At 60.8% G+C, this 57,406-nt stretch carries 46 protein-coding genes and 7 pseudogenes (2 of these 53 only partly in view); 29 read left to right on the top strand and 24 right to left on the bottom strand.

The genetic code is table 11. The features are described 5' to 3' along the window. Positions 1–1,415, bottom strand: the 5' portion of a protein-coding gene (locus tag ABEB22_RS20710) for an ABC transporter substrate-binding protein (RefSeq protein ID WP_349294693.1). The gene continues 88 nt to the left of window position 1, outside the view; 1,415 of the gene's 1,503 nt are visible here — the first part of the coding sequence; it begins with the start codon at positions 1,413–1,415; the stop codon falls past the left edge of the window. Between the two features lie 309 nt (positions 1,416–1,724). Between ABEB22_RS20710 and ABEB22_RS20705 the strand changes: the two genes are divergently transcribed. Both ABEB22_RS20705 and ABEB22_RS20700 read left to right on the top strand, forming a co-directional pair. After that, positions 1,725–2,936 (top strand): exo-alpha-sialidase, encoded by a 1,212-nt coding sequence (locus ABEB22_RS20705; protein WP_349294692.1) that lies wholly within the window; start codon positions 1,725–1,727, stop codon positions 2,934–2,936. Between the two features lie 3 nt (positions 2,937–2,939). Then, positions 2,940–4,046 (top strand): iron-containing alcohol dehydrogenase, encoded by a 1,107-nt coding sequence (locus ABEB22_RS20700; RefSeq protein WP_349294691.1) that lies wholly within the window; start codon positions 2,940–2,942, stop codon positions 4,044–4,046. 34 nt (positions 4,047–4,080) lie between these two features. Here ABEB22_RS20700 and ABEB22_RS20695 read toward each other — a convergent pair whose 3' ends face one another. Continuing rightward, on the bottom strand, positions 4,081–4,770 hold the full coding sequence (locus tag ABEB22_RS20695; protein ID WP_349294832.1) for a FadR/GntR family transcriptional regulator: 690 nt from the start codon (positions 4,768–4,770) through the stop codon (positions 4,081–4,083). Positions 4,771–4,838: 68 nt separating this feature from the next. Then, a complete protein-coding gene (locus ABEB22_RS20690; protein ID WP_349294690.1) occupies positions 4,839–5,942 on the bottom strand; it encodes a four-carbon acid sugar kinase family protein in 1,104 nt (367 codons plus the stop codon). Positions 5,943–6,109: 167 nt separating this feature from the next. On the opposite strand from ABEB22_RS20690, the gene pdxA reads away from it, so the two are divergent. The 5 genes from pdxA (at position 6,110) to tnpC (ending at position 10,629) form a co-directional block, all read left to right on the top strand. After that, positions 6,110–7,093, top strand: coding sequence for a 4-hydroxythreonine-4-phosphate dehydrogenase PdxA (gene pdxA / locus ABEB22_RS20685; protein ID WP_349294689.1), 984 nt, complete (start codon positions 6,110–6,112; stop codon positions 7,091–7,093). Then, positions 7,090–7,971: a dihydrodipicolinate synthase family protein gene (locus ABEB22_RS20680; protein WP_349294688.1), complete on the top strand. Its 882-nt coding sequence runs from the start codon at positions 7,090–7,092 to the stop codon at positions 7,969–7,971. The genes pdxA and ABEB22_RS20680 overlap by 4 nt, the downstream gene beginning before the upstream one ends. Before the next feature lie 305 nt (positions 7,972–8,276). Beyond that, positions 8,277–8,669, top strand: a complete 393-nt coding sequence (gene tnpA, locus ABEB22_RS20675; protein ID WP_349294687.1) for an IS66-like element accessory protein TnpA — start codon at positions 8,277–8,279, stop codon at positions 8,667–8,669. Further along, positions 8,666–9,019, top strand: a complete 354-nt coding sequence (gene tnpB / locus ABEB22_RS20670; protein WP_349294686.1) for an IS66 family insertion sequence element accessory protein TnpB — start codon at positions 8,666–8,668, stop codon at positions 9,017–9,019. Before tnpA ends, tnpB begins: the two co-directional genes overlap by 4 nt. A 53-nt stretch (positions 9,020–9,072) precedes the next feature. Continuing rightward, the gene (tnpC, locus tag ABEB22_RS20665; RefSeq protein WP_349294685.1) at positions 9,073–10,629 is read left to right on the top strand and encodes an IS66 family transposase; all 1,557 of its coding nucleotides are present in this window, start codon (positions 9,073–9,075) and stop codon (positions 10,627–10,629) included. A 293-nt stretch (positions 10,630–10,922) separates the two neighbouring features. Here the strand turns inward: tnpC and ABEB22_RS20660 are convergent, their stop codons facing one another. The 5 genes from ABEB22_RS20660 to ABEB22_RS20640 form a co-directional block, all read right to left on the bottom strand. Then, complete coding sequence (locus tag ABEB22_RS20660; RefSeq protein WP_349294684.1) at positions 10,923–12,227, bottom strand: TRAP transporter large permease; 1,305 nt, start codon at positions 12,225–12,227, stop codon at positions 10,923–10,925. Then, positions 12,224–12,733 carry a TRAP transporter small permease gene (locus tag ABEB22_RS20655; RefSeq protein WP_349294683.1) on the bottom strand — a complete coding sequence of 170 codons (510 nt, stop codon included), beginning with the start codon at positions 12,731–12,733 and terminating at the stop codon, positions 12,224–12,226. The genes ABEB22_RS20660 and ABEB22_RS20655 overlap by 4 nt, the downstream gene beginning before the upstream one ends. Positions 12,734–12,735: 2 nt before the next feature. Further along, positions 12,736–13,731: a TRAP transporter substrate-binding protein gene (locus tag ABEB22_RS20650; protein ID WP_349294682.1), complete on the bottom strand. Its 996-nt coding sequence runs from the start codon at positions 13,729–13,731 to the stop codon at positions 12,736–12,738. A 119-nt stretch (positions 13,732–13,850) separates the two neighbouring features. Further along, positions 13,851–15,023 (bottom strand): LysR family transcriptional regulator, encoded by a 1,173-nt coding sequence (locus ABEB22_RS20645; RefSeq protein WP_349294681.1) that lies wholly within the window; start codon positions 15,021–15,023, stop codon positions 13,851–13,853. Beyond that, complete coding sequence (locus ABEB22_RS20640; RefSeq protein ID WP_349294680.1) at positions 15,023–15,865, bottom strand: DUF1932 domain-containing protein; 843 nt, start codon at positions 15,863–15,865, stop codon at positions 15,023–15,025. The genes ABEB22_RS20645 and ABEB22_RS20640 overlap by 1 nt, the downstream gene beginning before the upstream one ends. 179 nt (positions 15,866–16,044) lie before the next feature. On the opposite strand from ABEB22_RS20640, the gene ABEB22_RS20635 reads away from it, so the two are divergent. From ABEB22_RS20635 to ABEB22_RS20620, 4 genes are all read left to right on the top strand, one after another. Next, positions 16,045–16,776, top strand: a complete 732-nt coding sequence (locus tag ABEB22_RS20635; protein WP_349294679.1) for a PIG-L deacetylase family protein — start codon at positions 16,045–16,047, stop codon at positions 16,774–16,776. Positions 16,777–16,844: 68 nt separating this feature from the next. Beyond that, positions 16,845–17,807 (top strand): VOC family protein, encoded by a 963-nt coding sequence (locus ABEB22_RS20630; RefSeq protein WP_349294678.1) that lies wholly within the window; start codon positions 16,845–16,847, stop codon positions 17,805–17,807. Positions 17,808–17,825: 18 nt separating this feature from the next. Continuing rightward, positions 17,826–18,500 (top strand): 4-carboxy-4-hydroxy-2-oxoadipate aldolase/oxaloacetate decarboxylase, encoded by a 675-nt coding sequence (locus ABEB22_RS20625; protein WP_349294677.1) that lies wholly within the window; start codon positions 17,826–17,828, stop codon positions 18,498–18,500. Positions 18,501–18,519: 19 nt separating this feature from the next. Continuing rightward, positions 18,520–19,572 (top strand): 4-oxalomesaconate tautomerase, encoded by a 1,053-nt coding sequence (locus tag ABEB22_RS20620; protein WP_349294823.1) that lies wholly within the window; start codon positions 18,520–18,522, stop codon positions 19,570–19,572. Positions 19,573–20,690: 1,118 nt separating this feature from the next. Here ABEB22_RS20620 and ABEB22_RS20615 read toward each other — a convergent pair. The 3 genes from ABEB22_RS20615 to ABEB22_RS20605 are packed head-to-tail and all read right to left on the bottom strand — an operon-like array spanning position 20,691 to position 24,193. Then, positions 20,691–22,100 (bottom strand): cytochrome c, encoded by a 1,410-nt coding sequence (locus tag ABEB22_RS20615; RefSeq protein ID WP_349294822.1) that lies wholly within the window; start codon positions 22,098–22,100, stop codon positions 20,691–20,693. Next, positions 22,100–23,719 (bottom strand): GMC family oxidoreductase, encoded by a 1,620-nt coding sequence (locus ABEB22_RS20610; protein ID WP_349294821.1) that lies wholly within the window; start codon positions 23,717–23,719, stop codon positions 22,100–22,102. The genes ABEB22_RS20615 and ABEB22_RS20610 overlap by 1 nt, the downstream gene beginning before the upstream one ends. A gap of 21 nt (positions 23,720–23,740) precedes the next feature. Further along, positions 23,741–24,193: a sugar dehydrogenase complex small subunit gene (locus ABEB22_RS20605; protein ID WP_349294820.1), complete on the bottom strand. Its 453-nt coding sequence runs from the start codon at positions 24,191–24,193 to the stop codon at positions 23,741–23,743. Between the two features lie 196 nt (positions 24,194–24,389). Here ABEB22_RS20605 and ABEB22_RS20600 point away from each other — a divergent pair, with 196 nt between their 5' ends. Continuing rightward, entirely contained in the window at positions 24,390–25,337 is a 948-nt protein-coding gene (locus ABEB22_RS20600; RefSeq protein ID WP_349294819.1) for a LysR family transcriptional regulator, read from the top strand. Between the two features lie 84 nt (positions 25,338–25,421). Next, a protein-coding gene (locus ABEB22_RS20595) for an IS3 family transposase (protein WP_406871236.1) occupies positions 25,422–26,554 on the top strand; the annotation gives its coding sequence in 2 pieces (ribosomal slippage) (positions 25,422–25,677 and positions 25,677–26,554; 1,134 coding nt in all). A gap of 170 nt (positions 26,555–26,724) precedes the next feature. On the opposite strand, the gene ABEB22_RS20590 is transcribed toward ABEB22_RS20595, so the two are convergent. The 5 genes from ABEB22_RS20590 to ABEB22_RS20570 form a co-directional block, all read right to left on the bottom strand. Further along, positions 26,725–27,996, bottom strand: a complete 1,272-nt coding sequence (locus ABEB22_RS20590) for a TRAP transporter large permease (protein WP_349294817.1) — start codon at positions 27,994–27,996, stop codon at positions 26,725–26,727. A 69-nt stretch (positions 27,997–28,065) separates the two neighbouring features. Further along, a complete protein-coding gene (locus ABEB22_RS20585; RefSeq protein WP_349294816.1) occupies positions 28,066–28,545 on the bottom strand; it encodes a TRAP transporter small permease in 480 nt (159 codons plus the stop codon). A gap of 75 nt (positions 28,546–28,620) precedes the next feature. After that, on the bottom strand, positions 28,621–29,589 hold the full coding sequence (locus ABEB22_RS20580) for a C4-dicarboxylate TRAP transporter substrate-binding protein (protein ID WP_406871237.1): 969 nt from the start codon (positions 29,587–29,589) through the stop codon (positions 28,621–28,623). A gap of 41 nt (positions 29,590–29,630) precedes the next feature. After that, positions 29,631–30,368, bottom strand: coding sequence for an FCD domain-containing protein (locus ABEB22_RS20575; protein WP_349294815.1), 738 nt, complete (start codon positions 30,366–30,368; stop codon positions 29,631–29,633). 122 nt (positions 30,369–30,490) lie between these two features. Beyond that, positions 30,491–31,381, bottom strand: coding sequence for an FCD domain-containing protein (locus tag ABEB22_RS20570; RefSeq protein WP_406871235.1), 891 nt, complete (start codon positions 31,379–31,381; stop codon positions 30,491–30,493). A 210-nt stretch (positions 31,382–31,591) separates the two neighbouring features. Here ABEB22_RS20570 and ABEB22_RS20565 point away from each other — a divergent pair, with 210 nt between their 5' ends. The 8 genes and pseudogenes from ABEB22_RS20565 to ABEB22_RS20530 all read left to right on the top strand — a co-directional run. Beyond that, entirely contained in the window at positions 31,592–32,581 is a 990-nt protein-coding gene (locus ABEB22_RS20565) for a zinc-binding alcohol dehydrogenase family protein (RefSeq protein WP_349294830.1), read from the top strand. After that, on the top strand, positions 32,578–33,699 hold the full coding sequence (locus ABEB22_RS20560) for a mannitol dehydrogenase family protein (RefSeq protein ID WP_349294813.1): 1,122 nt from the start codon (positions 32,578–32,580) through the stop codon (positions 33,697–33,699). Before ABEB22_RS20565 ends, ABEB22_RS20560 begins: the two co-directional genes overlap by 4 nt. After that, positions 33,696–35,192 (top strand): altronate dehydratase family protein, encoded by a 1,497-nt coding sequence (locus tag ABEB22_RS20555; protein ID WP_349294812.1) that lies wholly within the window; start codon positions 33,696–33,698, stop codon positions 35,190–35,192. The genes ABEB22_RS20560 and ABEB22_RS20555 overlap by 4 nt, the downstream gene beginning before the upstream one ends. Continuing rightward, positions 35,189–36,103 (top strand): sugar kinase, encoded by a 915-nt coding sequence (locus ABEB22_RS20550; RefSeq protein ID WP_349294811.1) that lies wholly within the window; start codon positions 35,189–35,191, stop codon positions 36,101–36,103. Before ABEB22_RS20555 ends, ABEB22_RS20550 begins: the two co-directional genes overlap by 4 nt. Before the next feature lie 180 nt (positions 36,104–36,283). Continuing rightward, positions 36,284–37,031: pseudogene (locus ABEB22_RS20545) on the top strand (transposase); the annotation flags it as partial. 66 nt (positions 37,032–37,097) lie between these two features. Next, a pseudogene (locus ABEB22_RS20540) lies at positions 37,098–37,370 on the top strand (transposase); the annotation flags it as partial. Positions 37,371–37,469: 99 nt separating this feature from the next. Next, positions 37,470–38,489, top strand: coding sequence for an IS110 family transposase (locus ABEB22_RS20535; RefSeq protein ID WP_349294829.1), 1,020 nt, complete (start codon positions 37,470–37,472; stop codon positions 38,487–38,489). Positions 38,490–38,779: 290 nt separating this feature from the next. Beyond that, a pseudogene (locus ABEB22_RS20530) lies at positions 38,780–39,145 on the top strand (transposase); the annotation flags it as partial. Between the two features lie 197 nt (positions 39,146–39,342). Here the strand turns inward: ABEB22_RS20530 and ABEB22_RS20525 are convergent. Next, positions 39,343–40,026 (bottom strand): IS6 family transposase, encoded by a 684-nt coding sequence (locus ABEB22_RS20525; RefSeq protein ID WP_349294810.1) that lies wholly within the window; start codon positions 40,024–40,026, stop codon positions 39,343–39,345. A 266-nt stretch (positions 40,027–40,292) separates the two neighbouring features. Between ABEB22_RS20525 and ABEB22_RS20520 the strand changes: the two genes are divergently transcribed. After that, on the top strand, positions 40,293–40,649 hold the full coding sequence (locus tag ABEB22_RS20520) for a hypothetical protein (protein WP_406871234.1): 357 nt from the start codon (positions 40,293–40,295) through the stop codon (positions 40,647–40,649). Positions 40,650–40,830: 181 nt separating this feature from the next. Here the strand turns inward: ABEB22_RS20520 and ABEB22_RS20515 are convergent, their stop codons facing one another. Further along, positions 40,831–41,661: a type I restriction endonuclease subunit R, EcoR124 family gene (locus tag ABEB22_RS20515; RefSeq protein WP_406871233.1), complete on the bottom strand. Its 831-nt coding sequence runs from the start codon at positions 41,659–41,661 to the stop codon at positions 40,831–40,833. Positions 41,662–41,702: 41 nt separating this feature from the next. On the opposite strand from ABEB22_RS20515, the pseudogene ABEB22_RS20510 reads away from it, so the two are divergent. Further along, a pseudogene (locus tag ABEB22_RS20510) lies at positions 41,703–42,537 on the top strand (IS3 family transposase); the annotation flags it as partial. Positions 42,538–42,750: 213 nt separating this feature from the next. Here the strand turns inward: ABEB22_RS20510 and ABEB22_RS20505 are convergent. Next, positions 42,751–44,030: pseudogene (locus ABEB22_RS20505) on the bottom strand (IS110 family transposase). Positions 44,031–44,166: 136 nt separating this feature from the next. Here ABEB22_RS20505 and ABEB22_RS20500 point away from each other — a divergent pair. Together ABEB22_RS20500 and ABEB22_RS20495 are read left to right on the top strand one after the other, a co-directional pair. After that, positions 44,167–44,462 (top strand): annotated as a pseudogene (locus ABEB22_RS20500) (transposase); the annotation flags it as partial. Positions 44,463–44,482: 20 nt separating this feature from the next. Next, positions 44,483–44,752 (top strand): annotated as a pseudogene (locus ABEB22_RS20495) (transposase); the annotation flags it as partial. A 121-nt stretch (positions 44,753–44,873) separates the two neighbouring features. Here ABEB22_RS20495 and ABEB22_RS20490 read toward each other — a convergent pair. Further along, positions 44,874–45,764: an AraC family transcriptional regulator gene (locus ABEB22_RS20490; protein ID WP_349294807.1), complete on the bottom strand. Its 891-nt coding sequence runs from the start codon at positions 45,762–45,764 to the stop codon at positions 44,874–44,876. Positions 45,765–46,042: 278 nt separating this feature from the next. Here ABEB22_RS20490 and ABEB22_RS20485 point away from each other — a divergent pair, with 278 nt between their 5' ends. The 4 genes from ABEB22_RS20485 to glp are packed head-to-tail and all read left to right on the top strand — an operon-like array spanning position 46,043 to position 51,096. Then, on the top strand, positions 46,043–48,181 hold the full coding sequence (locus tag ABEB22_RS20485) for a molybdopterin-dependent oxidoreductase (protein ID WP_349294806.1): 2,139 nt from the start codon (positions 46,043–46,045) through the stop codon (positions 48,179–48,181). A 22-nt stretch (positions 48,182–48,203) separates the two neighbouring features. Beyond that, positions 48,204–48,515, top strand: coding sequence for a 4Fe-4S binding protein (locus ABEB22_RS20480; protein ID WP_349294805.1), 312 nt, complete (start codon positions 48,204–48,206; stop codon positions 48,513–48,515). Further along, positions 48,512–49,846 carry an FAD-dependent oxidoreductase gene (locus ABEB22_RS20475; RefSeq protein ID WP_349294804.1) on the top strand — a complete coding sequence of 445 codons (1,335 nt, stop codon included), beginning with the start codon at positions 48,512–48,514 and terminating at the stop codon, positions 49,844–49,846. Before ABEB22_RS20480 ends, ABEB22_RS20475 begins: the two co-directional genes overlap by 4 nt. Before the next feature lie 50 nt (positions 49,847–49,896). After that, on the top strand, positions 49,897–51,096 hold the full coding sequence (gene glp / locus ABEB22_RS20470) for a gephyrin-like molybdotransferase Glp (RefSeq protein ID WP_406871232.1): 1,200 nt from the start codon (positions 49,897–49,899) through the stop codon (positions 51,094–51,096). Positions 51,097–51,331: 235 nt separating this feature from the next. Here glp and ABEB22_RS20465 read toward each other — a convergent pair whose 3' ends face one another. The 4 genes from ABEB22_RS20465 to ABEB22_RS20450 all read right to left on the bottom strand — a co-directional run. Beyond that, positions 51,332–52,015, bottom strand: a complete 684-nt coding sequence (locus ABEB22_RS20465) for an IS6 family transposase (RefSeq protein ID WP_349294802.1) — start codon at positions 52,013–52,015, stop codon at positions 51,332–51,334. Between the two features lie 84 nt (positions 52,016–52,099). Then, complete coding sequence (treY, locus tag ABEB22_RS20460) at positions 52,100–54,445, bottom strand: malto-oligosyltrehalose synthase (protein ID WP_349294801.1); 2,346 nt, start codon at positions 54,443–54,445, stop codon at positions 52,100–52,102. 2 nt (positions 54,446–54,447) lie between these two features. After that, a complete protein-coding gene (treZ, locus tag ABEB22_RS20455) occupies positions 54,448–56,295 on the bottom strand; it encodes a malto-oligosyltrehalose trehalohydrolase (RefSeq protein WP_349294800.1) in 1,848 nt (615 codons plus the stop codon). A 157-nt stretch (positions 56,296–56,452) separates the two neighbouring features. After that, positions 56,453–57,406, bottom strand: the 3' portion of a protein-coding gene (locus tag ABEB22_RS20450; protein ID WP_349294799.1) for an alpha-amylase family glycosyl hydrolase. Its footprint extends 666 nt past the window's final position; only the last 954 of its 1,620 coding nucleotides appear in the window; the start codon falls outside the window, past its right edge; its stop codon occupies positions 56,453–56,455.

The raw sequence follows: 57,406 nt of genomic DNA, 5'->3' as shown, positions 1-57,406 counted from the left end.
CCCACCATATGGAACAGCAGGACATCGGCCACGACATCATCGTAGAGATAGCCGAAAAGCTCGGACCAAAGCGCTTGCCGCGCCTCGCCTGTCGCGGCCGTCGCTTCCTCGATCAACTCGTCTGCATGGGGGTCATTCATCCCCGATTGCCGCCCGTCGCTGTGATACTTAAAGTACATCGAGAAAACGGGGTCGCCGCGTGAATTGTCGTGCTGTGCGCCCACAAGGACGGGTTGGGTGTCGACGAAAGGCTTCGAGTAATACTGCTCGTGTTCGGCCACTTCGACCATCTGTAAGCGGATATTGAACCCCACATCCGACAGCATTGACTGGATCGCTTCAAAGGTTTCGGTCGCGCCGGGGAAATTGCCTGTGCGACCAACGAGCAGGATTTCCTTGTCGACAGGGACGCCGTCAGCCTTGGCCTCGGCCAGCAGCGCCTTCGCGCGCTCGGGATCATACGGCCAGGGTTTGGTGTCCGGATTCCATCCCAAGGTCGTGGGCACATTAATTGCGGTGGCGATCTGGGTGCCTTCGGCGAGAATGGTGCCGATGAACGCCTCACGGTCGATTGCCAGATTGAGCGCCTCGCGCACCCGCTTGTCGCCAAGAGGGGCCTGTGATTGGTCGATGCGTAGATAGGTGGTCTCCGAATTCGGATAGGCGGCATCCAGATCGGTGGTCGCATCTACGGCCGAAATCGACGGTGCGATATCGGCTTCGCCGGTCGCGACCATCGCGGCACGGACCGATGGATCGGCGCGGAACACATAATTCGCCTGACTCACCGCCGGCGCATCTCCCCAATAGTCATCACGGCGCGTGAGAGTGATGGATTGGCCTGGCTGCCAGTCCGAAAGGGTATAAGGGCCGGTTCCGACGGGTTCGCGGGTAAATTCGATCGGAGTTTCGGATGGCACGATGGTCAGCAGAGTCATCAGCAGCGGCAGAATCGGTTGCGCCGGATCTGTCGTAAAATCGATCGTATGCGCATCGACGACGGTCGGGGTGATACTGATCCCCTCGTAATAACGCGAGATCTCGCAGCTGATCTCGGAGCTTTGCGCACGCTCGAAGGAATGTTTTACATCTTCCGCGTCGAAGGCCGAGCCGTTCGAGAAAGTCACGCCCTTGCGCAGATGGAAGCGCCAAGTGGTGTCGGAGGTCTGCTCCCAGGAGGTCGCGAGGCGGGGTGTGAGCCCTTTGTCACCATGCACGTCAAGCTCGGTCAATGTCTCGCTTATGTTTTCCAGCACTATGCGCCCGATATTGGAGCGTGTAGCCATGCAGGGTTCTACAAGATCGGGCTCTTCGGCCAGCACGATAGTGACATTGCCGGCCTCCTGAGCAACAGCGGGACCCAGCAGCGCGGTCGTAGCCAGAAGCGTTCCGGCCAGCAAGTTGGTCGTCTTCATTTTTCCTCCCTTGAGGCGTGACGCCTCCCAAAGGGCCCTCCAGCCCCGTTGATGTGCCTGCGATCTTGCGAGCGCTGGGGCCGCCTCCTCGCAGCCCGTGCACATAGAGGATATTGGTAAAGTTGGTAACGCTTGTCAAACCCGAAGTTGAGTCATTTGCGGTTTGCCACCTAATGCACTGTTTTATAATAGTTATTATCTAATAAATGGCGCCATCCTCTCAAGAAATTCTATTATACCATTTAACAACTTGACATGTTGAGCGGGAATTGGTCATCCTGTTTTCGAGGAACAAGGGAGGAGGCGCGAATGACGCCAGAGGAAATCGCCGCAGGGATGGACGGCGCATTGCAACCATATCCCGATGCCACGGCGCAGGGGCATTGGGCGATTTTGCCCGCAGAGACCGTGCAGAACCATGCCGCATTCCTGGCGCGCCTACCGGATGGAGCATTGGCATGTGCTTGGTTTGGCGGCACGCTCGAAGGGAAGTCGGATATCTCGATCCATGCCAGCCTGCTTGACGAAGGCTCCAGCGTCTGGGGGCCTGCCGCCCAACTGAGTAACGACCAAACCCGCTCGGAGCAGAATCCGGTAATCTTTGTGGCGCCAGAGTCCCGTATCTGGCTTTTCAACACGGCGCAACCCGCCGGAAATCAGGATGAATCCCGCGTTTATATGCGTCCGCTGACCCGCGAGGGGGACCGGCTCACGGCCGGTGCGCCGCGCGATATCGGCCTGCCTGCAGGCACGTTTATCCGCGCCCGTCCGGTGCTGCGCGAGGATGGCGCATGGGTCCTTCCGCTGTTTTGTTGCCATCCGCGCGAAGGCATCCGCTGGACAGGTGCCTTCGATACTGCCGCCCTTGCCATCAGCCGTGACGAGGGGGCAAGCTGGGTCCTGGAGGATGTGCCCGATAGTCCGGGCTGCGTGCATATGAGCCCTGTCGATCTGGGTGAGGGGCGAATGGCCGCGTTCTACCGGCGTCGCCAAGCCGATTTCGTGCATCGTTCCGAGAGCGGTGATGGCGGTCGCAGCTGGAGTACGCCGAAGCCGGTGGATGTGCCCAATAACAACTCCTCGCTCGGCGTGGCGCAGCTTTCGGGGGGAATCACCGCGATGGTCTGCAATCCGGTTTCGGCCGCGCAATCGCAGGCGCGCCGGGCCTCGCTTTATGACGAGCTAGAAGAACAGGATGATCGCCCAGAGGCACAGGAGGGCTGCCAGCCCATCTGGGGGGTCGAGCGCGCCCCGATGGCTCTGTGCCTCTCTTCCGACGGCGGCAGAAGCTTTCCCGTCCAGTATATCCTCGAGAATAGTCCGGGCACTTGCCTGTCCAATAATTCGCTTGATGGCAGAAATAAGGAACTGTCCTATCCGGTGCTTCTGCCGCGTCCTGATGGCGGGCTCGATATTGCCTACACACTCTATCGTCGCGCGATCCGCCATATACGTTTGAGCCCCGAGACCGTCGCGGGGCTGTGCGCGCGCCTCGATGCGCGCATTTTTGAAAGGATCTGATCAATGAGTATGGATCGTTTAATCACCTTGCATCAACCCAAACGGCTCGAAATCGGCGCGGGGTCTTGCGCTAAGCTGGGGGAGATGGAGGCCGCGCGCCCGCTGGTCATTGCCTCTCGCCCGACCGCACAATATGTCGACCGGCTCGGGCTATCGGGACAGCTCCTTGTGATCGATGATGTGCCTCCTGAGCCTGACCTGCCCGCTTTTCAGAGCGTGCTCGAACGCGCGCGCGCTCATCGTCCTGATCTGGTCGTAGGGATGGGCGGTGGATCTGTGCTCGATATTACCAAACTTGTGGCCTGTTTATGGGATAGCGGGCAATCCTTGAGAGAGGTGGTCGGTCCGAACAGGATCCAGGGACGGCGCACTGCCCTGGTGCAGGTTGCCACCACTGCCGGAACCGGGTCGGAGGCCGGTATCCGGGCGCTTGTCACCGATCCGGAAACCAAATCGAAACTTGCGGTGGAAAGCCCGTATATGATTGCCGATCTGGCGGTGCTCGACCCAGAGCTCACCTATTCGGTCCCGCCGGCGGTGACGGCGGCCACGGGGGTTGATGCGATGGCGCATTGTGTCGAAGCGTTCACGAATATCCACGCCCATGATCTGGTCGACGGCTATGCCCGGATGGGGATCTCTCTCGTCGGGCGCTATCTCAAACGTGCCGTGGCCGACGGGACGGACACGGAGGCGCGGGCAGGGATGATGCTGGCCTCCTATTATGGCGGGATCTGTCTCGGCCCGGTCAACACCGCAGCGGGCCATGCGTTGGCCTATCCGTTGGGAACTCGGCTTTCCTTACCGCATGGGCTCGCTAACGCCATCATCTTCCCGCATGTGCTGGCCTATAATGCGCCTGCGGCCCGAGCCAAGACAGCCGAGGTGGCGCAAGCTCTGGGGCTTGCGGCGCAAGGCGATCTGACGGCGGAGGCGGTCGGTTTCTGCCGTGAACTGGGTATCGAGATGCGGCTTTCGGTACATGGAGCGAAGGAGACAGATTTATCCCGCTATGCCGAGGATGCGCATGCGATCCGGCGGCTCATGGATAACAATCCGCGCGAGATGAGCGTGGCGGATGTCCTTGCCATCTACCGTAACGCATTCTGATGCAGGATAACGGCGCCCCGAAACGGGCGCCGTCTCACATCGAAAGGTCCAGCATTCCGCCGCCGAAGAGCCTGTTGCGCGAATGCAGGACGTGGTCGCGCATCACGTCTCGCGCTCTGGCGCAATCACGGTCGCGGATCGCCTCGAAAATAGCGCGATGCTCACCCAGCACATGTTCGAGTGCCGGCGGTCCGTCCGACATCAACGCGACACCATGCATTTTCATCCCCACATAGATATGATCGCGCAGGGCTTTTAGCGTCTCTGCGTAATACTGGTTGTTCGACGCGCGGGCGACGGTTAGGTGGAAGGCAAAATCGGCATCCTCGCGATGCAAACGCGAGCCTGTGGCCTCCGAGAGGAGACCGAGAGCCTGCTCCATCTCGATCAGGAGAGCGTCATTGCGCCGCTGAGCTGCCAGCCCTGCGGCATCGATTTCAATAGTTAGACGGAATTCATAGCAGCGCTGGATGTCCGCGATGGTTTCGACGGGGGTGTATCCGAGTGCGGTCTGGCGTTTGATGCGAACGAAATTGCCCGCGCCTTGCCGCGAAACGATCAATCCTTCGCCGCGAAGCTGCTCGAGCGCCACCCGCAGAACGGGACGCGATACGCCGTGCTGCGCGGCCAGATCCTTCTCGGCGGGCAGCTTTTCGTTCGGGGCGTAATCGCCGCGCAGGATCCGCGCCTTGAGTGAGGCGTGGACCTTTTCGGACAAAGACATGCGTGCTGCTGGGGTGTCTTCGTTTCGGGTGGCGGGTTGATCATCCGTCATTGCACGTCCTTGCGAAATCATGTTTGCGGTGCCTTCTGTGCGCTGCCGGTTGGAGGGCCGCAGCTGTCCATATCATCCTCGTGCCCCGCGACAAGAGAGGCCAGCAACCCCTGCGCGCCGAAGCCGCCCGATTTGGTCACAACGCACATAGGGCCCCAAGGTGTTTCGATGCGGCATAAGGGCAGACCCGGACGCAATTCGCCGATGACGTAGAGATGCTCTACGCCCATCCGGTCAAGGATGGCCTGCGCGGTTTCTCCGCCACAGATCACCAGGCTGCGCGGTGTGCAGGTCTGTGCGAGATCTGCGGTCGAGAGGGCGAATTCCCTTGCTGCTTGCGTCCCCGAGAGGCCTTGTCTTCCATCGGTGATACTGAGCGCCATGCTGGTCTCCGGCGCGATGGCAAAGAGGCTGGGCAAGGCCCCGTTCTCGGCCTCGATGATCAGAAAATCTGGTGGAAGGGCGGCAATCTGGACCTGCGTGACCGGATCACGCGAACCATTGGCGATCAACAGCGGATGGGCAAGAGGTGGCAGGATTGGCCTGCCGCATCCGATGCTGCGGGCAAGTGCGAAGGCCAATCCGCGCGCGCCCACCCAAAGGGTTCCGGGGTGGGTATTCTCGACGATTCGGTCGAGATCGGTGATGGAGCTTACGTCGGGTATGTCGAGTGTCATGCCTTCCGGTTCTCCGAGGCGCTCTGTGACGGAAATCGGCGTCTTTACGCCTGCACCGCACAGCGCGCCTTGCGCAACATGGCGCCCCATATCGGGAATTGCAGGGCACACAAGAAGTCGTCGCCGCGCCGCCCATGTGGCGAGCATCGCGGTCTCTGTGGCGATATGGCCCTTCAGGCGACTGTCTATCTTCTTGAAGATGATCGAAAACCGATCAGGGGAGAGGGCCGCTAGTGCGGTCGAGACCTGTTCGCGGGCGCGGGCTGGAGCCCCTTCTCGGCTCGCGGTGTTGATGGCAAGCACGTCGGGTTGCAGGCGCAACGCATGCGACACCGTCTCAGGGCTACGCGCAACGATTACCCGACGTGTCCCGTCGGCAAAGGCGACCGCAGAGTCGAGCGCCCCGGTCAGGTCATCCGCCATAATCATGATCCGATCTGTCATTCGCGTCTCCTCGAATGTTGTAAACTGATATTTACAAGTTATCCGCTATTATTTCATCAGTAAATTATGTGATTGGCAAAAAATATTCAAAACACCGCCTGAATATTGAAACCTATTTACCTATAGGTTAGTGTCGAGAAGAAACCGTCTTTGCTGGGAGGTGCTAGATGAGCGAACCTGTTGTAATCACCATGGGGGATCCCTCCGGTGTCGGCGCAGAAGTTACGGTGCGGGCATTGGCAGATCGGGGGGCTGACCTGCGGGCGCGGGCGCATGTGATCGGGGATCGCGACACGCTTGCCCGTGCCGCCCGAGCCTGTGGGGTCGACCTTCCCTTGCTCGAGCCCGGCCAGCCGGGTGATGGGATCCGTGTCGAGCATGTGCCGGTTGCCGGGCTGCCGGGTAAATTCGGGGTGATGTCGCCTGCCTGCGGCGAGGCCGGTTTCCGGTATATCGAGCGGGCAGTCGCGCTCACGCGCGAGGGGAGGGCTTCGTGCATCGTTACGGCTCCTATCAACAAGGAGGCTCTCAACGCCGCGGGCCATCATTATGACGGCCATACGGGGATGCTCGCGCATCTGACCGGTGCGCCCACGTCATGGATGCTTCTTGCCTCCGAGCGGCTCAATGTGCTGCATGTCTCGACCCATGTTGCGTTGAGCGACGCCATTTCCCGCGCAACGACCGCCCGCGTTCTCGAAACGATCCGCATGGGACAGCGGCATTTCCAGCGTATGGGCTATGCCGCGCCGCGGATCGCGGTTGCGGGGATCAACCCCCATTGCGGGGAGAACGGGCTTTTCGGGAGCGAGGATGCCGACCAGATCGCGCCTGCCGTCGCGGCCGCCCGCGCCGAAGGGATCGATGTGCAGGGGCCGATCTCGGCCGATACCATCTATTACCGCGCCTATCAGGGCGCATTCGATCTGGTCATCGCGCAATATCATGATCAGGGCCATATTCCGATCAAGCTTGTCGCCTTCGACACCGCCGTGAATGTCTCGCTCGGCCTGCCCATTGATCGTTGCTCGGTCGATCATGGAACTGCGTTCGACATTGCGGGGACCGGGACCGCAAATCACGCCAATATGCTCTGTGCCCTCGATTATGCCGCGCAAATGGCCTCTGCCAAAAAGGGAGTTCTGGCATGACCCGGAAAGAAGCCTTCGTGGCCCTTGTGACCTGTTTCAACGCGGACGAGACGGTCAACTACGCGGCAACCCGCGCGCAGGTCCGCCGGCAGGTCGAGGCTGGTAATCATATCATGTGCGCAGGCACCAACGGCGATTTCTCCGCGTTGACATTTGAGGAGAAGGTCCTGCTCTGTGGTGAGGTGGTCGATGAGGTCCAAGGGCGCGCAAAGGTCATCGTCAATGCCGGCATGCCCGCAACCTTCGAGACTACGGCACTTGCACGCGAATTCGATGCGATCGGCGTTGATGGAATTGCAGTGATTACGCCGTTTTTCATCGCCTGCACTCAGGACGGTCTGATACGGCATTTTACGGCCGTAGCCGATGCGGTGGACACACCCGTATATCTTTACGATATTCCAGCCCGCACCCAGAACCATATTGAGCCCGCCACCGCACGTCAGCTCGCTAGCCATGGTAATATAGCCGGGATCAAAGATTCAGGTGGATCGCAGGAAACGCTTGCCGCTTATCTGGAGGTTGGCCGCGAAATCGAGGGGTTTGGCGTTTATTCCGGCCCCGATCAGCTGGTCCAGTGGTCGCTCGAGAACGGGGCAAAAGGCTGTATTTCCGGTCTGGGCAATGTGCTGCCCGAGGTTCTGGCGCGGATCGTTGGCTGCGTAAATGCAGCCGATGGCGAAGGGGCTGCCAAGGCGCAGAAGATCTACACGGATTTCCGCACCGATCTCTACAAGCTCGGCTACCCCCCGGCACTGGTCAAACGCGCACTTTACCTGCGGGACCCGTCGGTCGGTGCCTCGCGCCAACCCGCACTACTGCCCGATCCGCAGACGGATGAAGCCATCGAGGCCGTCTTGCAGGTCTATGGGCTTTAATTCGGGAATGTGTCGTTAGCGGCCAATGTAGGCCAACCGGGTGTCACTGCGGCGCAAAAACCAGCCTCTAAACGGAGTAAAAGCTAGCCACTTCCAAGCCCGCCGGAAACCACCGGTGGGGGCTTTTTCAAGGTAGTGAAATGAACCGCTATCGGATAAGTGGGTCACGGAAGCTCCGAAGAAACGTAAGCGGCGTCTGGGCCCCACCTTCTGTATGACCCGTTAAGCTGTGACTCCGCGCCTGAATGATATCGGGCAGGAGTTTCGCGATGGCGACTACGGTGGAGTTTCTCAGGGACTAAGGGGTGGAGATACGGGCCAATGGCCAGAAGCGGTGGCCGGATGAGGTCAAGGCGCAGATCGTTACAGAAAGCCTAAAGCCTGGCGTGACGGTGAACGCGGTTGCGGCGCGGTATGGGCTTCGAGCGAACCATTTGTCGGAATGGCGGGGTTATGCGCGGGATGGGAAACTGGTTCTGCCAGCAATTGAGGATGAGGGTTTTTGCTTTGCACCTCTCGTGCTGTCGGATGGACATGCGGCGCCTGTGCCAGCGCGTCCTGAGCGGTCGGTCCAATCTGAAGCGCAGCCTTTGAGACCCATCGAGATCGCCGTGGGCCCAGTGACAATTCGGCTGGACGGTGCCACGACAGCCACAAGACTTGCCGAGATCGTGCGGGCGATCGGACCGTCGTCATGATGTTCCCGTCGAACAGGGTTCGGATCATGGTCGCGACAAAACCTATCGACTTCAGAATGGGTCGTGACGGGTTGGCGGCGCTGGTGTCATCTGTGCTGCGCAAGGATCCATTCACCGGCACGGTCTTTGTGTTTCGCTCGCGTCGGGCGGACAGGCTGAAGCTGCTCTACTGGGACGGCACAGGTCTGGTAATGGCTTACAAGCGGCTGGAGGATGCAACGTTCAATTGGCCCGCGATCAAGGATGGGGTGATTACGCTGAACCATGCACAGTTCGAGGCGCTGTTTGCCGGGCTGGACTGGCGCCGCGTGAAGGCGTTGGAGGCCCGCCCACCGGCTGCGGCAGAGTGAAACAACCGATTGTTTTTCGTGTTTTTACTGGAAACGTGTGGTAGCTCCATCTTATGCAAACCGCACCCGCCATCGACCTTTCTACCAATTCCGCCGCACAGCGTGCGGCGGTTCTGGCGTTGATGGAAACGGTGGCGGCACTGACAGAAATCACTCGGCGGCAAGAGCATCTGATCGCCGAACTGAACCACGCACTGCATGGCAAACTCTCGGAACAGCTGACCGAGGATGAGCGGCAGCTGGCATTCGAGCACCTGTCCATCGCGTTGGCCGAGGTCGAAGCAGAAAAGGAAACCCGGGCAGCCAAGGCGAGCGAAGGCACGGCCAAACCTGCGCCAACGCGCACCATCGGAAATCTGCCTGCCGAACTGCCGCGCATCGAACAGGTCATCGAGCCCGACAGCCTGATCTGCCCTTGTGTCTGCGGTGTCATGCACAAGATCGGCGAAGACCGCAGCGAGCGACTGGATATCGTGCCAGCCCAGCTGCGTGTCATCGTAACCGTGCGCCCGAAATATGCCTGCCGGACCTGCACCGATGGGGTGACTCAAGCACTCGCACCCAGCCACCTGATCATGGGCGGCCTGCCGACCGAGGCAACCATCGCCCATGTGCTGGTCAGCAAGTATGCCGACCAGCTGCCTTTGTATCGTCAAAGCCAGATCCTTGCCCGGGCGGGGCTTGATCTGCACCGCGCTGTACTGGCCGATTGGGTCGGCAAGGCGTCGTTCCATCTCAAGCCTGTCGTCGATCAGTTGGCAGACCACCTGAAGCGTTCATCCAAGCTGTTCATGGATGAAACCACGGCGCCTGTACTCGACCCGGGGCGTGGCGTGACAAAGACCGGATATCTCTGGGCGCTAGCGCGCGATGACAGGCAGTGGGGCGCCGAGGACCGGCCCGGCGTGGTCTACTTCTATGCCCCCGGCCGCGCAGGCGAAAACGTTGAAATCTTCCTCACTGGCTTCGACGGCACCCTGCAAATCGACGGCTATACCGGCTACAATCGGCTGATCAAGCCCTCGCGCAAGGGCGGCGCTCCCATTCGCGTGGCGCATTGCTGGGCGCGCGCCCGACGCAAACTCAAGGAAGTCTTCGACCGCGACGAATCAGAGATCGCCGCCGAAGGGCTGCGCCGCATTGCCGAATTCTATGCCGTCGGGGCCGACATCCGCGACATCGCGTCCGGCCAGCGCCTCTCTGCACGCCAAGCCCGCACCGCGCCGCTGGTGGTCGACTTCGGCGACTGGCTGCAGGCACAACGCCGGAAGATATCCAGTAAATCCCGCTTGGGCGAAAAACTGACCTACATCCATAACCATTGGGACGGGCTGCAAACCTTCCTGACCGACGGCCGCGTCGAGATCGACTCCAACAGGGTCGAGAACCTAATGCGACCCATCGCCCTGAATCGCAAGAACGCGCTCTTCGCCGGTCACGACGAAGGCGGCGTCGCCTGGGGGCGCATCGCCTCGCTGATCGAGACTTGCAAAATCAACGGAATAGAGCCCTTCGCCTACCTCAAGGCGACCCTGACCGCCATCGCCAACGGCCACCCTCAAAGCCGCCTCGACGAACTGCTGCCGTGGAACTTCACACCGTCAAGATAAGCTGACTGTGGTCCCCAGCGACCGCTTACGAAGAAACCTACATGGAAGTGACAGTTCGTTGGGCGGACCTCAGCCGAACTGTGGCTCGCACCGACTAAATCCATAAGCTCTTGGGTTCGGAGTGCTGCAAGCTAATCGCGCCTGTAGGAATTTCAAATAAGCCATCCTGACGAACCGAGCTCTGTAACGCAGGGTAATCGGCCAAGAGTAGATGTCGACGGAACCGACGCATTGCAAATCTTTGCGACACGCCCTCCTCGGGTGTGTCGCAAAGACTGATCCAATTTTTAAGGTTAGCTGAACATGAGATCGGGCAGAAGCGTGGCGATCTGAGGGAAGATAATGATCAGGAGAAGCGACACGATCATCGCAAGGAGGAACGGCATCACCCCTTTGAAGACCGTGGTCATCGGCACGTCCTGTGCCACACCTTTCACCACGAACACGTTGAGACCGACCGGTGGTGTGATCATCCCCATTTCGATGACGACCACTGCAACCACTCCGAACCAGATCGGATCGAAACCCATCTGCAGGATGACCGGATAAATGATCGGAATGGTCACCACGAGCATCGACAGCCCGTCGAGAAACATCCCCAGCACAACATAGGCGAGGATGATGATCGCGAGCGTACCATAAGGGCCCAATCCGAGACCCACCATGGCATTGCCTAGTGTTTCGGGGATATGGGTCACGGCGAGGAACGGGTTGAGGACATTGGCGCCGATGACGACCATATAAAGCATGGCCGAGGTTCTGACCGTTTCTAGGATCGCACTGCAAAACCCGTTCCAGCTCAGTTGACGCATCGCAAAGGCCAGCAAAAGCACAAGACCCGCGCCGATCGCCGAGGCCTCGACCGGCGTGAAGACACCGGCATAGATCCCGCCAATCGAGATCGCGATGATCCCGATGAGCGGTGCCGATTGCACAAGCACCCTGAATTTCTGCCCGAGCGGTACCCGCGCACCGCGCGGACCGGCTGCGGGATTGATCGTGGCAATCAGGGCAATCGTGCCGATAAAGGCCGCCATGAGCAGCAGACCGGGCAGGATACCTGCCATGAAGAGACGTCCGATGGATTGCTCGGTGAGGATGGCATAGAGCACGAAGCCGGTCGAGGGCGGGATCAGGAACCCGAGTGTACCGCCTGCGGCAATCGAGCCGGTAGAAAGCGCATCCTGATAGCCCAAGCGCTTCATTTCGGGCAAGGCCACCTTGCCAATGGTGATGGCGGTGGCTACCGAAGAGCCGGAGACCGCAGAGAAGATCGCGCAACCCAGCACCGAGGAGGAGGCCAACCCGCCACGGAACCGGCCCACCCATGCAAAGGCCGCATCATATAGCCCGCGCGAGAACCCTGCGGCGGAGGCGATATTTCCCAGCAGGATGAACATCGGCACGACGATCAGGTTGTAATTCGATACCGTCGAATAGCTCTCGGTCAGCATGACGGCCCCCGCCGCGCGGCTGCCCTCAAGGACAAGCATTCCGAAATACCCCGTGATAAGCATGGCAAAGGCCACAGGGGTGCGAAGGACCATCAGCACGAACAGCGCTCCGATCCCGGTAAGTCCCGTCTCCATAGGGCTCATGGCCGCACCTTTCCGAAGATGATCGTGACAAATTGTACGGCCAGCACTATGACACAGAGTGCCATGCCCGCCGCGACGAACGCATAGAAAGGCCAGAGCGGAATGCCGAGCATATTGGTCGTATCCCCGAATTCGCGCGCATCGAGCATCTTGAGCCAAGCCCTCCCGACAAGCACCGCCAGCACGAATGCAGAGAGGGCGCGCGACATAAGATCGCCGATGAAACGGCCCACACGTCCTATCGCCTGATCAAGCACATCCACTCGCACATGCCCTTCTTGCGCCGTGCAGGAGGGCAGGGCCAGCATCACCACGCCGATCGAGGAAAGCTGGATGATCTCGTTCAGCCCGAGGATCGGTAGCGAGACTGCATAGCGCAGGAACACGCCGATGAAGACCAGCACAAGGGTGAGCAGCAGAAAGACACACCCCAAGGCCGCCAGCACCAGATTGGCGCGGTCGAACCACAGGGACCAGACGGAGGCAGTGTTGGCGGGCCGCATCATTCTTAGTGATCCGCTTTGAGGGTCTCGACGATCTGCTGAGCGTCGCCACCGGTTCCGGCAACAATCGTGTCGACCGCCTTGGCTGAAAGTTCATCAAAGGCCTTGGCCTCATCATCGGTCAGAGTGATGACCTCCTTGCCATCCGTCGCAGCAAAGCTTTCGAGCCCTTTTTGGGCCACCGCTAGCTGGCTTGCCTGACCATGTTCGGCGGCATCGCGACCTGCAGCATCCACAACTGCTTTCTGCTCGTCGGTCAGATCGTTATAGGCATCGCGGTTCATCACGATGAAAAACGGCGAATTTGTCGTTTCCATGCCCTTGGTGATGTAATTGCTCACCTCGCTCAGCTTGAAGGCGTTGATACCGGTGCCATCGATCATCGCCCCGTCGATCACGCCGGTCTGCATGGCGTTATAAATCTCGGAGACGGGCATCGAAACGGGCGTGGCGCCCCATGCCTCGACCATCACACCCGTGTTTCGCGACGGTACGCGGATCTTCATTCCCTTGAGATCGGCGGGGGTATGGACTGCTTTGTTGCGGGTGAAAAGCAGATTCTCGGCGCTCGACCAGAGCGAGACGAGATGGACGCGACGGTATTCCTTGGCGAAGAGGTCGAGATGGTTCTCGAGTGTATCGGTGCCGGTGGCCTCATCCAGAACGCCCGGCAACTCTGCCAGAAGCGTCAGCGGAAATTGCGAGGCGGTATAGCCCGGCAGGGAGACAGCCAGCTCGGCCACGCCATCCGTCACGCGGCCATATTGCTCCACAGGGCCTGCCCCGAGCTCGCCGCCATTATAGAGCTTGACGGTGACCGCGCCATCGGTGCCCTGAGCGACCGCATCTGCGAAAGGCTGGAAGGTCGAGCCGACATAGGGGTGGCCCGCTGGCATGAAATTGGCGAATTTAAGTTCTTCGGCACTGGCGGAGCCGATAAGGCCCACGTTAAGGCTGAGGGCCCCGAGAGCTGCGGATACGAAAAGAGTGCGGATGGTCATGTCTTCCTCCCATAATGGCGCGGAGTGTGTCTCCGTACCGGTGTTTCTCCTCGACACTTGCATCGCCCGAACGGCGGCGCATTGCCAATTCAAAGGGCAGGGCAGGGCATAAGTTAACGCTATATGCGACCGCCGATGGACCGAAGGCAGGATAGCATTTTGGCCTGTGCGGGCGTGGGCTGCCAATCCGCGCGCATGGTCAGGCCTATAGCCCGGCGTGTAGTGCCGAAATCATGGGCCAGCACCTTGACGAGCCCTGTCGCAACCTCGGATTGGGCTTGGACATAAGACATACAGGCAAGATGTCGGTTGTCCTGCACCATCTCGCGCATCAGGATAACAGATCCTGTCTCGATCACGCCTTGCGGCGGTGTCAGGCCGGAGCTTTTGAAATATCTGTCGAACAGCGTGCGGGTGGGGGTGCCCTCACGGGTGACGAGCCACGGCCACTCCAGCAGCGACGCGAGCGGTGGCAAGGGGCGTCCCGCAAGCGGATGGCCCTTACCCGCCAGCAATACTAGTGTGTCATCGAAAAGGCGTTCCTGAACCACGTCGCCGATCGGAGCGGGATCGCGCAAGGCGCCGGTCAGTATGTCGATCTCTCCACGCCGTAATCCGGCCAGCAGCTCGTCATAGCTGCCCTCGAGCACTTTCACGGTCAGGGAAGGACGGGTCGCGCGGAAGGAGGCGAGCGCCTTTGGCAGGATATACGAGCGCGAAAGCGGCATGGCGCCAAGCACCACCTGTCCGACCTCCCGTCCCAGAAGATCGCCAAGCTCCGCGCGGGCCTGATCCAGCTCGACAAAGGCCAGCCGCGCGATCCGTGCCAGTGCCGAGGCGGCTCGTGTCGGGGCGATGCCGAGGGGGCTGCGCTGGAACAATGCCCGCCCTGCCTCGCGCTCGAGCTGTGTGATCGCGCGATGCACAGTGGGTTGCGCGATCCCCAGCCTGCGGGCTGCGAGCGAAAAATTCTGCACCTCGGCGGCCGCAATCAACGCCTGCAATTGCGCCCGCGTGGCGGTCAGCACGAGGCGAGGCGCGATCTCGTGCAGATGCGTGTCGAGCGGCGTCATTGCACGCGCGGTCCGATGGTGGAGCACCTGTCCGGCCTCGGTGGCAAAAAGCCCTTGCGGGGTGCGGGTAAAAAGGGGCTGCCCCGCCTCCGTCTCGAGCTTGGCAATGGCCTGCGTAACAGCGGGTTGCGAGATATGGCATAGCTCAGCAGCACGGGTGATCGACCCCGTCTGCGCGACCGAAAGAAAGGCGCGCAGGTGGCGCAGGTTGACCTCCATCAGAGCCGGTCCAGAAGGGTCTGCGCCCGCTGGTCCAGCCCGCCTTCCCGCCCCTTGAGCCTGAGCGCGCCGATCCGCGCATGCCAGTCGGCCACGGCGGCGGTCACCTCGTGGGGCATGTCAAGCGCACTCAGGGTCTTGACGACCTCCCGCATTTCGGCGGCGCGACGGGTCCCATGTTCCATCATACGCTCGAGGTTATATCCCGCGCGCTCGAGCCAGTCCATTTCGGGCGAAGAAGCCACCAGCGACCCCAGCACCTCGTCCTGCACCCCTGCCTTACGCGCGGCAAGGAAGCACTCGGCAGTGAGCGCCTCGAGCCCTTTCACCATCACCGAGCGCAGCATCTTGATGGTGCTGGCCGAGCCGGTTTGCCCATCGATCCGGCGCGCGCGCATATCCAGCGTATCAACCCAAGGGGCCATAGCCTCCGACCCCGGGCCGGACAGCAAAACCGGAGTGTGATGGCCTTTGGGATGCACAGGCGACATCACGGCCATATCGACATAGCCGGCACCGATCAGGGAAGCGGACTGGCGCTTGCTGTCGGGGGCGCAGGAATTTCCGTCGCACCAGAGGGCACCCTTTGGCAGGAGCGGCGCATAGGTGCGCGCCGCCTCGATCGCGCGATCTGCCGTCACGAGGCAGAAGACGATCTTGGCCCCGGCCAGCGCGACGTCTGCATTCGGGCAGAACTCTACCCCTGAAGCTGCGGCGGCCCGCGTAAGCTGATCCCGCCGAGCAGCGTCCGGCTCGTTGTCATAGGCCAGCACACGCCGAGGGAAACCTGCTGCAAAAGCCTGCCCCGCCTCGCCAAACCCGATAATCGCGATATCCCGCATCTCTCTGTCCTCCCTTGATACCATCGGAACTATGCGATGCACTTATGGCCCTCAATCCCTCTCCGACCAAGTATGGTATAGCATGAACTTATGCACGGGGAACGCTTTCGAATTTGCGATCCACGGGGTGTTGGGCGTTATCTGACGGCGAATTGAGACTGTTTGGAGGGAGTTCTCTCATGTCCGCCAAGAAAACCGCGCTGGTGATCAGCGCTCATGCTGCAGATTTCGTCTGGCGTTGCGGTGGTGCGATCGCGCTCCATGCTGAGATGGGCTACGATATCACCGTGGCCTGCCTGTCCTTCGGCGAGCGTGGCGAGAGCGCCCGTCTGTGGAAGGAGGGCAAGTCGCTGCAGGAGGTCAAGGATATCCGCCGTGGCGAGGCCGAGGCCGCAGCCGAGGTGCTGGGCGTGAAGGAGCTCGTCTGCTTCGATCTGGGCGATTACCCGCTCCATCTCGACAAAGAGGACAAATACAAGCTCGTCGATCTGATCCGCAAGGTCCAGCCGAGCTTCATGATGAGCCACAGCCAGTACGACCCCTATAACACCGACCATATGTATATGACCCAGATCGCTCTGGAATGCCGCATGATCGCGCAGGCCTGGGGCCATAATCCGGGCGAGAAGGTGCTGGGTGCGCCGCAGCTCTATCTCTTCGAGCCGCATCAGACCGAGCAGATGGGTTGGAAGCCCGACACCTTCCTCGACATCACCCCCGTTTGGGCGAAGAAGCGCGCCGCGATGGAGCATATGAACGGTCAGGTCCATCTGTGGGAGTATTACACCCGCGTGGCGCAACAGCGTGCCAACCATTTCAAGCGCAATTCCGGTGGCATGTCGGGCGGGCGCGACTGCCAATATGCCGAAGGCTTCCAGTCGATCTTCCCGCGCACTGTGGACGAGCTGTAAGGCGCCTCAAGACACTATCCGGTGCGCCCGCGGGAGGCGGGCGCATAACCACTCCAAAGGGGGGAGCCATGACCGCACCGACCGAAACCTGCCACGACATCGCCCATCTCGGCCATGTCGAGATGCTGACCGACAAATTCGACGAGAGCCTCGATTTCTTCACCCGTGTCTACGGGCTCAAGCTCTCCGGTCGGGACGAGACCAGTGCCTATCTGCGGGCATGGGACGATTATGAATATTGCACGCTCAAGCTGACCCGCGCCGACACGACCGGCGTAGCCCATATCGGCTATCGCGCAGACTCCGCCGAGGCGCTCGAGCGCCGCGTGGCCGCCATCGAGGCGAGCGGCTTCAAGACGCATGGCTGGGTCGAGGGCGATCTGAGCCATGGCCGCGCCTTCCGCTTCGAGGATCCGTTCGGGCATATCTTCGAGATCTATTACGAGACCAACTGGTACGAGGCACAGGATGAGGTTGAGAAAGCGGCGCTCAAGAACACCGCCTCGAGCTTTAATGGCGCCGCGCCGCGGCGCATCGACCACCTCAATCTCCTTGCCGCCGATGTGACCGAGTTCCGCCGCTTCATGGAGACCTGCCTCGGCTCGCGGGTGACGGAATATATCCAGCTCGACAATGGCCGGATCGGTGGCTGCTGGTTCACCGTCAACAACAAGACCTATGATCTGGCCTGCACCGAAGAACATGGCGGCGGCCATGCCCGTCTGCACCATGTCACCTATGCGACCGACCAGCGCGAAGACATTCTGCGCGCCGCCGATATCTTCCTGCAGAACGGCGTCCATATCGAGACCGGCCCGCATAAGCACGCCATTCAGGGCACGTTCTTCCTCTATGTCTGGGAGCCTGCGGGCAACCGCGTCGAGCTGGCCAATGCCGGTGCGCGATTGATCCTCGCCCCCGACTGGAAGCCTGTCCGCTGGACCGAGAGCGAGCGCAAAAAGGGGCAGGCCTGGGGGATGAAGACCATCGAGTCCTTCCACACCCATGGCACGCCGCCGGTGAAGAAGTAACGAGAAAAGGAACCGACCATGAGCAATGTCGTCGTTCAGAACATCGTCCGCGCCGATCAGGCGGTCATCGACCGTCTGGGAGAGATCGGCACCGCCACCGTGCATGAGGCGCAAGGCCGCATCGGGGCGCTCCAGCCGCATATGCGCCCGATCTATCAGGGCGCGATGATCGCGGGCTCCGCTGTCACCATTTCGGCCGCGCCGGGCGATAACTGGATGGTCCATGTGGCCATCGAGCAGCTCCAGCCCGGCGATGTGCTGGTGCTGGCACCGACCTCGCCTTGCGACAATGGCTATTTCGGCGACCTTCTGGCCACCTCGGCACAAGCGCGCGCTTGTCGCGGGCTGATCATCGAGGCGGGCGTGCGCGACACGCGCGACCTCACGCAGATGAACTTCCCCGTATGGTCCAAGGCCGTCTCGATCCAAGGCACCGTCAAGGAAACGCTAGGCTCGGTCAATGTGCCGATCGTGGTGGCGGGCCAGACCATCTATCCGGGCGATGTGATCTGCGCTGATGACGATGGCATCTGCGTCGTGCGTCGCGAGGAGGCCGCATCGGTCCTCGAGAAGGCGGAGGCACGTCTGGCCGCCGAGGAAGCCAAGCGCGTGCGTCTGGCGGCGGGCGAACTGGGGCTCGACATCTATGACATGCGCACACGGCTCGAGGCCAAGGGGCTGAAATATATCTGAGCGACGAGAGGAGCGCATCATGTCCGAGCATGGCATTCCCTGCCTCTGGATGCGGGGCGGCACGTCGAAAGGCGCCTATTTTCTGGCAAGCGATCTGCCCGAAGACGTTGCGGCGCGCGATGCGCTTTTGCTGCGGATCATGGGCTCGCCCGATCCGCGCCAGATCGACGGGATCGGGGGGGCGGACCCGCTGACCTCGAAGGTCGCCATCCTCTCGCCCTCGACGCGGGCGGATGCTGATGTCGATTATCTCTTCCTGCAGGTCTTCGTGGATCAGGCGCTTGTGTCGGATGCGCAGGCCTGCGGCAATATCCTTGCGGGCGTAGGCCCCGCCGCGATCGAGCGCGGGCTCGTGCCGGTCGCGGGACCCGAGACGCAGTTGCGCATCCATATGCTCAATACCGGCGAGATCGCCCGCGCCACGATCCAGACCCCCGAAGGACGCGTCTCCTATTCCGGCGCCACCGCCATCGACGGCGTGCCCGGCACCGCCGCGCCGGTCCCACTGATGTTCCAAGGGCTCGAGGGCTCCATGTGTGGCGCGCTCCTGCCCACAGGCAATGCCTGCGACGTGATCGAGGGCGTCGAGTGCACGCTGATCGACAATGGCATGCCCATCGTTGTCATACGGGCCGGCGATTTCGGTTTGAGTGGCGATGAGACCCGCGAGGAGATCGAGGCCATGGCTGAGGTCAAGGCGCGCGTCGAGGCGATCCGGCTCAAGGCAGGCGAGATGATGAATCTAGGCGATGTGCGCGAGAAATCCGTCCCCAAGATGACGCTCGTTTCAGCGCCACTGGCGGGCGGCACAATCAATACGCGCAGCTTTATTCCGCACCGCGTCCATGCGACCATTGGCGTTTTCGCTGCCGTTTCGGTGGCCACCGCCTGCACATTGCCGGAAAGCCCCGCCGCCGCGCTGGCGGTGCTGCCGGAGGACGGGCGGGTGCGTATCGAGCATCCGACGGGGGCTGCCGAAGTGCTGCTGGAGCTTGACCCCTCGGGCCGCGTCCTCGCGGCAGGCACGATGCGTACGTCGCGCAAGTTAATGGACGGGCGGGTTTTTGTGTGACGGGCCTTGCCGACTTGTTCACATGTTCCCTACTGTTCAATACTCAAGAATGAAATCATAAGACGATTTTACTTGCAGTTCAAAAAGGCAGCGGGTTGTCAGGATGAAGGGTAACCGATCGTGTGAAGGCGCCATGCTCGGCGATGTCTTTAGCACCGAAAATAAAGACAAGAATCCTGAGGTCTTGCTGAGATCGGCGGCTGGTGAGCCTTTTATGACGCAGGGCGCTCTGCGCCGTTGGATCACGCGTTTTTAGATCCACGGCTGGTACCGGCAGCACAGGAAGAAAGGCCACAGGTCGCCGGTTCGAGATAGGGTCTTCCCGCCGACCGACTTTGGGGTGGCTTTCTAAGCCGAATCGTATCCTGAACCTTCTCGGCCAGTCGTTGGGAAATCGAGATTTTCCGATAGTCATTAGCTCCGTTTTGACCAAAGCATGGTTGCTAAGACGCTAAGCCGGCTGATCCGAGCGGTGGAGACCGCATGATCAGTCTCAGCACCGGGGCGCTAGTCTTCTTGGCGTTCGGCGTGACGAACATCGGCAAGGGCGCCTGCCTCCGCGACAATCTTTCCGCGGATAGAATGAATTATTTGTCTGTATCCCCATCTTTGATTGGCCGCGTCACTCTGTGCATAATATAGGTGAGTATTTATGACGATGCCTATATTCTTTTTGATGACCCCAGTCGTGTAGACGATTTTAGATTATGCAGGTCAAGAAGCCCTGCCGCCGCTACGAGCGAATCCGCCTCTCGCGGACCGCGATGCCAATAGTGATACTCGTAATATCCTTGTCCAGACGCGCTGTATTGCCAACACTGTACTTCGACACGAGAGGATCATAGGATTGCTTATGTTGTCTCGGTAAGCGCAGTGCCTTCTCGTCGTGCTCGAGCAAGCCGCCATTTTGCTCCGTCTCATACGTCACTATCTCTCGGCCCATCCCTGTCACCATGCCTGATCCTATGCTTGTAAGCTGTGGGTTGAGTATGAACACTGGTTACCTGAAACCACCCTCCAACCCAATTTTTGCAACGCGCTGAAAACAATCTGACGGTGCATTCATAAGTTTGCTCGCCGGATGAGCGGCGGGCAAACTCTGCTTGTAGGGTGGAAGCTTAGCTCGAACGCTGCCTACGAGCACGGTACACCACCCAGATGATCGCGATGATAATCAGCGCGATAACAAGGCCGATAACCATCGCGATGCGAACTTGCGAAAGCAGGTTCGAACTTGGGCCACCTGCGCGGATTTGGACAACCTCATCAGAGCTCACTTCAAACCCGCCATCGCCGAAGCTGGAGCTGACATAGTTCGCAAGTTGGGCGATCTCGCTATCGCTGAGCGCATTGAACGCGTTGTCCTGCGTGCCGAAGGGAGGCATGAAGACATGGCCCTGAGGGGTCTTGCGGTCGATGCCGTTCAGCACGGTGGCGATGAAATTGGACGCTGACGGCCCGCTCGTCGCGGAGTTGTGGTAGAGGCTCGGGTAATACTGATCTTTCGTGCCTTGACCGTTGATGCCGTGACAGGTCGCGCAATTTGCCGAGTATATCTGAGCGCCGACGGCAAGACCCGACGGGGCGCCGTCAATGCCGCAGAACTCTGTCGTCAAATTCGTGGCAGAGCCCTGATCGAACCGCGAAGGACCGGATTTCGCGGGAACATTCGCAAGATAGGTAGCGATCGCTTCAAGATCGCTTTTCTGAAGATGCGAGAAGCTGTGTTCGACCGCTTCAGCCATGCTCCCACCGGCCTGTGCTTTGCCCTCGGCGCGACCGGTGCCAAGATAAGAGACAATCTCGTCCTTGGACCAGCTGCCGATACCGCTTTGGGGATCGGAGGTGATATTGGGTGCATACCACGGGCCGACTTGCGCACCGCCCAGATAGTCGCCGCTTTTTTCCTGCATCATGACGCCACGCGGGGTGTGGCAGGTCGAGCAGTGGGCCGGTCCCTGCACCAGATAGGCACCGCGGTTCCACTGGTCCGATTTCGAGGTGTCGGTCTGGTAGGTGTCTGCGTCGGCAAAGAGCAGGTTCCAGCCGATCATGGAGGCGCGGATATTGAAGGGGAAGGGAAGCTGGGTTTTCTTGCTCGGCGTGTCCACCGGCTTCACGTCATTCATGAAATAGGCATAGAGCGCCTTCATGTCGGCATCGGTGATTTTTGCGAAAGCCGTGTAGGGCATCGCAGGATAGAGCCGTGCCCCATCCGCGCGGATACCATGGCGCACAGCATCCGAGAACTGGGCTTCGGTGTAGTTCCCGATTCCGGCAGTCTTCGAAGGCGTGATATTGGTCGCCACGATATCGCCTACGGGCGAGGTGATAACATGGTTGCCTGCATAGGGTTCGGACGGATTGCTTGTATGGCATGCCGTGCAATCGGAAGCGGTGGCAACATATTGGCCGCGCGCAATTAGATCGGCAGTCTCCGAGGATATGGCGGCGCTGTCTTGCGCCCAAGCGGCAGCGCCAGCCAGCATCACCGAGCCGACGCAAAGCATGAATTTAAGAGCTGTCATTAGGCGCCTTTCGCCTCCGAGATCAGGGCCTCGGAGGCGCGGAAAGCCAGCGAGGTCATGGTAATGGTGCTGTTGCCACAGGCGGTGGACGCCATTGCGCCGCCTCCCGGCAGATAGAGATTATCGTGATCATGTGCGCGGCACACGGTGTCGACGACGGAGTCGCTAGCGTTCCTGCCCATGATCGTGCCGCCCATGAGGTGTTTGGAGGGGGCGAATTTCATACCGGCGGATTTGAAATCTGTCGCGCCGATCGCATCGGCAATGCGCTTGACCATCGGATCGCCGTAATCGCGCGATGAGCGACGCGTATAATCGCCAACATCCCAGTAGACGCTCGGCTTGGGCAGGCCCAGCCAGTCCTTGTCTTGCGACAGCGTCAGACGGTTATTGGGGTCGGGCAGCATCTCGTAGGCCGCAACAACCGCAACCGTGCAGGCTGTGAGGCGGCGGATTTCCTCGTCGAGAGCCCGCCCGACCTTGCCGCTTTTCATAGCGCGTTGCGAGATATAGCGGTTGCGGGCGAAGTTGTTCATACGGAAATAGGCTCCCGCATGCTCACTGCGGAAATCGCCCTGCGAGGTCTCCATGATCCCGCTGTTGACGACGGGGCCTTGGCCCAGCCAATAGGGCTCGGATGTGGTGAGCGTGTAGCCTTGCTGGGGGTGGTCCATGATATTGCGTCCCACCTGATCGGAGGAATTGGCAAGCCCGTTGGGATTGCGGTCATCCGCAGACATCAGCATCAGCTTGGGTGTCTCGATCCCGTTGCATGCAATGACGAAATGCTCGCCGGTCACGCGATGGGTCTGGCGTTGGCTGTCGTAGTAATGGATTGCCGCGATACGGTTCTTTTCGGTCGTCTCGACACGGTAGACGACCGAATTGTCGAGGATCGTCGCCCCTTTCGCTTCGAGCCGCTTGAGCGCGGTGGCCGCGTCATATTTGGCGCCGACCGGACATACCGGAACGCAGTTATTGTTCGAGCAGCAGGCCGGACGGTCATGATAGTGCGTGCCCGAGTTGCGCGCCTGTGCGACAGGTAGATTGCGCAGGCCAAGGCTGTCTCGCACGACTTGGGTGAATTTCTGCTCGCCTTGCGACATCGGCAGATGCGGCATCGGATAGGGCATGGAGCGCGGTCGCTGTGGCCATTGGTCGGCAGGATCGGACGGACCACAGATACCAAGCGCCAGCTCGGTTTTATTGTAATAGGGGTCCAGATCCTCATAGCCGATCGCCCAGTCCCGCCCGACACCGTAGAGCGAATTGAGCTGCATGTCTTCGGGGGTCAGGCGCCAGCAGGTGCCCGCCCAGTGCCATGTCGAGCCACCGGCGTAACGCACATAGGTCGGGTTATAATTGTCGGGGCCGGTGCTCTGGAGATAATCGAGACCGTGAAACGGATGCGGTGCCATCTCTGTCGGGAAGTAGGAGGCGGTTGCACTCGGCTTCAGGCCCAAAGGAAGATTGCGGTAGCGTTCGACAATCTCTGACCGGCTGACGCGCGGTCCGGCTTCGATCATCAGGACTTCAAGCCCGGCATCGAGGCATTCTTCGGCAATAACCGCGCCAATGACGCCGGTGCCGACGATCACGACTTGGGAGGAGGTTTTCATAGGAGGTCTTTCAGCGTGGGATTAGAACCGTGGCATGGCGGAGAGGGGCGAGAGATCCTGTCCCCAAGCGTTCGGGGCCGAATATCCGAAGGTCGGGATCGGCACCATGTCGAATGTCGGGCGATACAGCAGCGCCTCTTCATAGGTGAACAGGGTCGCATCCGTCGCATTCGACGAGGAGCCGGTATACCAGCTCTCAATGATCCAATGCGCAAAATCGCGCGTCGCCCCTTCGGGCAGGTCATCATAGAAATCCTCGACAGTCGTCGCATTCTTCGACGCCGCAATGTCGCTGATCTGCTTCAGCATTGCCTGAAGGTCTGGTTGGTTCTGGACCGCGAAAGCCGCGATACGCGCGCCGACTGCGGGGTTGAGATCATGGTTCACCAAGAGCTGAGAGACAGCCATGAAGTCCGCATCTGGCGAACCAAGCGCCGCGGCGCTGGCGAGCTTTGGGGCGACAAGCGTAGACATCGCTGCGGCGGTTCCAAACAGGAAACGCCGCCGATGAAGCCCCTGCGACTTGTTATGAGCGAGCAAAAGACACCTCGAGATTTTGGTAAGATACAAGCCATGGTTATGGCCTGCGAGATTATGTCGCAGTCTCTAGTTCTTGCTGTCAGATAAGACAAATTTCATTATATAATGAATAATTAAGCAAGGTGAATATATGAGTCTCCCGCCGATCCGTCAGCTCGAAGCCTTCCTCGCCGTTGCCAGCGCGGGGTCCTTCCGGCTGGCGGCGGACCGTCTGGGGATGTCCCAGCCCGCCTTGAGCCAGAATATCGCCCATATCGAGGCTCATCTGGGTGTCACGCTGTTCGAGAGGACAACGCGCTCTGTCCGGCTTACAGCCGAGGGCGAAGAGTTACGCAGACATCTCTCTGAGCTTCTTCCCGCATTGCAGACCGCGCTCGACCGTACGCGGCATTTCGGGCAAGAGCTGTCGGCTCCGCTACGGCTCGGTTTTCTTGCCTCGGCCGCGGTGAAGTATCTTCCGCATGCTCTTCGCATGTTCCGCTCGGAGTTCCCGCATGTCACGGTCCATGCGCGCGATGACACGGCTGCGGGGCTCTTTGCGGGGGTTGAAAGCGGCGAACTCGATCTCGCGGTTTCAAGCTTCCTGCCTCACAAGACGATGCAGGTCCAGTTCGATCTTTTTCGCGCAGATCCGTTCATGGCGGTTCTGCGCCGCGATCACCCGCTCGCGCAGCGGGCGCAGGTTACTTGGAGTGAATTGCTAGAATATGATTTCATAGGTGCAAATAGCGGAAGTGGCACGCGGCTTGTGACCGATGAAGCTATACAGGCAGTAAACAGCCCCGCCACCACTGTTATGAGTTTCAATCACTTCACGGCGGTCTCTGCAATGATCGAGGCCGGCATGGGCGTGAGTGCTCTGCCTACTGTGAATTGTCCCGAAGATACGCATCCGATACTCTGTACGCGGCCGTTGATCGAACCCTCTGTTACGAGAGATCTGGGCGTAGTGACCTCCACGCGCGAAGGCACCGCAACACATCACATGCGCCGGTTTCGAGACCATCTGGAAGACGCGGTCTATATGGCGCATCAATCGACCGTCCCGAACATTGACGCGGAACTGTCAAGCCTGTGACAAAGTCCTGCCGAAGGCTAAGGTGGCCCCCGAAACTCGGACAGTCTGCTAAGCTTGCCGTCAACGACGACAAGGACGCACAGCGTGGCTGGAAAACGGAAGAACTATGGCGCCGAGTTTAAGGCGAAGGTGGCCCTCGAGGCGATCCGCGGGGACGCAACGATCGCCGAACTTGTGGCCAAGCACGGTGTGCATCAGACGGTAATCAACACATGGAAGCGCCAGGCGCTTGAGGGCATGTCGGGGATTTTCTCGGGCAAGGCCGAAGCGAAAGCTGCTGCGACTGAGGGCGAGATCGAGAAACTGCACGCCAAAATCGGTCAGCTCGTAGTGGAGCGGGATTTTTTAGCCAAAGCCTCCGAACGGTGAGCGTGTCGCGGAGGCGGGAAATGATCGTTCCCCATCATCCCGAGCTGTCGATCCTGAGGCAATGCGCCTTGGTCGGGCTCAGGCGGTCGGCTTTCTATAGCCCGAGCAAAGCTGAGATGCCATTGAACCTAGCCCTGATGAAGCTCATCGACGCGCAGTTCATGGAAACGCCCTTCTACGGTAGCCGCCAGATGGCGCGGCATCTGCGTGGTGAAGGATATTGCGTCGGGCGCAAGCGAGTCCGAAGGCTCATGGCCAGGATGGGCCTGCGGGCCGTTTATCAAAGGCCCAAGACCACCGTCCCGCATCCGGAGTACCCCAAGTATCCGTATCTATTGCGGGATTTATCCATCACGCGCCCAGATCACGTCTGGTGTGCAGACATTACTTACATACCGATGCAACGCGGCTTTCTTTATTTGGTGGCTATTATGGATTGGGCGACGCGGCGGGTTCTGTCCTGGCGTCTATCGAATACCATGGACGTTGAATTCTGCATTGAGGCATTGGAAGAGGCCATGCAACGGTATGGAAAGCCGGAGATATTCAACACGGACCAAGGCAGCCAGTTCACGAGCCCGCGCTTCACGAAGATCCTCTCGCACGCAACTGTGAAGATATCGATGGGCGGGCGCGGACGCTGGATGGACAACGTGATGATCGAACGGCTCTGGCGGTCGCTGAAATATGAATGCGTCTATCTGAACGCGTTTGAGACCTGCACCGCAGCTCGGATCGGCATCGGGAAGTGGATGACCTTCTACAACACCAAGTGCCCCCATTCGACGCTCGGTGGCAGAACACCCTTCGCGGCCCATCAAGGCCTCGATCTGAAGGCGGCAGCATGATCAACAGGCAAGCTTAGCGCCGCCGAAAAGCTGTCCGGGAAATGGGGACCACCTCAGACCTTCGACTTTAGGCTCTGAAGGCGGCGATGTGAGGCTTGGGCAAGCCTTGGCTGTCCGCCCTCAGAAACGTCCAAGAAACAACGTCCAAGATACCGGGGGCTGTCCAAAAATCATATCAGAGCAAGCGAAAGCGCCGGAATGAAGGTCACGAGGATCAGGGCGAGCACCAAAGCCAGCAAGAACGGCCAGCCCTCGCGCAAGAACTCGGCAAACTGTGTCTTGGTCAGGGCGCAAACCATCAGCATGACGGTCCCCACCGGCGGGGTAAGCGTGCCGATCGCCAGATTGAGGATCATGACAATTCCGAAATGCACGGGATCGATCCCCAGCTGAACGACAACCGGCTTCAGCAGCGGCACAAGGATGATCAGCAAGGCATTGCCTTCGATGAACATGCCGAGCACGAGCAGCAGGATGTTGATCGCAGCAAGGAACAGCCACGGGTTCTGGGTCAGGCTCATGATCCAGTCGGCCAGCATGACACCGGCACGTTCGACCGAGAAAATCCAGCCCAGAGCCGAGGACATCATGATCACCAGAAGCACGGAAGCGGTCTGACGGGCGGTCGTGCCGAAGGCGCTGGTCAGATCAGACAGCTTCATCTCGCGATAGACAAAGAGCCCGATCAGCAGGGTGATCACCGTCGCAACCGCGCCCGCCTCGGTAGGTGTGAAAATACCAAACCGGATCCCGCCGATAATCAGAACGATCAGGAAAATCGCAGGCCATGCGGATATCACCGTGCTGCGGGTTTCCGTCAATGTGGGCGCGGCAGTGCGCGAGGGCTTGTAGCCGCGCTTGCGTGCCACGAAATAGACGGTGATCAACAGCAGCGCCGAGCAGGTCAATCCCGGCAAGATCCCCGCGATGAACATATGTCCGATCGAGACATCGGCCACCAGCCCGTAGATAATAAGCGCGATGCCGGGCGGTAGAATAGGCGTGATCAGCGATGAGGCCGCGGTGATGGCCGCCGCAGTGCCGCGCGAATAGCCCTGACGGATCATATCCGGAACCAGCATCCGGCACATCATCGCCGCATCCGCAAGGTTAGAGGCCGAAAGCCCGCCCATCAGTGTGGAGAGCATCACATTGGTATGTCCCAGACCACCCGTCAGACGGCCAACCAGCAGATCGGCCACCTTCAGAAGGCGCGTGGCAATGCCCGTGGTTCCCAAGAGCGTGCCCAGCAGAATGAAGAAGGGGATCGCCAGAAGCGAACTGTTCTGGGTCGGCGCGATCAGACGCTGAACCGCAATCTGGATCGGCATCTGGGCGAAAGCCAGAAAATAGATCAGGACCGCCGCAAACATCGCGAGATAGATCCGCATGTTCAGGGCAAATAGCGCGAACATGAAGGGGATAATGATGAACCATTCCATGGAAAACTCTTGGTCTAGAGACAGGCTGCGCCCCGACCTTTCCGGTGGGATGCTAGGATGAGAGCGGTATCACTCGCGCAATGCGTCATCTTCTTCGCGCTCCGTCGTGCTGCCGCGCAGCAGCCGATAGGCAATGACGAGCGCGATACCAAGTGCTCCGACCGTGACGGCGACATCGAGCCAGAACCACGAGATCTTAAGGATCTGTGTCTTCTTCAGAGCGGCGCTTTCGGCGAGCTTGTAGCTCAACCACGCCATCATTCCAAGCAAGACCACAGACGCCAGCGCAACGAGAAAGGCGATCACTTTTTGAACGCGTTCGGGAAGCAGAAGGGTGACAATATCAATGCAAAGATGGCGGCGCTCGATCTCGCAGCCGATCGCGCCGAGAAAGACGATCCAGATCATCAGGATGCCGGACATCTCCTCGGTCCATTGCAGCGGCGCGCCGAGTGCATAGCGCGCAATGACCGCGGCAAATGTGATCGTGACGAGCGCTGCAACCAGCAAACCGCCCACGAGATCGAGTGTTTTGAAAAGGGCTCTCATAGCATCTCCTGAACGAGGGTGGCCATGCGTGGCTGAAAGGGATCAGGCAGCGCGGTGGCTGCCTGATCTGTCATATCACTCGGCGAGTTGAGACTGGATACGATCGTAAAGCCCGTCGGACCATTCGGGGAATTGGTCATAGACTGCCTTTGTCGCCTCCTTGAAGGCGGCGGTATCCGGATAGGTCACCGTGACACCCGCCGCTTTCATCTCTTCGATGATCTTGGCGTCCTGCTCGGCGGCAAGCTCCTGACTATAGAGCCCCGCTTCATGGCCGGTCTCCTCTAGCATCTCGACGACCGAGGGGTCGAGCGTGTCGAAATAGGCCTGACCGCCCAGCCACAGCGAGGTATTCTGCAGATAGGAAATCATCGAGAGTTCCTTGGCCTGCTCGTGCAGCTTTTGCCCGTAGAGCACGGGGAGGGGGTTCTCCACCCCGTCGATGGTGCCCTGCGTCAGGGCCGGATAGACATCGGCCAGCGGCATGGGGGTCGGTGTCCCGCCCATCGCCTCGATGGCGCGGATCTGCATGATGTTGTTGGGGGTGCGGATCTTCAGCCCCTTGAGATCGGCAGGGGTCTCGACCTTGGTTTTTGTCAACAGCTGGCGGGTGCCATAGAGATAGTTCGAGATGACGATATGGATGCCTTGTTCCTCGAGCTTTGCTTTCTTTTCCTTGAACCAGTCCGATTCATAGATTTTGAACAAGCTTGCGGCATCGTCTGTCAGATAGGGGCCGAACAGGATCCCCAGATCCGGATCGGAATCGGTCAGAAAGCCCACATCCGCAATGGTGATGACATTCACGCCTAGCATCGCCTGCTCGATCACATCCTTTTTCGCGCCCAGCTGTGACGACGGATATAGCTCGAGTTCGACATCCCCACCCGATGCCTTGTCGACCAGTTCGGCCCAGCGGTGCATCACAAGATCCACCGGCTCGCCGGGGTTGTTTTCATACGCCACACGAATGGTTGTCTCTGCCGCAAATGCGGGCAGGGCCATTACAATTGCGGCTGTCGCTCCCAGTAAAGTCTTATACATGTTCATTCTCGTCTCCTCCTTACGAAATGATCTGTTGTGGTTTAGGGCGCAGCTATATGCTCTGACTGCCGAGCGTGCTGGACAGGCCAGAGCGAAACCGATGCCCCCTCCCTCTTCGAAAGCCAGTCGGCCAGCACATCTCCCGAGTGCTGGAAATGCGCGCCCATCGCCGCGACCAATGCGTCGGCATCGCGTGCGGCAAGCGCGTCGATGATGCGGGCATGCTGGGTCTGCGCAGTGTCGGTATTGAGTTTCTGAGACTTGCCGACCTCAAGGTAGAAGCGCAGCGGCGCTGCGAGGACTTCATACATATGGATCAAGACGCTGTTGCCCGATGCCTCGACAAGGCCCATATGGAACCGGTAGTCGGCCTCTGCCGCCTCTGCGGCCGTCAGAGCCCGACCGATTGCGCGATTGGCTTCGCGGATCCGCAAAAGGATCTCGTCCGTCACATGGCATACCATCAGCGGCGCGGCGCCCGTCTCGGAAATCCGGCGGAAGTTCAATACATCCGAAAATGTGCGCGGCGAGGTGTCGAGAAACTGGGTGATTTCGGCAAACATCATATCGAAATCGGCCTTACGGACCCGCGCTCCGCGACGGGTCTTCTCGATCAGTCTGAAGGCCTCGAGGTGGATCATCGTCTCTCGAACGGTATTGCGTGATACGCCAAAACGCTCGGCCAACTCGCGCTCGTTGGGGAGCATATCGCCCGGCTCATAGCGCTCGGCAATTTCTTGGCGCAGGATGTCGCGAATGCCCTCGACGGTCGTTGTCATGCGCTGGCCCTCCCCTGCCTAGGCACTATGGTTGGACCAAGAGACCAAATTAAATAGCAGCGGTCAAGAAGAAGTTGTCACGGAAAAGGGCGTCAGTCAGAGGTTATCGCTAACAGGCGGGTTCAGCCTGTGCTGATTGACGCCTTAAGTGTGCGGTTTGCCGTCATGAGATGTTCATCAAAAGCAGCCTTGGCTTCGCCATCATCACGGGCAAGCCATGCACGGATTATGCGCAAATGCTCGCGTAGAGCGACGCGGTTGCGCTGTGTCTCGTCCAATTTGTTCCATTGGAAATGGTAATGCACGATCAAGGCGATGCGCGATGAAAACTCGTCAAAAAACCTGTTTTGCGCCGATGCGCAGATGAGCCGGTGGAAGGCGGCATCAAGCGCGGGAAATTCCACCATGGCGGCATCGTCACGCGCCAAGAGAGAGATATGGCGGCGTTCCATTTCGATCATCTGCTCGACGATCATCGGGTCGCGACTGGCGAGAAGCCGCGTGAAGGCGGCCCCCTCGATCAAGGCCCGCATCTCGATCAATTCATTCGCGAAGGTCTCAGTGAATCCACGCAATATCCAGTTTTTACTACTATTTTTTTCGAATAACCCATTGGGCTGATAGCGGATCAGAAGTTCGCGGATCTGCATGACGGGAACATCGAGACGCCTTGCAAGCTCGGCTTCGCGCAGGATCGAGCCTGGTGGAAGGTCTGTTCGCAAGATCCATTCCAGAAAACGCGACTCGGCCAATTCGGCTGGCGCAATCGATTCGCTTTGCGAAAAATAATCCATCGGCACGGGGTGGCGCAAAACGGTTTTATCGCGTCCCGACCATGCGATCAGGCCATGTTCCACGAGATGGGTCAGCACGCCACGAATTGTGGTGCGGCTTGCCTGCAGCCTTTGCGCCAGCTCCGATTCGCTCCCCAGCCGCGCGCCGGTCTCCAGCTCCAAAAGGGCATCAAGCATATGGTTGACCGCCTGTTTCAGTGTCTGCTGTCCGCGCGACATCGGCATATCCTTTCAGGCTCGGCCCAGTCGGGCAACTTTCAAGTGTCTGATTATGCGATCTCTATGGTGTTTCGCAAATGACTGACCGATTGTAACGTAGATATGTTTTTTATAAATAAAGAACAGATTGCTTTTCATGTCGATCAGGGCGTGCCATAGTCGAGGCAACGCCAGACTGGCCGAGGGAGGACCAAGATGACCGTATCCGCTATGAAAGCCCTATTGTGCGATGAGCCCCACGCCCTGAGCGTGGTCGATCGGCCGCGCCCTGACGCCAAGCCCGGCCATGTGCGGCTTCGCATCGCCGCCATCGGGATCTGCGGCACGGACTATCATATCTACGGGGGCAATCAGCCGTTTCTGGCCTATCCGCGGGTCATGGGGCACGAGCTTTCGGCCCATGCGCTTGACAATAGTGCCGACGGTCGCATCAAATCCGGCGATCTGGTCGTGGTAAACCCCTATCTCTCCTGTGGCAAATGCCGTGCGTGCACCATTGGCAAACCCAATTGCTGCTCCGATATTGCGGTCCTCGGCGTCCATACGGACGGCGGCATGTGTGAAGAAATCGTGGTGCCCCAAGGGAACCTTTATCCGGCGGGCGATCTCGACCCCATTGCAGCTGCGATGGTTGAGTTCCTTGCGATCGGCGCCCATGGTGTGCGTCGTTCGCGACTGGATACGGGGTCGAGCGCGCTTGTGGTGGGCGCAGGGCCCATCGGGGTCGGAGCGGCACTCTTCGCGCAGATCGCTGGCGCGCGCGTCACGCTGCGCGACACGTCGCCCGAACGGCTCGCGCTTGCGCAATCGATCCTGCCCGAGGCAAAGGTCGAGCTTGTCTCCGACGCCGGTGACGCCGTGTTCGACACGCTCTTCGATGCCACCGGCAATATCAACGCGATGAATGCCGGTCTGAAGTTTCTCGATCACGGTGGCTCCTATGTGCTGCTTTCGGTCGTCAAAGGCGATCTGAGCTTTGCAGATCCGGAATTCCACAAACGCGAGACGACGCTCATCGCGTCGCGAAATGCGCTCAAAGTCGATTTCGAGCATGTGATGGCCTGCATGGCGCGCGGCTTGGTTCCCGTGGCGGCGCTCGCGACACATCGCACGACGCTTGAGGGGGCGGTGGCCGACCTGCCCAAATGGGCCGAAGATCGTGGTGCTGTGGTGAAGGCATTGATCGAGATGCCGGCATGAGCGCGCCGACACCGATTGTCCAGTTCGGCACCTCGCGGTTTCTGCAGGCACATGCCGATCTGTTTTTCTCCGAAGGCAGCCCCGCGCGCAACATCACTGTGGTGCAGAGCTCTGGTGATTCGGCGCGCGCGGCGCGCTTGGGTGCGATGGCCGCTCACGACGGATATCCTGTGCGTATCCGCGGCCTGTCTGAGGGGCGTGTGATCGACGAGACACGCCGTGTGACATCCGTCCGCCGGACCCTGTCGACGGTATCGCAGTGGGATGAGCTGACGCGCATCATCGTGGAGGAAGCCGAGGTCATCCTGTCGAATACAGGCGATGCGGGCTACGAACCGCGCACGGCCGATAGAGATCCCGTGCCATCGCAGGAGCAGAGCTATCCCGCCAAACTCTACCATCTTCTTGCGGCGCGCCATGCCGCAGGCGGTGCTCCACTCACCATATTTCCCATGGAGCTTATCCCCAATAACGGAACCGTCCTGAAAGCGCGCGTGATACAGATTGCCGCGCAACAGGACGCAGGGACGGACCTGACCGGCTGGCTCGAGCGCTGCTTATGGGCCAACAGCCTCGTGGATCGGATCGTGTCCGAGCCGATCGAGCCGGTCGGGGCCGTCGCCGAACCCTATGCGCTCTGGGCCATCGAGAGCCAACCCGGACTGGAGGCGCCCACCTCGCATCCAGCCGTTCAGCTGGTCGAGCGGCTCGAGGAAATCGAGCGGCTCAAGCTGCATATTCTCAACCTCGGGCATACCGCGATGGCGGCGATCTGGCTGGCACAGGACGGGCCGGAGCGCCAGCCAGATGCGATCGTGCGCGATCTTCTGGCAGGCGAGACCGGTGCGCGGGTGAGGGCCATAGTCGAGGCGGAGGTGCTTCCCGGTTTTGCGTGTCATCGAATGGAAGCGCAGGCCCGTGCCTATCTGGCGCAAACCCTCGAAAGGTTTGCCAATCCGTTTCTGGACCACCGGATTGCCGATATTGCCCAGAACCACATCCAGAAACTCGAGCGCCGGATCGGAGCTTTCCTGCAGTGGGTCCGTGCCGCCGACCCCGCATTTTGCGCGCCGCAGCTCGACCTGTTTTTGCAGGCTGTCGAAAGAATAGACCAATGAACCTACCCGAACTGATCATTCTGGATCCACAGGATACGGTCGCCGTGGCGCTGCGCGACATCAGGGCAGGCGAGACGGTCGAAGGGATCGTCGCAGCCGACCCGATCCCGCGAGGACATAAGATCGCCCGCCATGATCTGCGCAGGGGGGACGCTGTGGTCAAATACGGGCAGGTCATGGCAGTCGCCTCCGCTGATATTACGGCAGGGGCGCATGTGCATTCTCATAACTGCGCCCTGCCCAATCAGCATTCCGAGCAGTCATCGGTAAAGGGAAGCCTGCCCGTCCCTCCGGCACGACAGACATTCGAGGGTTATGCCCGCCCCGATGGCCGTGTGGGAACGCGCAACTATATCGGCATCATGGCCTCGGTGAACTGCTCCTCGACAGTCTGCGATGCGATTGCCGCCGAAGCGAACCGCATTCTCAAACCGAAATATTCGCAGATCGACGGCTTCGCGCCCATTGTACACGATCAGGGCTGCGGCATGACCAATCAGGGCGAGGGGTTCGACACCCTCGTGCGCACGCTCAAGGGCTATCGGGACCACCCCAACTTCGGGGGCGTTCTGATCGTGGGGCTGGGATGTGAAGTCAACCAGCTGACGCTTTACAAGCCAAGCGACTGGACCCGCGAGCGTATTAAGACCTTCAATATTCAGGACGTCGGAGGCTCGCGTTCGGCCGTGCGGCGCGCCGTCGAACTCTTGGAGCCGATCGCAGCGGCGGCCAATATGGACCGCCGTTCCACCCAGCCCGTTTCAAAACTCACCCTCGGGATGCAATGCGGCGGCTCGGACGGGTTTTCGGGCATTACGGCCAATCCGGCACTGGGGGTCGCGTCCGATCTTCTGGTGGCGGCGGGCGGCACGTCAATTCTCTCCGAAACACCCGAGATCTTCGGCGCAGAGCATCTGCTGATCGCGCGTGCGGATGCGGCCAATGGCCAGAAAATCCGCGACATGATCACTTGGTGGCGCGACTATGTCGGCAAGAACGGCGCCTCGCTCGATAACAACCCGAGCCCCGGTAACAAGAAGGGCGGGCTTACGACAATTCTTGAAAAATCGCTCGGGGCCGTGGCCAAGGGCGGGCTTTCGCCACTCTCCGGCGCCTATGCTTATGCCGAGCGGATCGACCAGCACGGGTTTGTCTATATGGATAGCCCCGGCTATGATCCTGTAGCAGCGACAGGGCAGGTGGCTGCAGGCGCCAATCTTGTGGCCTTCACGACGGGGCGGGGGTCCTGCTTCGGGTCAAAACCCACCCCCTCGATCAAACTGGCCTCCAATAGCGAGCTGGCGCGCGCCATGCCCGAGGATATCGATCTCGATTGCGGCACCGTGGTCAGCGAAGGCGTAGGGCTGACACAGATGGGCCAGAAGATTTATGATCTACTGCTAGATATCGCGTCGGGCAAAAAGACTGTTTCGGAAGAATTCGGCTATGGCGACAACGAATTCGTCCCATGGAAGATCGGAGCGGTTCTATGACGCGGCGCAAAGGGCTTCTGGCTGTCGGTGAATGCATGGTCGAGATGTCAGGAGGCGAGAATGACCTCTATCGGCTAGGCTTTGCCGGCGATACGCTCAATACGGCTTGGCATCTGAAATCGGCACTGACGCAGCGCGGTCGTGCCGATCTGGCGATCTCCTATCATACCGCGCTTGGCGATGACAGTTTGTCGGACCGGATCATCGGATTTTTACAAATGTCACAGCTGGGGGTCGAGACTGTTCAACGCATTCCAGGGCGCCGACCGGGGCTCTATATGATCGAGCAGCGCAACGGCGACAGGGATTTCATCTATTGGCGCGAAACATCCGCAGCGCGGCAAATGGCAGATGACGCCGAAGCGCTGCACGCCGCTTTTGCCAAGCCGGAGTGGATCTATTTCTCGGGCATAACGCTTGCGATCCTCTCTGCGGACGCACGCGCAACGTTCCTGCAGGCTCTGGAGACCGCATGCAAGGACGGAGCGCAGATCGCATTCGACCCCAACCTCAGACCGCGCCTCTGGGAGGACGGGCCCACCATGTGTCGCAATGTCGAGGCAGCGGCTGCGCTGGCCGATATCATCTTCCCGAGTTTCGATGATGAAGCCCATCATTTCGGTGACGCGGATCCAGTGGCGACCTGTGCAAGATACCGCGCCCTGTCTCCCCGATCGGAAATCATCGTAAAGGATGGGCCTGCGCCGCTGCATCTTGCCTTGCCAGAGGTGAAACCGGTCGAGATTACCCTGCCTCCCGTGACGATGGTGGTGGATGCGACAGGTGCAGGTGACGGGTTTAACGCGGGCTATATTGCCGCGCGCCTATGCGGCCTGTCCGCGAATGAAGCGGTTCATTCAGGCATTGCTCTGTCTGCCTCGGTGTTAGGTCATCACGGGGCTATTCCGTGATGGCGCCGTGAAGCAGGCATTTTTCTAACGTGGTCAATATGCTTGTAGGAAGCGAATCTTGTTGAGGTCCTAAGATCTACTTTGTGAGTAACACGCTAAAGTTGGTGATGCCCTGAGGGGCCGCATATCATGGCGGTGTCGAAGCGTCGTCAATTCTCAGCCGAGAAAGGGATATGCCACATGTCGGAGACTACCATCGCCGCTCTACCCGATCCATCGGGCTTTTCACCGGATCCGTTGACGGACCTCATCCGAGAGGGGGCGCAAGCTGATCGAGCAGGCAGTCGAGGCTGAATTGGCCACGCTGCTCGCAGCCTTTGCCGAGGACAGGCTGGAAGAAGGCCGTACGAGGCTGGTTCGGCACGGGCATCTCCCGGAGCGCGAGATACTGACCCGGATCGGTCCTGTTGCCATGAAAGTCCCGCGCGTTCGGGACAACAAGTCCGGCGAGGCCAAAAACGCCTTCACGTTCTGCCTCTTCCTGCGCTATCTGCGCAAAGCCAAGTCGGTCGAGGAGCTGTTGCCGTGGTTGTACCTCAAGGGGGTGTCCAGCGGCGGTTTCGGCGAGGCTTTGGCCGCCCTGCTTGGGCCGGAGGCCAAGACCGTTACTCGCCTGAAAGCCGACTGGTGATCGGAGTATGAGGCCTGGGAAAAGCGTGACCGCGGAACCCGCCGGTTCCTCTACATCTGGACCGATGGTGTCTACTTCAAGCCGCACATGGCCGAGGAAAAGTAATGCGTTCTGGTCATCGTCGGTGCGGATGAATACGATCGCAAGAAGTTGTTGGCCATGACGGACGGTTTTCGCGAAAGCTCCCAGAGCTGGCGCGAGGTGCTGCTCGATCTCAAGCGGCATGGCCCCAAGCAGGACCCCAAGCTCGCGATCGGCGACGGCGCCTTCGGCTTCTGGACGGCCCTGCGCGAATTAAGGTGGCCCCCGAAACTCGGACAATCTGGCTCAAGCTTGCCGTCAACGACGACAAGGGCGAACAGCATGGCTGGAAAACGGAAGAACTACAGTGCCGATTTTAAGGCGAAGGTGGCCCTCGAGGCGATCCGCGGGGACGCAATGATCGCCGAACTAGTGGCCAGGCATGGTGTGCATCAGACGGGGATCAATACATGAAAGCGCCAGGTGCTTGAGGGCATGTCGGGGATCTTCTCGGGCAAGGCCGAAGCGAAAGCCGCCGAGAAGGAAAGCGAGATCGAGAAGTTGTACGCCAAGATCGACCAACGCGCTGTGGAGGGGGAATTTTTAGCCAAAGGCGAGCCAGTGAAGGCGCCATTGATGGTGTGGATGGCCCCACCAAACGGCATCGCGATGTGCCAGGGTGGGTATGTTTCCAGCCACCGAAGGGAGCCATCCATGGAACAGCCTATCACGATCGGCCTCGATCTGGCCAAGAATGTCTTTCAGGTTCATGGGGTCGACGCGACCGGCAAAGTTGTCTGTCGCCGCCAGTTGCGGCGGGCACAACTGCTGCTTTTCTTCTCGCAGCTTGAACTGTGTGTTGTGGGGATGGAAGCTTGCGCCGGGGCGCCTCATTGGGGTCGTGAGCTTGCCGCATTGGGGCATGAGGTTCGGCTGATGCCACCCGCTTACGTCAAGCCCTATGTGAAGCGGGGAAAGACAGACGCGGCTGATGCCGAGGCAATATGCGAAGCGGTCACGCGCCCGACCATGCGATTTGTGCCGGTGAAATCGGCGCAGACCCAGGCAGCGTTGCTCGACCATAAGGCGCGGGAGTTCCTCGTACGGCAGCGTACTCAGATCATCAACGCGATCCGGGCGCATATAGGCGAGTTCGGCATTGTGGTGGCAAAGGGCATCCAAAACGTTGATCGTCTGATCGCTGCCGCGCGAAACATGCCGGAAGCCGCAAGAGCTGCCGTGGATATGTTGGCTGAACAGCTTCGGGGGACGCAGGCCCGGATCGATGCGATCACGGCGCGGATTGGAGAGCGGCAGGCCGATGATCCACTCGCACGTCGACTGGCGACAGTACCGGGAGTGGGCGCGATCTTCTCAAGCGCGTTTGCCGCGACCACGCCGGATGTAAGCGCCTTCCGCAGTGGCCGTGATTATGCGGCTTGGCTTGGGCTGACCCCGAAAGCCCATTCCAGCGGCGGCAAGGAACGGCTGGGGAGGATCTCGAAGGCCGGTAATCGATATCTGCGACGGCTACTCTATCTCGGCGCCATGGCCAGGATCAGTGCCCGGCGTGAACGGCGAAGGACAGCCGAGAATGCCACGCCTGACTGGCTCGATCGGATGCTCGACCGCAAGCCGGTGAAGGTGGTCGCGATTGCCTTGGCCAACCGCATGGCGCACACGATCTGGGCATTGATCAGAAGCGGTGAGAGTTACCGGGCCGCACTGGCGTAGCAAAGTAGCCGCCCTCAGAACGGCAGGCAAGGAATTGGTGAGGCGCGATGTGAGGTGATGGCAAAGGGACGTCAACAACGGAACGGGACACCCAGTTCGAACCGAAGCGCCTTTCGAGCGCGTGCCATTGATCGGGACCCAACCGTCGGCTGATTTCATCAAGGCGCGCAGCGATCGATAGAGCTGCGAATTGACGCCGTATACATGGCCGCGACCGACCAGAATGCCAGAACTGAAGAAAGCACTTGCCAAGGGGCCATCCATACAGGGTTCGAGGCCCATACCGGACGGACGTTGAATTCTGCATTGAGGCATTGGAGCAAGCTATGCAACTGCATGGAAGGCCTGAGATATTCAACACCGACCAAGGCAGTCAGTTCACAAGCCCGCGCTTCACGAAGATCCTCTCGGACGCCACTGTGAAGATATCGATGGACGGGCGAGGCCGGTGGATGGATAACGTGATGATCGAACGGCTCTGGCGGTCGCTGAAATATGAATGCGTCTATCTGAACGCGTTTGAGACCTGCACCGCAGCTCGGATCGGCATCGGGAAGTGGATGACCTTCTACAACACCAAGTGCCCCCATTCGACGCTCGGTGGCAGAACACCCTTCGCGGCCCATCAAGGCCTCGATCTGAAGGCGGCAGCATGATCAACAGGCAAGCTTAGCGCCGCCGAAAAGCTGTCCGGGAAATGGGGATCACCTCAGTTAATCATTCAAAGGCAATCCTTATGTATTACATAATACATATTAATCGCTATAACTCCGGGCATTTCGATTTTGACAATATGCTAAGGTTCTGTCGCAAAGTTTGCCTGGAGGCAGAATAGCCCAGCCCGAGGACAGAATTATGCTGCGAGGGCGGTGAAGGGCTGGCAAGCCGTCGCGCCATTGGCGGCAATCTGCCCTTTACGGATCATGTGCGCAACCTCGATGCCAGCGATGGTCGCGGCAGCTGAATGGAACGCTTTGAAGCCCATCATCGGGCGCGTGATCCGCTTGATAAAGCGGTGGTCCTGCTCGAGGACGTTGTTCAGATATTTGACCTGACGGATCTCGATCATGCGCCCGCATCCGGTAAATTTCAGAATAACATTAATGGCGTGCAGCCCGGCCAGATTGGAACCGCTCTTGTCGATGACGACGCGCTCTGGCACCCCATTCACCGCAATCGCGCGTTTAAAAAATCGCCGGGCAGCGGCCAGATTGCGGCGCTCGGATAGCATAAAATCAAGGGTTTGTCCGTTGCGGTCCACGGCACGGTAAAGATAGGTCCAACGCCCCTTGACCTTGATGTAAGTCTCGTCCATCCGCCACGATTTGGCCGACGGTCGCTTTCTTTCTTGCGCTCTTGCGGCGATGAGCGGAGCGTATTTCACCACCCAGCGGTTCAACGTGGCGTGGTCTACCATGACGCCGCGCTCGACCAGGATCTCCTCGAGATCCCGATAGGAGACTGCATAGCGGACGTAGAAAAAGATGGCTTGCAAGATTACTGACTTCGGATAATGCGCTCCCTTGAAATCGATCATGCCGTCCGCTCCTTCGCAACCAATTGGCCAAGCGAAAATATCAAAGAAAATTCAAAACCGTAAGATTTGCGACAGAACCCCCAGGGAGACCTCGGGGCGTTCTGACATACTCATTCGACAAGCGTCTTGTTGAAATTCTAAAAGATTCAAGGATTTGGGGGCGCATCGCCATCCCAGTCCTGATGGCCTTTTCCTCAAAGTATGCGGTTTCGCTCTACGAGAACGCCAGTCAGTGGGCGGGTCAGTCGCACAAGACGTGGCACGAGATGAGCCTGATCGAGTTCCGCGATCTGCTGGGTGTTGAGAAGTCAAAATACCCCGCGTTCGGTGCGCTCAACAAGCATGTAGTGAAGCCGGCGATTGAGGAGATCAACGCGCTTGCGCCTTTCAACGTCCAGGTCATTCCTCTCAAAGAGGGCAGAGCCGTGGCTCGGATCCGGCTTGGATGGTGGGCCAAGGACCAGGAGCAGCTCAAGGCGGCCTTCGCTGAGTCTCAACGGCCGCGCGTCGGCCGCCATGCCCGTATCTCCGGCACGGTGGAACATGTTGGTCCAATGCCCTCGATCGATACGATGGGCAGACGAGCGCGTTTGGCGACGCGTGACCTGCTCGACGAAGACTGATCCCCCAGATCCTTCACTTTTTCGAATTTCGCGGAGAGGGGAGAGGTCAACCTCTTCCTAGGTCTCGCGGATGCCGTGGACTTGCCTCACTTCCGTTCCGGATCTCTGCGAGCGATGCTCTCTATAGAGGAGACCGGATATCAAATGAGCGGCATCAAACCGTGGCAGGTCCACGAGTCCACTAGCTTACTCCGTCGATGAAGGTCTCCACGAAGGCCTTGATCTTATCGATCACCCGATCTGCCACGCTACGGCGTTCTCTTAGGCTAGGGCGCTTTTCCATGATCCCGATAACATCGTCGCGCATGGGGGTTTTCTCGGTGAAAAGGTAGTTCCCTATGACTTTTTCAAGTCCGTCTTGCTGAAGGCCCTCATCCTTGGAAAGGTCCGTGATGGCTTCCTGCTTTCGAGCCTTGGCCTGCTCTTCAGGCTTCTTTTTCTGCATATTGCGTAGCAGATTGATGATGTAGCTGACGTTGATTTTGTCGCGGCTGATGAGCTCGACCTCGAAGTCCAAGTCGTCAAGGATTGAAACCTTCTCTTTTTCTTTTTCACTCCGAACTTTGTCGTAGAGGTCTAGGTACTTGCTGCGGAAGTCTGCGAAAGTCTGTTCGTCCAAGGGCAGGGTAGAGAAGTCGAATTGCGTGAAGCAATCGAGAACGTTCTTCACTCGGATAAGCTCCCGGAAGGCTTGCACGAATGCAGCTTCATCCTCTTCGGTGAGGAGCTCGTCCACACACTCGACGGTTGGCGTGATGGCAAAAAGCTTCGCAGTCGCTTCCTCGAACGTCTTCACATAGTCCTCGTAGGGAGCGAGGATGATTTCCTCCTGCGCGTTCTTGTTCGCGAAGAGCTCGATGGCCTTGTCAGTAGCGGGCTTGAGGTTGCGGAAGACGACTACGTTCCCTTGAGACTTCTTCGCGCCCATTGTCCGGTTGGTGCGGGAATAGGCTTGCAAGAGCCCGCGATACTTGAGGTTCTTATCTGGTCTTGCCCCACTGAAGTGGTCCACTTTTTGGGATAGTTTATCCCGTATTATGGAGGACTACTTAGATGGCAGGCAAACGCGAGAAGCCGGAAGATATCGTCATGAAGCTGCGTCAGGTTGAGGTTTTGCAGGGTCAAGGCGCGAAGCTGGCGGATGCCGTGCGTCAGATTGGTGTGAGCCAACAAACCTATTATCGCTGGCGGCGTGAGTTTGGCGGTATGAACCGCGATCAGCTCAAGCGACTGAACGAACTCGAGAAAGAGAATACGCGGCTTAGACGGGCCGTATCAGATCTGACGCTCGACAAGCTGATCCTGACGGAGGCGGCTCGGGGAAACTTCTAAGCCCTTCGCGTCGCCGACAGTGCATTGACCATGTCCGGCAGGAACTTGGCATCTCCGAACGCCGTGCCTGTCGGGCCTTGGAGCAGCACCGCTCAACCCAGCGCAAGATCCCGGTTAGTCGTCAAGATGAAGCTTTACTGACGGCTGACATCATTGAACTGGCACGGCAATACGGACGGTATGGCTATCGCCAGATCACTGGCTTGTTGGTTCAAGCGGGATGGTGCGTGAACCATAAACGGGTCGAGCGAATTTGGCGACGCGAGGGGCTTAAAGTCCCGCAAAAGCAGAAGAAACGCGGGCGGCTCTGGCTGGCAGATGGCTCTTGCGTCCGACTGCGGGCCGAGCGGCCGAACCAGGTCTGGTCTTACGATTTCGTCCAAGACAAGACCGCGGACGGGCGAGCCTACCGCATGCTCAATATCGTCGATGAGTACACCTAGGGCAGGTGCTGGTGATCCGCGTCAAACGCAAGCTGAACTCGGTCGACGTCATCGACGCGCTGACAGATCTGTTCATCCTTCGCGGTCCGCCGGGGTTTATCAGGTTAGATAACGTCCTATGCGCGGAATAATTGGCTGATTTGGCATCAGATCATTGTCATGCTGAAGCGTTCCAGCACGTTTGAATGTGTGTCAGTTCGGCGTTTCGGTCAACAACCTGTCTCTCCCATAACAAACACAGAGTACGCTTTTGCGGCTCTCACCGTCCTTAAGACGAGATCTTCGGGTCGTTGAGCAGAAGGCCTGAACATTATCTACGAGGTCGATTACTCGCCTCTACGGCCCTTACAGAGAAAGGTCCTTCTGCTGTCGATCATCCCTCAAAGAAGGGACGATAGGGTTCGCCGCGTTTGATGATCCCATGTACGGTGCGGGCCATTTTTGCGGCGATTGCGGTATACGCCTTGCGGCGCAAATGGGTGTTCTGCCGATCCTTGGCGATGTAACGCTCGAACTTGTCGCGGAAGCTGTTGGTCCTTTGCATGATGGCCACCTGACCCGCCATCCAAAGTGTCCGTCGTAGCCGGGCATTGCCGTATTTGGAAAGCTTGGTCTGGCCTCGGAATGCGCCGGATTGGATGGTTGCAAGGTCCATTCCACAAAACTTCAGAAATTGGCGGTGATGCTGAAAGCGGCGCAGATCGCCAGCCTCTGCCAGGATGGTCAGGGCATTGATCGGCCCGATCCCCGGGATAGATGTCAGCAGCCGATAGTCGTCGTTGGTCTTGAGCAGTTCAACGGCGCGGTCCTCAATCTCGTTGCGTTGGGCAATCAGGCTACGTCCTTCGCTCAACACCAACCGGAACATCCTCGCGGCATCTGAGTCCGGCGTAATGGGCAAGCCCACCGATGATTTGGCGGTCTGATAAATATCTGCAAGCAAACGTTTTTTTGAGACCTTGCGGCCGACAACCTCCCAGGCATCGGCAATGAATGCCTCTTGGCCCATGGAAGAGATAAAGTGCGGCGAGGGATAACGTTCGAGGAAGGCAAAGAACCAGTCGCTGCGTGTGCTGCGGTGAAAGCGTTCCGCCTCGGGCCAATACAAGGGCAGATAGTGGGTCAAGATGCGATGCCACAGCTCGGTCTTCGAGCGCGAGACGATGTCGTGCGTCTTTGATAACTCCTGAAGGTCATTCGTGCCGCGCAGTATTGGGTCGTGGTAGAATTGCTCGTTCCCGATTTGCATCATATGCAGGATGACCTGCGCGTCCTTTGGATCGTTCTTGTCCCAGCTGTTGCTCAAGGCTTCGCGGGTGCGCGCCAATGCGACCGAAGACACCAGCTTCACGTCGAAACCAGCAGTGCCGAGCCGGTATGCTAAGGCGCGATGGTAATTCCCCGTAGCCTCAAAAGCTGCGCGGACAGGATGGTCATACTCCGAGAGTGCGGCGATCAATCGGTTGAAGTCGTCGAGCTGGTTCAGAACTGTCAAACGGCGACGCCGCTTTCTACCCGGAACAGCAATCAAAACCTCATGGCGGGCCTTTGCGATATCAATCGCCACCAAAACAGGCTCAGCCTGTGCAATAGTCGTATCGGTCATAGTCGGTCTCCCTTGCGGTGTGGTTGTGCAAAACCACTGTAGGGATCTGAGACCCGGCTATGATCACCTGCTGCGCAATTTGGGGGCTGCGCAGGCAATCATAGCCTCTAAATCAACGACATTCCGAAGGTGTTACGGCCCCGAATTCATCGCGACCAGGCTGCGCAACTGGATCGACGCGGTCGGGACTAAAACGGCCTATATCGAACCGGGGTCACCCTAGGAGAACGGCTACGTGGAGAGCTTCAATGCCAGGCTTCGTGACGAATTACTGGATGGGGAGGTGTTTTATTCGGCTCAAGAGAAGCTCAGATCCTGATCGAACGCTGGCGCCAGCATTACAACACGCTGCGCCCGCATAGCTCTTTGGGATATCGCCCACCAGCACCCGAAAGTATCGTGCCCGTAGACCAAAGGCCCACGATGCACTAATTTTTAAACTGGACCACTCAAGTGGGGCAGACCACCTTCAGGCCCAGCTCGGAACCCAGACGTGGTTTTGCGACCCCTCCTCGCCCTGACAGAAAGGCACAGTCGAGAACACCAACCGCTGGCTTCCAAGGCAGCGTGACATGGCTGCCATGACGGAGCTCGAGCTGAAGCAACTCTGCGACCAGCTCAACAACACGCCCCGCAAATGCCCCGGCTGGAGGACCCCGGCCGAGGTCTTCCGAGAAAAGATGATGGAGGAAATCGGCCGACGCCCCTACCGTCGCAGGTAATGGGAGTCGCGCTTCAAGTAGCGCACACAGGTCAATGTCCCCTTCGACGTGCATACATCAAAGAAAGTCCGACCCCTCGGGCGAGGCTCCGGGCCCTGATGGTTCCTCGCGGGGAAGAGCTTCAGCGCATTGACTTGCGGAAGGCGCCCGGCGGCATGCCGACCCGCTGCTTAAAGCAGCGGGAGAAATGTGCCTGCCCGGAAAACCCAACGTCGAGCGCGATGCCGACCAGGTCGTAGGCCTCACACATCAGCATTTCCTTCGCCCGCTCGATCCGCCGGTCTATGATGAATTCTCCGGGCGTGCGTCCCGTCGCCTCCTTGAAGGACCGCGCGAAGTGGAACGGGCTGAGGTTGCTGACCGCGGCAAGGCTTTCCAGCCGGATCGGCTCGTGCAGGTGGGTCTCGATGTAGTCGCGCACATTGGCGATCCGCCGGGCAGAAAGGCCGCCCGCTTCGGGGACCTCCGCACGGCGGGTGCCGATGGCGGAATAATGGGTGATCAGGTGGACGTTCAGCATGGTGCGCAGCGTCTCCACCGCGAGGGCCGCCATCGGACCGGGATCGCGAAGCTCATCCGCGAGGGACTGCATGATCTGCAGAATCATCGGGTCGTAGAAGCCGCCGCGATAGGCGATCCGCGCCTTGTCCGGATCGGCGCCAAAGGTCTGCAGCACGTCCTCTCCCAGCGGGGTATCGGGGATGTAGACATGCAACATGTCCTCCAGCCCGCCGACCACCTCGACCTCGCGTTCCTCGACTCCTGCCGGGCAGAGCCAGACGGTGCCGCGTCCGCCGTTGCAATCCTCCATCGCCGATCCGTTGCGGCGCCGGACCCGCCCGGCACCGGAAAGGATGACGGCCACCTCCGTCACTTGGGGCGTCAGATCGCAGAGGCGGCCCACGTCATGCCGGCGGCGCTCCACCAGGATCGAGGGCCAGTGCAGCGGGTCGCTCGACATCCGGCAGGCGCGGTTGAGGTATTTCTGCTGTCCGTGTCCTTGCAGTTCCATGGCGTGGGGCTCCCTGATGGACGGCTGGGTATGACCGGCAAGGTTAGGGCCGGCGGCGGCGCTTGTCACGGTCCGGCGTGGGCCCCGGGCTGTCCTGACCGGACCTGGGGCGAAAATGGCGCAAAATCCGGCAAAAACTTCGCAAGATCGGGAAATCCGGAGGGTCGCCGGGCGCGGCATGCTGTGGGGGAAGGCAGGTGCCCGGTACGACGGCGAGCCTGCCCAAGACAACGGCGCCCAAGACAACGGCGCGACTGCCGACAACAAGGAGGTCCCCCATGTCGTCCCACACGATCATCGGCGCATGCCCGCTGGATTGTCCCGATACCTGCTCGATGCTGGTCAGCGTCGAAGAAGGCAAGGTCACCGGCGTCCGCGGCAATCCCGATCACCCGATCACCCGCGGCAGGCTCTGCGTGAAGATGAACGACTACGAGAAGCGCGTCTATCACCCCGACCGTGTCTTGACGCCGTTGCGCCGGCTCGGCCCCAAGGGCACCGGGCAGTTCGAGCCGATCAGCTGGGAGACCGCGCTTGAAGAGATCTCGGGCCGCTGGAAGGAGATCATCAGGGACCACGGCGCCAAGTCGATTCTGCCCTACAGCTACCTGGGCACCCAGGGGATCCTGAACGGGCTGAACGTGGGCGACGCTTTCTTCAACCGTATGGGCGCCACCGTGGGCGAGCGGACCTTCTGCGATTCCGGCGCCTGCACTGCCTATGCCATGACCATCGGCGACAGTGCGGCGGTAGACCCCGAAAGCGTCGTGCATTCGCGCTTCATCATCCTCTGGGCCAACAACATGCTAGCCACCAATTCCCACATGTGGCCGATCGTCATGGAGGCCCGTAAGCGCGGCGCCAAGCTGGTGGTGATCGACCCGATGCGCACCGCAGTGGCACGGGCCGCGGACTGGCATATCGCCCCCCGCCCCGGCACGGACGGCGCCTTGGCCCTGGGCCTAGTCAACCTGCTGATCTCCGAGGGGCTGCTGGACCAGGATTACATCGACGCCCATACCATGGGCTTCGAGGAGTTGCGCGAGAGAGCAAGGGACTACCCGCTTGAGAAGGTCGCCGGGATCACCGGGCTGGAGCCCTCGGAAATCCTGCAGCTGGCCCACGAATACGGCAGCGCCCATGCCCCCCTGATCCGCATCGGCGTCGCGATCGAGCGGCATGCCGGCGGGGGCCAGACCGTGCGGGCCATCGCCTGCCTGCCCGCGCTGGTCGGCGCTTGGCGCCAGCCCGGCGGCGGCCTGCTGCAGCTGCCGATCTGGGCCTTTCCGGTGAACTGGGGCGCGCTGATGCGGCCCGACCTCTATCCGGACGAACCCAAGGTGCTGAACCTGTGGAAGCTGGCGGATGCGCTGAATGGAAGCCTGCCCGACCACGGGCTGATCCGCTCTCTGATGGTATACAATTCCAACCCCGTCATCACCGCGCCAGAGCAAGCCAAGATGATCAAGGGCCTCATGCGCAGCGACCTCTTCACCGTGGTCAGTGACCATTTCGTCACCGACACGGCGAAATTCGCCGATATCGTCCTGCCGGCCACAACCCAGGTGGAGCAGGAGGACATCATGTTCTCTTGGGGGCACATGTACCTCTCCTACAACAACCCCGCCGTGCCGCCCTTGGGCGAGGCGGTGTCGAACACGGAACTCTTCCGCCGCTTGGCCGCCGCCATGGGCTACGACGACGATCCTTGCTTCTCCATGAGCGATGCGGAGATGATCGCCCGGGCGCTGGACTGGGAACACCCGGTGCTGGAGGGGATTACCCTGGAGGCACTGAAGGCAACCGGTTTCATGCGCCTAAACCTGGCTCATCCCGATGCCTACGCCCCCCATGCGGAAGGGGCCTTCCACACGTCTTCGGGCAAGTGCGAGTTCCGGGCCGCAGCCGCAGAGATGGGCAATTTCGTCGTGCCGCTCTTTCGCCAGGGCCATGACGCGGAGCAGCCGGGCGATCCGGTCGATCCGCTGCCCCACTACATCCCGCCGCGCGAAAGCCCGGAAACCAACCCGGAGCTGGCGGCACGTTTCCCGCTCAGCCTGATCTCTCCGAAAAGCCATCCCTTCCTGTCGTCTAGCTTCGGCAACATGGAGCGGCAGGCCAGCTATTCGAAGGGCGTCCGGTTGTTCCTGCATCCCGAGGATGCCGCCCCGCGCGGTATCGCCAGCGGCCAGCAGGTGCGCGTCTTCAACGATCGCGGCAGCTTCACCGCGCAGGTGGAGTTGACCGATGACCTCAGGCCCGGCGTGGCCAGCGCGCCGGTGGGCTTCTGGCGCGATGCCGCCAACCCCAACACCGTCCACGCGGTCACCTCTCGGGCGACGGCTGACTTGGGCGAGGCTCCCACCTTTTCCGACGTGCTGGTCCAAGTCGAAGCGCTGCCGCAGGCAGCAGAGTGAGATCAAAGGAAAGGAAGACCCCATGCCCCATGTCGTGACCGACAACTGCCGAAACTGCCGCTACACCGAATGCGTCAGCGTCTGCCCCGTCGCCTGTTTTCACATCGGAGCGGAAATGCTGTTCATCGACCCGGCGGGCTGCATCGACTGCGGCGGCTGCGTGCCGGTCTGCCCGGTGGGCGCCATCCGCGACTCCTTCGAGCTCGGCCCGGAAGAGGACCACTGGCTGGCGGTCAACGCGGAAGGGGCGGTCGGCGCGCCGACCATCACCACCCCGCAACCGCCCTTGCCTACCGCCGAGTCACGGCGGGCAGAGCTGGGTCTTGCAGGATGAGCGCCCTCGTCGCCATCCTGGGCAGCGGCCCCAGCGGCTTCTATGCCGCCGAGGCCCTGCTGGACGCGGGCCACCGGGTCGATCTTTATGAAAGACTGCCGGTGCCCTTCGGCCTGGTCCGCCACGGGGTCGCCCCCGATCACCCGAAGCTCAAGTCCGTCACCCGCCTCTTCGAGGGGATCGCCGCCCGGCCCGGCCTGCGCTTCCTAGGCAATGTGACGGTAGGCCGCGACCTACCTCTCGACCAACTGCGGTGGCAATACGATGCCGTGATCCTAGCCATCGGCGCGGAAGAGGGCCAGCCTCTGGGCATTCCTGGCGACGACCTGCCGGGCAGCCACACAGCCCGCGACTTCGTCGGCTGGTACAACGGCCATCCCGATCATCGCGACCTGCAGGTGGATCTCTCGCAGGACCGCGCTCTGGTGGTCGGCCAGGGCAATGTCGCGCTCGACGTCGCGCGGATCCTGCTGCAGCCGGTCGATGCGCTGCGCGGCACGGACATTGCCGATCACGCGCTTGAACAGCTGGCCGAAAGCCGGCTGCGCGAGGTGCTGGTCATCGGCCGCCGGGGCCCGGCGCAAGCGCGGTTTACTGCGAAGGAGCTGCGCGAATTCGGTAGCCTGCCCGGCGTCAACGTAACGATCCCGGAGGACAGCCTGACCCTTGGCCCCGCCTGCACCGAAGAGCTCGCGGCGCCCACGGCCGCGCTGACCCGCTCCATGTTCGCGACATTCCCGGCGATCCGCGACACCGCGCCCGGCGCGGCGCGCAGCTGCCGGTTCCTCTTCAACCGCCAGCCACTGGCCCTGGAAGGCCCGGGGCGCTTGCGCGCTGCGGTGCTGGGCCGGACCCGGCTGGAAGGCCCCCCCGGCGCGCAGCGAGCCGTCGCCATAGAAGAGAAAGAGGTGCTGCCCTGCGGGCTGGTGGTGGGCTGCATCGGCTACCGGGTCCGCCCCTTGCCGGGACTGGCGACTGAAGACACTGCCATTCCCAACCTCTCCGGTCGGGTGAGCATGCCCGCGCCCGGGATTGCGGGGCTCTACGTGACCGGTTGGGCCAAGCGCGGAGCCTCCGGCACCATCGGCACCAACCGCGGTGACAGCCTGGCCACGGTCTCGGTGCTGCTGGCGGACCTGCCGGGCCACCTGCCCGTCCGCCACCTACCCGAGGCCCCCGCAGGATCGGTCGGCTTTGACCAGTGGCGGGCTCTCGACCTGGCAGAGCAGGCGGCCGGGCGCGCTGTCGGGCGGCCGCGCCGCAAGGCCACCCGCGTTGCGGATATGCTTGCGGGCATGGCAGTCCCTCACCACGAAAGCGTTCCGACGTGAACGACCGGTTCAGCTTCGGAGCGGGGCAGCCCGTTGCGCGGACCCCTCCGGTGGATCTGTCGGAAGCCCGGTCGCTGGCGCGTGCTGCCGTCCAGCCTGTGGCCCGGAACCAGCGCCTCCTGCTGTCCGCCGCGCGAGGCAGGGTCTTGGCGGCTCCGCTGATCGCGGAGCATGCCGTGCCGCCCTTCGACAATGCCGCCATGGACGGCTTTGCCCTGGACCGCGCGTCCCTTGCCCGCGCCGCCACCACCGGCTTGCCGCTGGAGGGCGAGGTGCTGGCCGGCGATGCCCCGGGCGTTCTGCGGCTCGGTACGGCGCGGCGCATCGCGACCGGTGCCCCCCTGCCCCGGGGCGCAGACTTGGTCGTCCCGCTGGAACGCGCCCGCGTTCAGGGAGCACATGTCCTCCTGCCACAAGAGACCGGCCAGCGGCGCCACATCCGCTGCAAGGGAGAAGACATCGCGCCGGGCACCGTGCTCGCCCCGCCCGGCACTGTGATCAGCGCCCGCCTGATCGCGCAGGCGGCTGCCAGCGGTCTCTCGCAGGTCAACGTGACTGGGCCGCAGCGCATCGCGCTGATCACCACCGGGTCAGAGCTGGTCCGCCCCGGCGCGCCCCTGGGCCCGGGACAGATCCACGATGCGCTGCACCCCTTCCTGCTGGCCGATCTTGACCGGGCCGGACTGGACCTGCGCGAATTCGGCGCCCTGCCCGACGACCCGGAGAGGCTGACCCAGATCCTGCTCCGGGCGGCCTCGGAAGCTGACATGGTGCTGGTCACCGGCGGTGCCTCCGTGGGCCGGGCGGATCCGACCACCGAAGCTCTGATCCGGGCCGGGGCCGTGCGGGTGTTTCACGGTGTCCGCATGCGCCCGGGCAAGCCGCTGGGGCTCTACCAGCTGTCGGGCACCCCGGTCTTCACCCTTCCTGGCAATCCCTTCGCCGCGATCATCGGCTACCTCTTTCTGGTCCGGCCGGCGATCGAGGCAGCCTTGGGCGGCCCGCTCTTCGGCGCAAGGCTGGCCTGGCACCGGCTTGCCGCGCCGCCGGGGCCGCTGCGCGCCCAGGCCGAATTCCTCCCGGTGGCCCTCATCCCCGAGCCCGGGGGCGGAGAGGTGCTAGCCCATGTTTGCGGACGCGGTGCCTCGGCCAGCCTTTCGCCGCTGGCCCGTGCAGAGGGTATCGCCCTGCTCCCGCCCGGTCCCGGAGATCTCGCCTCCGAGGCCCGGGTCGAGGTCCTATTGCTGTGAACATTTCAGCCCAATGACTTCTGACCGATCCCGGGAAACGCTCGGCAAGGCGGAAAGCTTCGTGTCCAGGACCTCCTGATGCGGCAGATACGCTTCTCCCGAAACAGCCGAGACTGGCAGCAGCTGGCGGAGATGTGCCGTGTCGTGGACACGCTGCTAGCAACTCTGCAAGCTCTCTGTGAGGTTCTGTCGCAAAGTTTGCTTGGAGGCAGAATAGCCCAGCCCGAGGACAGAATTATGCTGCGAGGGCGGTGAAGGTCTGGCAAGCCGTCGCGCCATTAGCGGCAATCTGCCCTTTACGGATCATGTGCGCAACCTCGATGCCAGCGATGGTCGCGGCAGCTGAATGGAACGCTTTGAAGCCCATCATCGGGCGCGTGATCCGCTTGATAAAGCGGTGGTCCTGCTCGAGGACGTTGTTCAGATATTTGACCTGACGGATCTCGATCATGCGCCCGCATCCGGTAAATTTCAGAATAACATTAATGGCGTGCAGCCCGGCCAGATTGGAACCGCTCTTGTCGATGACGACGCGCTCTGGCACCCCATTCACCGCAATCGCGCGTTTAAAAAATCGCCGGGCAGCGGCCAGATTGCGGCGCTCGGATAGCATAAAATCAAGGGTTTGTCCGTTGCGGTCCACGGCACGGTAAAGATAGGTCCAACGCCCCTTGACCTTGATGTAAGTCTCGTCCATCCGCCACGATTTGGCCGACGGTCGCTTTCTTTCTTGCGCTCTTGCGGCGATGAGCGGAGCGTATTTCACCACCCAGCGGTTCAACGTGGCGTGGTCTACCATGACGCCGCGCTCGACCAGGATCTCCTCGAGATCCCGATAGGAGACTGCATAGCGGACGTAGAAAAAGATGGCTTGCAAGATTACTGACTTCGGATAATGCGCTCCCTTGAAATCGATCATGCCGTCCGCTCCTTCGCAACCAATTGGCCAAGCGAAAATATCAAAGAAAATTCAAAACCGTAAGATTTGCGACAGAACCCCCCGTTACAGGGGCGCGATGGCTTCGGTCGTCTCGTCCATGACGCTATAGTTCACCGGATCGCGGCCATAGGGATCAAGCATCAGACGCAGCCCCTGCGCCTGCCCACCCCGCATGACCTCAAGCCCCCTGCCCGTTTCGCGGATCTCGCAGGCCCCGCCCAGAAACAGCGCGGGGTGCTTTTTGCGCAGTGCCAAAAGCGCCTGCACCAGCTGCATTTTCCGGCGCGCAAGCGTCTCGTTGCCTTGCAATTGCAGGCTCGGGGTCTGCAGCGCCGTCAGACCCGCAAGCGAGACAGGACGCCGGTTGTCGGGATCGGTCAGTTCGAACCGCGCGCCCTCGCAGCCACGATAGAGGTCGGGAATGCCGGGCATCACCAGCTTGAGCGCAGTCTGGCAGAGCGACAAACTGTCCCCCATTGCCACAATCCGTGCCAGCGCGGGCTCCACCGCGGCCCCCGCCTGCGCCAGACAGGCCATCGCGGCACGGGCCAGCGCGAAGACAGGCTGTTCGATATGCTCCACCGGATGCGCCCAGAAGGTGACCTCCTTCGCCTCGCGCAGGGCCTTTTCCATATGGCGGGCCAAACGGTCCCCAAGATCAGGGACTTTCTCCGGCGCGCCCTCTTCCCACAGCGCAATCGCGCTTTGCGCCAGATACCAGACCGTCGCGGGGGCGACCCCCTCGGCCTCGGGCAGACCGCTGATTTCGGTGTAAAGCTGCAGGAAATCATCGGGCAGGTGGCCAAGCGCCACCAGCCGCATCCGCGCATCCTCGGAGCGTTTGGTATCATGCGAAGAGGTCAGGGTCAGTGCCGCCGGCCAGTCTGCCAGTCGCGCCTGGCAGAACCGCTCGAACACGGCCACCGGCATCGCGGGCGCGTCCGGCTCGGCGCCCACCTCATTGGCGGCCAGATAGGGCGTACACCGGAAACCGGCGGTATCTTCCAGCGACTTGGCGATCAGCGCACCGGAAATCTGCTGGAAGCGCACCCGCAGCGCCCGATCCTCGGGGGTCGGGCCGCGGCCGATCCGTTCGCTTAATGCCCGCAGCACGGTGTCGCTGCGCAGGCTTGCGGCGGCCTGATCGGTCACATCGCGCCAGAGCGCCAGATCCTGCGGGCGTGGCGCTTTCTCGGTAAAATAGGTACGGTAGCGCGGCATGGCCTCCAGGAGCGCCGAAAGCGCCTCGCGCAGCATCTCGGGGCCGGCTGCGACCCGCAGATCATGTGCCAGCGCGCGGGCGGCAAGGCCGGTCAGCTGCCACAGCTCGGCAGGCAGTTCCTGTCGCAGCACCTCGTGCTTGGCCTGCGCAAGCGCGTCGGCGAAATCGCCATGCCGGCCTGTGACACGCGCCCAGTCCGCCTGTAGCCGAGCGACGCCTTCCGGCGCGGCCAGCACCGCAGCAATCGCCCGCGCGGCCTCATAACCGGTCGTGCCCGCAACCGGCCAGTCCGTGTCCAGTTCTTCCTCGCCCGAGAGGATCTTCTCGACCCAGACAGGGCATTGCGGCAGCCTTTCATGCAGCCGCGCAAGGTAGGTCTCGGGGTCGGCCAGACCGTCGATATGATCCACCCTCAGCCCCTGCACGAGCCCCTGATCCACCAGCGAAAAAAGATAGCCATGCATGTCGTCAAACACGGTCCGGTCTTCGACCCGCATGCCGATCAGCGAGGTGACATTGAAGAACCGACGGTGGCGGATGCTGTCACGCTCCAGCTCCCAATGCACCAGTTGCCAGTGCTGGCGCGCCAGCAGCGCGGCCGTATCGGTGGCGGCAAGCGGGCCCGCTGTCAGGCCGGAAGGCTGGCCGGTCACGGTTTGCGGATCAAGCGGCACCGAAAGGCCTGCAATCTGCAGCACCGGCCCGTCCGGTTCGTCCACCAACACCGCCTGCCCCTCCTGCAGGATCTGCGGCAGAGGCGCGCCCAGCATGGTCAGCAGGAACGGCCCCGCCGCCCAGTCTATGTCGAAATGCCGTGCATAGCGGCTTTGCGGACCAAAGCGTAGCACATCGCGCAGCCAGCGGTTTTCGAAATTGAGCGCGGTATGGTTGGGGACGATATCCAGAATGACCGACAGGCCGGCGGCTTGCGCGGCACGGGCCATTTGCACAAAACCCGCGTGCCCGCCAAGGGCCGGATCGATCTCGTCCGGCGCGGTCACATCATAGCCATGTGTGGAGCCGCTGGTGGCAGTAAAAACCGGCGAGAGATACAGATGGCTGATCCCGAGATCGACCAGATAGGGCAGCCAATGGGTGACGTCATCGAAGGTGACACCATTGCGCAACTGGATCCGGTAGCTGGCGGTTGCATGTTGCAAAGAGGGCGGAAGACGGGATGCGGTCATGATCAGGCCTCTTTCACACAGCGGACGCGCAAGGCGCAGGGATCGGACTGCCAGTCGCCGATGGCCAGATCGGCGGGAAACAGGCTGAACTCCGATGACGGCGTCTCGGACTGCGGCCCGAAGCGCACGGCCAGTTCCAGCACCCCGCCCTGAAGCGCCCAGCGGGCATGGAGCGCCTTTGGCCCGATGGCGGTGATCTGTGCCATTTCCGCAATCGCACGATCCCCCGAGGCCTTAAGAAGCGGCACGATCTGCGCGTGGCGATAGGCCAGAAACTCCCCCGTCAGATTGCCCCACTCTTTCTGCCGCAGCGCGGGGCCCTGATAGGGGCGCGACATCCGGAATGTGTCGGCGGAAATCGGGTCCGGCACCTTGCCCGAAAAGCTTGCAAAGCGCTCGAATTCCTTCTGGCGGCCCTTTCGGGTGGCTTCGGCCATCGGCTCGGGAAAATCGGCGAAGAAGCAGAAGGGGGCGGTTTCTCCGGCCTCCTCGCCCATGAACAGCATGGGCGTGAAGGGAAGCACCAGCAAAAGCCCGTGCGCCACCCGTGCCGCCTCGTCGCCGACAAGGCTGATCAGACGCTCGCCATGGCCGCGATTTCCGACCTGATCATGGGTCTGGTTCGACACCACGAAAGCGCGCGGCGGCAGATGCCCCGAAGACACACCCCTTGCGGGCGCATCGGCGGGCCGCGGCTGGCCCTGATCGACCTGACCTTCCCCGAGCGCGGTCACAAGATCGTCGAGCGGCGCATGGGCGAAGGGGGCGTAATAGCTTTCGTCCTCGCCGGTCAGCAGGCAATGCAGGGCGTGGTGATAGTCGTCGTTCCATTGCGCATCGAACGGGCCCTCGGGGCGGTAGGGGGCCGCCAGATTGCGCTCGTCTTCAAGGATCAGCCAGAGGCCGCGATCCGGCGCGCAGGCGCGAGCCGTTGCGGCGATCTCTTCCAGCATAGTCGGGCTAAAGTGATCCTTGATCTGGTGCGCGGCGTCGATGCGCAACCCGTCAAGATGGAATTCGCCGATCCACATCGCGACATTCTCAAGAAAGAAGGCGCGCACTGCCGGCTGGCTGTAATTTATACCGGCGCCCCAAGGCGTCGATCTGTCGGGGTCGAAAAAGGCGGGAGCGAGTTCGTGTAGATAGGCCCCGTCCGGCCCGAAATGGTTATAGACCACATCCAGAATGACCGCGAGGCCGAGTCGGTGCGCCTGCGCGACCAGCGCCTTCAGGTCCTCTGGCGGGCCATAGGCGTTATGGGGCGCAAAGGGCAGCACCCCGTCATATCCCCAGCCGCGCACCCCCGAGAACTGGGCCACCGGCATGATCTCGATCGCCGTGATCCCCATCGCCGCGAGTTCCGGCAGCCGGTCAATGGCGGCGCGGAACGTGCCCTGCGGCGTGAACAGCCCGATATGGAGTTCGAGGATCACCGCCTCTTCGAACGGACGCCCCGCCCAGTGGCTCTCGCTTTCGGGCCAGTCATATTGCGGATCACTCAGGCGCGAGGGTCCGTGCACATCCCCCATCTGCGCCCGCGCGGCAGGGTCCGGTCGTAGCCCCTGCCCGACATCGAAGCCATAGGGCCGACCTGCTTTGGCGCTGACGCTGGCGCGATGGACACCGTCCGCGCCCTTGGTCATCGGATGGCGTGCACCGTCCACCACAAGATCCGCAGTTGCAACCTCGGGCGCCCATAGCGCGGCGCTCCAGCACAGGTCCCCGTCCTGTGCGACCCCGACCGGCCGCACCCCCCAGCTATGGCCGGCCCGCGGTTCGGCCTGCATTTCGGGAGGGCGGGTCGACATGTTGGGCAGGCCAGAGTCGTGCATGGCAGAGAAAGACGTCATCGGCAGATCCCATATGCTGAAAGTCACAGGCAGAATGTCATCGCGAAGAAAGAGGGGGAGGCGTGCTGTCCGGTCTTTGCCCGAACATCAGCCTTGCACCAAACGGGCAGCGGGGTCGTCAGTTCCCGCCGCGCCGCAAAATATCCTGCAGCAGGGGTTATGCGCCTGTCACAAGATGGGCCCAGCCATTCGGGCCAAGCGTCAGTCGGCCCTCTGTGATGCTGGCCGATTGCGATGGCCCCAGAAACCGTGCACCGTCCGGACAGGGCAGATACTGGGTGCCGGTGGACAGGTTATAGATGCAATCGACCGCCTCTGCCCCGTCCCCACGGGTAAAGCGCAGGACGGGATTTTCGGCTTGCGTGATCTTCATCCGCCCAGAGGCCAGCGCAGGCGTGGCCTTGCGATGGGCGATCACCGCGCGATAGAATTCCAGTACGCTGCTACTTTTGCCCGCCTGGAGATCGACCGCGCGGGCGGCCTGTGCTGGTTTGACCGGAAGCCATGGCATGCCCTCTCCGAAACCTGCATTAGGCAGTGACGCCTCCCAGACCATCGGGGTGCGGCAGCCGTCACGCCCCTTATCGGCCGGCCAGAAGCGCAGGCCCATCGGGTCGGTCAGTTCTTCATAGTCAAGGTCGGTCTGTTCCTGCCCGAGTTCCTCGCCCTGATACAGGCACAGGGCACCCTCGAAGGCGGTCAGCAACGAGATGGCCTGCCGCGCCAGCGCATCGCCTCCGGCATCCTTGGCGGCCCACCGCGTCACATGGCGCACCACGTCATGGTTGGACATCGACCAGAGCGGATAGCCCTCCGGCGCGCCCGTCCAGAATCCCTCGATCACCTTGCGGAAATGCTCGGGCGTATAGACCGATGACAGCATGTCGAAGGAATAGGCCATGTGCAGCTTGTCATTGCCCGAAGTATACTGGCCCATCAGTTCGATCGCGCGTTCCGCATCCCCGATTTCCCCCACCAGAAGGATATCGTCATAGCGGTCGGCCAAGGCGCGCATCCTGCGCAGAAGATCAAGGTTCTCGGGGCGGCTCTTGGAATAGATCTGCTGCTGCCAGTCGTAATGGTTGAATGGCCGCGCCGCATCCTTGAAGGG

This window comes from Thioclava sp. 'Guangxiensis' (assembly GCF_045348365.1).
Lineage (GTDB): Bacteria > Pseudomonadota > Alphaproteobacteria > Rhodobacterales > Rhodobacteraceae > Thioclava > Thioclava kandeliae.
The sequence above is the reverse complement of the archived record's forward strand: the minus strand, read 5'-3'. Positions and strand labels throughout refer to the sequence as shown.

Coding starts and splice junctions, on each gene's coding strand:
- ABEB22_RS20705 (WP_349294692.1), top strand. CDS start 1,725: ATGACGCCAGAGGAAATCGCCGCAGGGATGGACGGCGCATTGCAACCA.
- ABEB22_RS20700 (WP_349294691.1), top strand. CDS start 2,940: ATGAGTATGGATCGTTTAATCACCTTGCATCAACCCAAACGGCTCGAA.
- ABEB22_RS20695 (WP_349294832.1), bottom strand. CDS start 4,770: ATGTCTTTGTCCGAAAAGGTCCACGCCTCACTCAAGGCGCGGATCCTG.
- ABEB22_RS20690 (WP_349294690.1), bottom strand. CDS start 5,942: ATGACAGATCGGATCATGATTATGGCGGATGACCTGACCGGGGCGCTC.
- pdxA (WP_349294689.1), top strand. CDS start 6,110: ATGAGCGAACCTGTTGTAATCACCATGGGGGATCCCTCCGGTGTCGGC.
- ABEB22_RS20680 (WP_349294688.1), top strand. CDS start 7,090: ATGACCCGGAAAGAAGCCTTCGTGGCCCTTGTGACCTGTTTCAACGCG.
- tnpB (WP_349294686.1), top strand. CDS start 8,666: ATGATGTTCCCGTCGAACAGGGTTCGGATCATGGTCGCGACAAAACCT.
- tnpC (WP_349294685.1), top strand. CDS start 9,073: ATGCAAACCGCACCCGCCATCGACCTTTCTACCAATTCCGCCGCACAG.
- ABEB22_RS20660 (WP_349294684.1), bottom strand. CDS start 12,227: ATGAGCCCTATGGAGACGGGACTTACCGGGATCGGAGCGCTGTTCGTG.
- ABEB22_RS20655 (WP_349294683.1), bottom strand. CDS start 12,733: ATGATGCGGCCCGCCAACACTGCCTCCGTCTGGTCCCTGTGGTTCGAC.
- ABEB22_RS20650 (WP_349294682.1), bottom strand. CDS start 13,731: ATGACCATCCGCACTCTTTTCGTATCCGCAGCTCTCGGGGCCCTCAGC.
- ABEB22_RS20645 (WP_349294681.1), bottom strand. CDS start 15,023: ATGGAGGTCAACCTGCGCCACCTGCGCGCCTTTCTTTCGGTCGCGCAG.
- ABEB22_RS20640 (WP_349294680.1), bottom strand. CDS start 15,865: ATGCGGGATATCGCGATTATCGGGTTTGGCGAGGCGGGGCAGGCTTTT.
- ABEB22_RS20635 (WP_349294679.1), top strand. CDS start 16,045: ATGTCCGCCAAGAAAACCGCGCTGGTGATCAGCGCTCATGCTGCAGAT.
- ABEB22_RS20630 (WP_349294678.1), top strand. CDS start 16,845: ATGACCGCACCGACCGAAACCTGCCACGACATCGCCCATCTCGGCCAT.
- ABEB22_RS20625 (WP_349294677.1), top strand. CDS start 17,826: ATGAGCAATGTCGTCGTTCAGAACATCGTCCGCGCCGATCAGGCGGTC.
- ABEB22_RS20620 (WP_349294823.1), top strand. CDS start 18,520: ATGTCCGAGCATGGCATTCCCTGCCTCTGGATGCGGGGCGGCACGTCG.
- ABEB22_RS20615 (WP_349294822.1), bottom strand. CDS start 22,100: ATGACAGCTCTTAAATTCATGCTTTGCGTCGGCTCGGTGATGCTGGCT.
- ABEB22_RS20610 (WP_349294821.1), bottom strand. CDS start 23,719: ATGAAAACCTCCTCCCAAGTCGTGATCGTCGGCACCGGCGTCATTGGC.
- ABEB22_RS20605 (WP_349294820.1), bottom strand. CDS start 24,193: ATGTCTACGCTTGTCGCCCCAAAGCTCGCCAGCGCCGCGGCGCTTGGT.
- ABEB22_RS20600 (WP_349294819.1), top strand. CDS start 24,390: ATGAGTCTCCCGCCGATCCGTCAGCTCGAAGCCTTCCTCGCCGTTGCC.
- ABEB22_RS20590 (WP_349294817.1), bottom strand. CDS start 27,996: ATGGAATGGTTCATCATTATCCCCTTCATGTTCGCGCTATTTGCCCTG.
- ABEB22_RS20585 (WP_349294816.1), bottom strand. CDS start 28,545: ATGAGAGCCCTTTTCAAAACACTCGATCTCGTGGGCGGTTTGCTGGTT.
- ABEB22_RS20580 (WP_406871237.1), bottom strand. CDS start 29,589: ATGTATAAGACTTTACTGGGAGCGACAGCCGCAATTGTAATGGCCCTG.
- ABEB22_RS20575 (WP_349294815.1), bottom strand. CDS start 30,368: ATGACAACGACCGTCGAGGGCATTCGCGACATCCTGCGCCAAGAAATT.
- ABEB22_RS20570 (WP_406871235.1), bottom strand. CDS start 31,381: ATGTCGCGCGGACAGCAGACACTGAAACAGGCGGTCAACCATATGCTT.
- ABEB22_RS20565 (WP_349294830.1), top strand. CDS start 31,592: ATGAAAGCCCTATTGTGCGATGAGCCCCACGCCCTGAGCGTGGTCGAT.
- ABEB22_RS20560 (WP_349294813.1), top strand. CDS start 32,578: ATGAGCGCGCCGACACCGATTGTCCAGTTCGGCACCTCGCGGTTTCTG.
- ABEB22_RS20555 (WP_349294812.1), top strand. CDS start 33,696: ATGAACCTACCCGAACTGATCATTCTGGATCCACAGGATACGGTCGCC.
- ABEB22_RS20550 (WP_349294811.1), top strand. CDS start 35,189: ATGACGCGGCGCAAAGGGCTTCTGGCTGTCGGTGAATGCATGGTCGAG.
- ABEB22_RS20535 (WP_349294829.1), top strand. CDS start 37,470: ATGGAACAGCCTATCACGATCGGCCTCGATCTGGCCAAGAATGTCTTT.
- ABEB22_RS20525 (WP_349294810.1), bottom strand. CDS start 40,026: ATGATCGATTTCAAGGGAGCGCATTATCCGAAGTCAGTAATCTTGCAA.
- ABEB22_RS20520 (WP_406871234.1), top strand. CDS start 40,293: ATGAGCCTGATCGAGTTCCGCGATCTGCTGGGTGTTGAGAAGTCAAAA.
- ABEB22_RS20490 (WP_349294807.1), bottom strand. CDS start 45,764: ATGGAACTGCAAGGACACGGACAGCAGAAATACCTCAACCGCGCCTGC.
- ABEB22_RS20485 (WP_349294806.1), top strand. CDS start 46,043: ATGTCGTCCCACACGATCATCGGCGCATGCCCGCTGGATTGTCCCGAT.
- ABEB22_RS20480 (WP_349294805.1), top strand. CDS start 48,204: ATGCCCCATGTCGTGACCGACAACTGCCGAAACTGCCGCTACACCGAA.
- ABEB22_RS20475 (WP_349294804.1), top strand. CDS start 48,512: ATGAGCGCCCTCGTCGCCATCCTGGGCAGCGGCCCCAGCGGCTTCTAT.
- ABEB22_RS20465 (WP_349294802.1), bottom strand. CDS start 52,015: ATGATCGATTTCAAGGGAGCGCATTATCCGAAGTCAGTAATCTTGCAA.
- treY (WP_349294801.1), bottom strand. CDS start 54,445: ATGACCGCATCCCGTCTTCCGCCCTCTTTGCAACATGCAACCGCCAGC.
- treZ (WP_349294800.1), bottom strand. CDS start 56,295: ATGACGTCTTTCTCTGCCATGCACGACTCTGGCCTGCCCAACATGTCG.